This is a genomic window from Streptomyces sp. NPDC051041, assembly GCF_044456065.1.
GTDB classification, from domain to species: Bacteria; Actinomycetota; Actinomycetes; order Streptomycetales; family Streptomycetaceae; genus Streptomyces; species Streptomyces glaucus.
Window position 1 is genome coordinate 1 of sequence record NZ_JBITFM010000003.1, and the last position, 55,964, is coordinate 55,964.

Genomic DNA, 55,964 nt, shown 5'->3' on the forward strand with positions numbered 1-55,964 from the left:
CCTCCCTGCGGTGCAGTCCTAGACAGCTCCACCACAGCGGAGGTCTTCGCCATGATCAAGACCCACCAGTGTTAACAACGCTCGTGGTCAATACACCTAGGCCCGGTCGCCGCGTTCCCGCCCGCCTCGCGACGCCGTGCCCGCACGCCCGCAGCACCGGGCCCCGACCCGGGTACGCCCCGTACCGGGCGCGGGTCCCGCCACGCCGCGAGCGCCCGCCCGGCGCCGTGGGGCCGGCCTTCCGGGCGGACGGCGGGAGGGTGAGGCAGGGCCCGGCGCCCGGCGCTTCCGGCGCACCCCAAGCCCGCGGCGCCCCCGGTCGCCCGGCGGCCCGGAACGCTGCCCGGCGCGTCCCGGGATCCCGCGGGGTTCTTGCGCCGCCTCCCCGGAACTCCCGGGTCCGTCCCGCGTCCGCCCGGTGAGACAGGTGCCAAGAGGAGTGACGCTCATGTCGCCGCCTGCCATCATGTGCCGGTGCGTACCTCACAGAGCAGTCAGGGCAGCCGGGGAAGGGGCATCGGGCTCGGTCTCGCGCTGGCGTCCGCGGTCGCCTTCGGAGGGTCCGGTGTCGCGGCCAAGCCGCTGATCGAGGCGGGCCTCGACCCGCTCCACGTGGTGTGGCTCCGGGTGACGGGCGCGGCCCTGGTGATGCTGCCGCTCGCCGTGCGCCACCGGGCGCTGCCGCGCCGCCGCCCGGGACTGCTCGCGGGCTTCGGCCTGCTGGCCGTGGCCGGAGTACAGGCCTGCTACTTCGCCGCGCTCTCCCGCATCCCCGTCGGGGTCGCCCTGCTCGTGGAGTACCTGGCGCCCGCGCTCCTCCTCGGCTGGGTGCGGTTCGTGCAGCGGCGGCCGGTGACGCGCGCCGCCGCGGTCGGCGTGGTCCTCGCGGTCGGCGGGCTCGCCTGCGTCGTCGAGGTCTGGTCGGGCCTCGGCTTCGACGCCCTCGGCCTGCTGCTTGCGCTCGGCGCCGCCTGCTGCCAGGTCGGCTACTTCGTCCTGGCCGACCAGGGGGCCGAGGCCGGCGACCAGGCGCCGGACCCGCTCGGCGTCATCGCCCACGGCCTGCTCGTCGGCGCCGCCGCGCTGACCGTCGTGGCCCGCCCCTGGACCCTGGACTGGTCCGTCCTCGCGGGCACCTCCGACCTGAACGGCACCCCCGTCGCCGCCGGTGTGCTGCTGGCCTGGATCGTGCTCGTCGCCACGGTCCTCGCGTACGTCACCGGCGTGCTGTCCGTGCGCCGGCTCTCGCCGCAGGTCGCCGGTGTCGTGGCGTGCCTCGAAGCGGTGATCGCGGCCGTCCTGGCCTGGGTGCTGCTCGGCGAGCACCTGTCGGCGCCGCAGATCACCGGCGGTGTGGTGGTCCTGCTGGGCGCGTTCGTCGCGCAGTCGTCGACGCCCGCGAAGGACTCCGCGCGGCCCGTGGCACGAGGCGGCCCCGACGACCCGGAAAGGGAGTTGTCGGCCCCCGGCGCGACGGCATAAGGTGCTGATCATGCATTCGGACGCAGTCGTTCTTCCGCCCCCGGCCGCCTGAGGCGGGCCCTCCGGAGACGAGCCCGGCGCCTCGCCGGGCCGGACGGTGCTGCCCGCAGAAGAAGTCCGCGGACCCCGCGTTCCACGTCGTGACCCCGGGGTCCTTCCCGAACTTCCGCGCCCTGTGCGCGTCTGCGGAGACAAATCGTGTCGAATGCTGCTTCCGGCCTGCCCGTCGGGCGAGGCCTGCTCTGTCTGATCGTCGCCGGTGCCGCCTGGGGCACCGCGGGGGCCGTCGCCTCCCTGGTCTACCGGGCCAGTGACATGGGGCCCGTCGCCCTGTCGTTCTGGCGGTGCGCGTCCGGGCTCGTGCTGCTGCTCGCCGCCCGCGCCCTGCGTCCGCGCACCCGGACCGCCGCGGCCGAGCCCTTCCGCCGCAAGGCGCTGCGGGTCACCGTCACCGGTCTCGGCCTCGCCGTCTTCCAGACGGCCTACTTCGCCGCGGTGGAGTCCACCGGCCTCGCCGTGGCCACCGTCGTCACCCTCGGCGCCGGGCCGGTGCTGATCGCGCTCGGCGCGCGGCTGGCCCTGGGGGAGCGCCTCGGTCCGGGCGGGACCGCCGCCGTCGCCGGCGCGCTCACCGGCCTCGCCGTGCTCGTCCTCGGCGGCGGCGGCGCCACCGTGCGGCTCTGGGGCGTGCTGCTCGCGCTGCTGTCCGCGGCCGGGTACAGCGCGATGACGCTGCTCACCCGGTGGTGGGGCCGCGGCGGCGAGGCCGACGCCGCGGGCACCTCCGTGGGGGCGTTCGCCGTCACGAGCCTGTGCCTGCTGCCCCTCGCCCTGGCCGAGGGGCTGGTGCCGCACACCGCCGCGCCCGGCCGGCTCCTGCTGCTCTTCGGGTACCTGGCGGCCGTCCCGACCGCCCTCGCGTACGGCCTCTACTTCGCCGCCGCGGCCGTCGTGCGGTCGGCCACCGTGTCGGTGATCATGCTGTTGGAGCCGGTGGTCGCGGCCGTGCTCGCGATCGCCCTGCTCGGTGAGCGCCTCACGGCGGCCACCGCGACCGGCACCCTGCTGATGCTCGGCTCGGTCGGCGGGCTGGCGGTGGCCGAGGCGCGGGGCGCACGGGTGCGGCAGGAGCAGCCGGTGCCCGTGTGATCAGCGGGTCACCTGGTCACCTGGTCGCCAGGTAGTCGGGGAGGGCGGTGCCGGGGGCCAGGCCGGGGTCGGCGACCGGGGCGTCGTAGCCCTTGCGCAGCGGGAGGAGGCCGGCCCAGTGGGGGAGGGCCAGGTCCTCCGGTTCGTCGTTCACGCCGCCGGTGCGGAGCTTGGCGGAGACCTCGTCCAGGTCGAGGCGGATCACGGCGGTGGCCGCCAGCTCCTTCCGGCTGGCCGGCCGGGAGTCGCGCGAGCGGCCCGGCACGACGTGATCGACCAGCGCGTCCAGGGCGCGGCGCTTCTCCTCGGGGTCGGTCACGTCGCGGGCCACGCCGTGCACCACCACGGACCGGTAGTTGACCGAGTGGTGGAAGGCCGAGCGGGCCAGCACCAGCGCGTCCACGTGCGTGACCGTCAGGCACACCGGCAGCCCCGGATCGGCCCGGCCCGTCATCCGCAGCGGGCGCGAGCCCGTGGAGCCGTGCACGTAGAGCCGCTCGCCGACCCGGCCGTACAGGGTGGGCAGCACGACCGGCGCGCCGTCGCGGACGAACCCGAGGTGGCAGACGTAGCCCTCGTCGAGTATCGCGTGCACCGTCCGGCGGTCGTACGAGGCCCGGTCCGGGGAGCGGGTGGGGACCGTGCGGTCGGTGGGGGCGTAGGCGGCGGGCTGCGACGGTGTCGGCTCGGTCCCCTGCATGGCGCTCTCCATTGCACTAGTGCATAATTTTGTTTGTGCTAGGAGAATATCCGATCAGTGGGCGGCGCGCAGCCGAAATCTGCGCGAGCGTCGAGCGCGCGGTGGGCGCGGGGGACCTGGAGCCGGGCCGGCCGCTGCCGCCCATGCGGGAGCTGGCGGCGCGACTCGGCGTGAACCCCAACACCGTCGCCGCCGCGTACCGCATGCTGCGGGAGCGCGGAGTCATCGAGACCGCGGGCCGGCGCGGCAGCCGGGTGCGGCCCGCACCGGCCACGACCGGCCGGGACCACGTCCGGGCGGACGTGCCCGAGGGCGTGCGCGACCTGTCCAGCGGCGACCCCGACCCCGCGCTGCTGCCGCCGCTGGCCCGGGTGCTCGCGGACGCCGCCGCCGAGGGCGACCGGGCGCCGGTGCTGTACGGACAGGACCCGGTGGAGCCGGCACTGGCACGCCTCGTACGGGCCGAACTGGACGCCGAGGGGGTGCCGGACGGGCCGCTCGCCGTCGTGTCCGGAGCGCTCGACGGCGTCGAGCGGATCCTCGCGGCCCACCTCAGGCCCGGCGACGCCGTCGCCGTCGAGGACCCCGGCTGGAGCCGGACCCTCGACCTCGTGCCGGCGCTCGGCCTGCGCACCGTCCCCGTCGGCGTCGACGACGACGGCCCCCGCGCCGAGGACGTACGCCGCGCCCTGGCGGCCGGGGCCCGCGCCCTGATCGTCACGGACCGGGCGCAGAACCCGACGGGCGCCGCGGTGAGCGCCCCCCGCGCACGTGCCCTGCGGTCGGTGCTCCGGGAGCACCCGGAGACCCTGCTGATCGAGGACGACCACGGCCACGGCGTCGTCGACGTGCCCCTCCACCCGCTCGCCGGGGCCACCGCCCACTGGGCCCTCGTCCGCTCGGCCGCCAAGGCCTACGGCCCCGACCTGCGGCTCGCCGTGCTCACCGGGGACGCCGTCACCGTCGACCGGGTGCGCGGCCGGCAGCGGCTCGGACCCGGCTGGGTGAGCCGGCTGCTGCAGCGCGCCGTGGTGCGGCTGCGGACCGGCGGCGCGGTGGACCCGGCCGCGGTGGCGGCGGCCTACGGGCGGCGCCGGGACGCGCTGATCCGCGCGCTCGCCGGGCACGGGATCGCGGCGCACGGACGCAGCGGCATGAATGTCTGGGTCCCCGTGCCCGACGAGACCGGCGCCGTCGCCCGGCTGCTGCACGCCGGCTGGGCCGTGGCCCCGGGCGCCCGCTTCCGGATCAGCGCGCCGCCCGGCATCCGGATCACGGTCTCGACGCTGGCCGAGGAGGAGACCGGCCCCCTGGCGCAGGCGGTGGCCGCGGCGGTGGAGGCTGGACCGCTGCGGAGCTACGTGTAGGGGGCGGCCCCCGCGCGAGGGCGCCCACGACCCGGTCCGCTCCGGCGCGCGGCGGCGGACCGGACCGGCTGACCGGGCGGCGCCGTGAGCGGGACCGGCCGGCTCAGGCCAGCCGGATGGAGTCCCCGCTCACGGTGATCTCCACGGCCGGCAGCGGCGCGGTCGCCGGACCGCTCCGCACGCTGCCGTCGGTGATGGAGAAGTTGCTGTTGTGGCAAGGGCAGTTGATGACCCCGTCGGCGACGCTCCTCACCGCGCACCCCTGGTGCGTGCAGGTGGCCGAGAACGCCTTGAACTCGCCCGCCGACGGCTGGGTCACCACCACCTTCCGGTCGGCGAAGACCTTCCCGCCGCCCTCGGGGATCTCGGAGGCCGAGGCGAGCGCGGCACCGGCCGCCGCGTCGCCGCCCGGGGAGCCGCCCGTCCCCCCGCTGTCCCGGGCGGTGCCGGACGAATCCGGGGAGGCGGCGCCGGAGGGGACGTCCTCCGAGCCCCCGCACGCGGTCAGCGCGACGGCGAGGCCCGCCGCTCCGGCCGCCACGACGGTTCTGCGGGCCGGCCCCGCTGCGGGCTGAGGCGATGCGCTGGTCATGCTGGCGTTCCCTTCCGCGCGGTGTGCGCGCTCTGTCGACGTGCGTGATCTGCCGGGAGGTACGGGCCGTGCGCGACGGCTGTTCACCCGATGCCCGAATCCTGGCCCGTCCGAGGTGAATCCTGCGTCAGACACGGCTGTCGATCCGCTGTCGTGCCCCGGCGCTCCCGCCGCCCGCCTGGCGCCGCCCCCGTCGGCGCCCCAGTAACCTGGGGCGATGCTCAAGGAAGTCACCGCGACCCGCTACATCACGCCCCTGCGGGAGGGCGGTTCGCTGCCGGGGCTCGTCGAGGCCGACGACTTCGGCACGTACGTCATGAAGTTCACCGGCGCGGGGCAGGGCCGCAAGACGCTCGTCGCGGAGGTCGTCTGCGGGGAGCTCGCCCGCCGACTCGGCCTGCGGGTGCCGCGGCTGGTGGCGATCGGCCTCGACCCGGTGCTCGGCCTCGGCGAACCCGACGAGCAGGTGCAGGAGCTGCTCAGGTCCAGCGGCGGCACCAACCTCGGCATGGACTTCCTCTCCGGAGCCCTCGGCTTCGACCCCCTCGGCTTCCGGGTGGGCCCCGAGGAGGCCGGGCGGATCCTCTGGTTCGACGCCCTGGTGAACAACGTCGACCGGTCCTGGCGCAACCCCAACCTGCTGGTGTGGCGGGGCGAGCTGTGGCTCGTCGACCACGGGGCGACCATGATCTGGCACCACAACTGGCCCGGAGCCGAAGCCTCCGCCGCCCGCCCCTACGACGCCGGCGACCACGCGCTGAAGTCCTTTGCGCCGGACGTGGCCGCGGCCGCGGCCACGCTCGCGCCCCTGGTCACCGAGGAACTGCTGGCCGAGGTCACCGCCGAGATCCCCGACGCCTGGCTGACCGGCGAACCCGGCTTCGACACGCCCGACGACCTGCGGCGGGCCTACGCGCGCCCCCTCCTCGCGCGCGCCGCCGTCATCCACGAACGCATCCGGGGGACCGAGTGAACGAGCGCCACATCATCCGGGCCGGCCAGGGCGGCGGCCGGGACCTGTTCGAGTACGCCCTCCTGCGGGTCGTCCCGCGCGTGGAGCGCGGCGAGTGCATCAACGCCGGGGTGCTGGTGTACTGCCGCGCCCGGGCGTACGTCGGCGCGCGCACCCACCTCGACGAGGCGAGGCTGCTGGCCCTCGACCCGGACGCGGACGTGGCGGGCGTACGGGCCGCGCTGCGCGCCGTCGAGGGCGTGTGCGCCGGCGGCGCGGCGGCCGGGCAGGCCGCGCAGGACGACGCCGGGCGGCGCTTCCGCTGGCTGATCGCGCCCCGCTCCACGGTCGTCCAGCCGGGACCCGTGCACACCGGGCTCACCACCGACCCGGCGGCCGAGACGGAGCGTCTGCTCGACCTGCTGGTGAGGTAATGGATCACACGCGCCCGGCAGGCCGTTGACACCGGGTGCCAGGGTCTCTAGCGTCACGTCTGCTGAAGGTACTAAGCGGTCGCTCACTCCAGGGCGGGCCGCAGGAGCCGCATCCCTAGGGCGAGGAGAAGCAGCAATGTCCACCACTGAGCAGCGGGTCGCCGTGGTCACGGGCGGGGCGCGCGGCATCGGCGCCGCCACCGCCGTGCGCCTGGCCGCCGAGGGCCGCGCGGTCGCCGTGATCGACCTCGACGAGGCGGCCTGCAAGGACACCGTCGAGAAGATCACCGCGAACGGCGGCAGGGCGATCGCGGTCGGCTGCGACGTCTCGGACGAGGCGCAGGTCGAGGCGGCCGTCGCCCGGATCGCCGAGGAACTCGGCGCGCCGGTGATCCTGGTCAACAACGCGGGCGTGCTCCGCGACAACCTGCTGTTCAAGATGAGCGTCTCTGACTGGGACACCGTCATGAACGTGCACCTGCGCGGCGCCTTCCTGATGACCCGGGCCTGCCAGAAGCACATGGTCGACGCGGGCTTCGGCCGGATCGTCAACCTCTCCTCCTCCTCCGCGCTCGGCAACCGCGGCCAGGTCAACTACTCGGCCGCCAAGGCCGGTCTGCAGGGCTTCACCAAGACCCTCGCCAAGGAGCTCGGCAAGTTCGGCGTCACCGCCAACGCCGTCGCCCCCGGCTTCATCGCCACCGAGATGACCAAGGCCACCGCCGAGCGCGTCGGCATGGGCTTCGAGGAGTTCAAGGCCGCCGCCGCCACCCAGATCCCCGTGCAGCGCGTCGGCGAGCCGGAGGACATCGCCAACGCGATCGCCTTCTTCACGGGCGAGGCGGCCGGCTTCGTCTCCGGCCAGGTGCTGTACGTCGCCGGCGGACCGCTCGACTGAGGACCACGGACATGACTGAACTCTCCGGCAAGGTCGCGCTGATCACCGGCGCGAGCCGCGGCATCGGCTACGGCGTCGCGGAGGCGCTCGTCGCCCGCGGCGACCGCGTCTGCATCACCGGGCGCAACGAGGACGCGCTGAAGGAGGCCGTCGACAGGCTCGGCGCCGACCGGGCCGTCTACGCGGCCGGCAAGGCCCACGACGAGGACCACCAGGCCGCCGCCGTCGAGCGCGTGATGGAGGCCTTCGGCCGCGTCGACTACCTGGTCAACAACGCCGGCACGAACCCGGTGTTCGGGCCGATCGCCGACCTCGACCTGAACGTCGCGCGCAAGGTCTTCGAGACCAACGTGATCTCGGCGCTCGGCTTCGCCCAGCGCACCTGGCACGCCTGGCAGAAGGACAACGGCGGCGCGATCGTCAACATCGCCTCCGTCGCGGGCCTCGCGCCCTCGCCCTTCATCGGCGCCTACGGCGTCAGCAAGGCCGCGATGATCAACCTGACCGTGCAGCTGGCGCACGAGTTCGCGCCCGGGGTGCGGGTCAACGCCATCGCCCCGGCCGTCGTGAAGACCAAGTTCGCGCAGGCCCTGTACGAGGGCCGGGAGGCGGAGGCGGCCGCGGCCTACCCGCTGGGCCGGCTCGGCGTGCCCGCCGACATCGGCGGCGCCGCCGCGTTCCTCACCTCCGAGCAGTCCGACTGGATCACCGGCCAGACCCTGGTCGTCGACGGCGGCGTCTTCCTCAACGCCGGCGTGGCCTGACGGACCGACGCGGCACGGGCGCCGACCGGCACCGGCGGCGCCCGTGCCGCCGTACGGGCGGCCCGCCGCGGGATGACAACGTAGTCATATCGGATTGGTCAAAAGCGCTGCTCAGCGGGGGTCGGGCGGGCGGGACGCCGCGGTAGGGTCTGCCGACCCTTGGTGCGGCGGATCGAGGAGTGCGCGCGTGTTCGACCGGAACCGATGCCTGCGGCAGGCGGTGGCTGTCGCGTCCCTGTGGTGCCTGGCCACCGGCTGCGGCGTCCTGCCGCCCGACAGCTCCCGGGACGAGGAGCCGATCGTCGTGGGGACGACCAGCGCCCCCAGCACGCTGGACCCCGCCGCGTCCTGGGACAGCTCCTGGGAGCTGTTCCGCAACGTCTACCAGACGCTGCTGAGCTACCCCAACGGGGCGACCGTGCCCCAGCCCGACGCGGCCGAGCGGTGCGCGTTCACCGACGGCTCGAACCGGGTGTACCGCTGCGAGCTGCGGAAGGGCCTGACGTTCTCCAACGGGGACGCGGTCGACGCCCGGGCCGTCAAGCACTCGCTCGACCGGATCCGGAAGATCAACCTCAACGGCGGTCCCGCCGGACTGCTCGGCAGCCTCGACCGCGTCCGGGCGCCCAGCGGGCGCGAGGTCGTCTTCCACCTGAACAAGCCGGACGCCACCTTCCCGTTCGTGCTGGCCACGCCCGCGATGTCGATCGTGCACCCCGGCAGCTACCCCGCCGGCGCCGTGCGCGAGGACGGCGGGATCGTCGGCTCCGGGCCGTACACCCTGAAGTCGTACGACGAGGGCGAGAAGGCCGAGCTGGTCCGCAACGACCGCTACCGGGGCTTCGCGGAGCACCGGAACAGCGCGGTGACCGTCCGCTACTTCCAGGACTCGCGCGCCATGGTCCGGGCGCTGCGGGAGGACCGGATCCAGGTCACCTACCGCGGCCTCGCCGCCGACGACATCGTCTCCCTGCGGAGCGAGGAGACCGGGGACGCCGGCATCCAGCTGGTCGAGGGCACCGGTACCGACATCAACTACCTGGTGTTCAACCCCGGGGACCCGTGGGCGGGCAAGAAGGCCGTGCGCCGGGCCGTCGCCCAGGTCGTGGACCGGGCCGCGCTCGCGCACCGGGTCTACAAGGACACCGTCGACCCGCTGTACTCCATGGTCCCCAAGGGCCTGACCGGCCACACCACCGGCTTCTTCGACACCTACGGCGACCCCAGCGCCGCCAGGGCCCGCCGGATCCTCACCGCCGCGGGCATCACCGGGCCCGTCCCGCTCACCCTGTGGTACACGACCGACCGCTACGGCTCCGAGACCGCGCTGGCGTTCGAGGAGCTCGAACGCCAGCTGGAGGCCTCCGGCCTGTTCACCGTCACCCTCGAGAGCCGTCCGTGGAAGACGTACGTCGAGGGCTACCGGAAGGGCGAGTACCCGGTGTTCGGGCGCGGCTGGTTCCCCGACTTCCCGGACGCGGAGAACTTCATCGCGCCCTTCGTCGGCGAGCGGAACGCGCTCGGCACGCCCTACCCGGCCCCCCGGATCACCGACGTGCTGCTGCCCCGCTCCCGTGCGCGCAGCGACCGCGCCGACGTGGTGAGGGACTTCGAGGAGGCCCAGCAGATCCTGGTGGACGACGTGCGGCTGCTGCCGCTGTGGCAGGGCAAGCAGTACGTCGCCGCCGGCGACGACATCTCGGGCGTGGGGCGGGCGCTGGACCCGTCGACGATCATGACGATGTGGGAGCTGCACCGCAAGACGAGCTGGTAGCGTCCCGCTCCCGCCGGCGCGCGGGGGCGGTTGTCAGTGGCCGCCGGTAGGTTCTGAGGTCTGGAAGCGACCGCACAGTGTAAGGAAGTCGACGTGACCGACACCGCCATGCTGCCCGAGTCCTGGCGTGCCGTGCTGGGTGACGAACTGCAGCAGCCCTACTTCAAGGAGCTGACGGAGTTCGTCGAGGCGGAGCGGGCGAGGGGGCCCGTCTACCCCCCGCGCGAGGAGGTCTTCGCCGCGCTGGAGGCCACGCCGTACGACCGGGTGAAGGTGCTGATCCTCGGCCAGGACCCGTACCACGGCGAGGGGCAGGGACACGGCCTGTGCTTCTCGGTGCGCCCGGGGGTGAGGATCCCGCCGTCCCTGCGGAACATCTACAAGGAGATGCACGAGGAGCTGGGCACGCCCGTCCCGGACAACGGCTATCTGATGCCCTGGGCCCGCCAGGGCGTCCTGCTGCTCAACGCGGTGCTCACGGTCCGGGGCGGCGAGGCCAACTCGCACAAGGGGCGCGGCTGGGAGAAGTTCACCGACGCGGTGATCCGCGCGGTGGCCGACCGGCCCGACCCGGCGGTGTTCGTGCTGTGGGGCAACTACGCGCAGAAGAAGCTGCCGCTGATCGACCAGACCCGGCACGCGGTGGTCAAGGGCGCGCACCCCTCACCGCTGTCGGCGAAGAAGTTCTTCGGGTCCCGCCCGTTCACGCAGATCAACGAGGCGGTGGCCCGTCAGGGCCACGAGCCGATCGACTGGCGCATCCCGAACCTGGGCTGAGCACCGGGCCGGCCCGGGCCGCCCTCCCGCACGGGGCGGCCCTTCGGGCCGGTCCCCGCCGGCGGGGACCGGCCCGGTGCCGCACGGGGGCGCCTGGCCGGGATCGCCGCCCGCTGCGGTTAGCGTCGTCGGGGACGGCTGACGAGGGCGCGGAGGTCACGGTGGCGGAGCGGCAGGAGCGGACGGCGCCGGACGCCGTGCTGACGCGGATCGGGCAGGTCGTCCTGCTGCACCACGCGGGGGACCGCGAGGAGGCCCGGCACCGCTTCCTGGACCTGTGGGCGGAGATCGGCGTGCACGGCGATCCGCTGCACCGCTGCACACTGGCCCACTACCTCGCCGACACCCAGGACGACCCGGCGGACGAACTGGCCTGGGACCTCAGGGCGTTGTCGGCGGCGGAGGAGGCGAAGGAGGGGACGGGGGCACCGGCGCAGGAGCGGCCCGCCGCACCCGGGGGAGCGGCCGCGGTGCGCGCCCTGTACCCCTCCCTCCACCTGAACCTCGCCGCCGACTACGTCAAGCTCGGCCACCGCGAGGCCGCCCGCACCCATCTGCGCCGGGCCCGCGGAGCGGCCGCCGCCCTGACGGACGACCGCTACGGGCACGAGGTGCGGGCGGCCATCAGCCGGCTGGAGGCACGCCTCGGCGAGGGCGCTCCTTTCGGGGACGAGGGCTGAGAGCCGCCGCGGCAGCGGCCCCAGCCGGGGCCCGTCCCGCTTCCCGCCTCAGCGGCCGTAGGTCTGCTCGCAGATCCTGGCCTCGCGGCTGTCCGCCCGCCAGCCGCCGTACGTTCTGCCGAGGGCGCATACGTCGATGCCGCCGCCGGGGTTGCCGCGGGCCGTCTCCGGGACGCCGGGCGGCTGGACGCGCGGATGCTCCGGAGGGCGGGACGCGCGCTCGCGCGGTCCGGGACGGACCGGAGGCGGGGGCTGCGGCCGGCGCTGCTCCGGCGGACCGGCGGACGGCCTGCGGCCCGGTGCGGGCGCCGCGGGGTCCGTACGGGGCGTGAGCGTGGGCCGTGCCGGGCGGCGGGAGGGCCCGACGAGTTCCAGGGCCTCACGGACCGGGGCCTGCACGATCCGTGGTTCCGCCGGGCCGTCCGGGTGCGGTGTCGGCAGCCGGGAAGCGCCCGCCGACGGGACGGCGGCGGGCGCGCCCCGGACCGTCGTGCAACCCGGCAGGACCGCGAGGGCCACGGTCGCCAGGAGCGCTGCGGTGGTCGTCGTTCGATGCACGTGCGTCACTCTGCTGGGTTCGGGGCCCCTCCCGGCGGCGGACGGGCGGAGGATGCCCCGCACGGGTGATCCCCCGCCCGGTACGCAGGTCCCGGGTCCGCCGCGGGTGAGGTCAGTCGCCGGTGACGCCGTCGAGGCGCTCGCGGATCAGATCGGCGTGGCCGTTGTGCCGCGCGTACTCCTCGATCATGTGCGTGTAGATCCAGCGCAGGCTGAACGGCTCGCCGGTGGACCGGCTCCTGCCCCGGGACAGGTCGTCCAGACCGAAGCCGGACGCGGCCCGCCGGGCGGCGTCGACCTCGGCCTGCCAGGTGGCGCGGGCGTCCTCCCAGGTGTCCGCCTCGGTGAGGTGGAACTCGCCGTCCGGGTCGTCGTCGCTGTAGTAGACCGGGCCCGGGTCGTCGCCCACGAGCACCCCGCGGAACCAGGCCCGTTCCACCTCCGCCATGTGCCGCACCAGCCCCATGAGGGACAGCTCGGACGGCGCCACCGAGGCGGTCCTGAGCTGGTCGTCGGTCAGGTCCTCGCACTTCCACGCGAGGGTCTGCCGGTGGTAGTCCAGCCAGCCCTCCAGCAGGGGGCGTTCAGCGGCGTTGCCGGCGGGTTCGCGGCGCTCGGTCGTCATCCCCGTATCCTCGCCCGGCCCGCGCCGGTCCACGAGCGGTTTTCCGGTCCGCCGTCACCGGCGGGGCGTTCCGGCGAGCGGTTCCCGCGGAGCCGCTCGCACCCCCTTCGGGCCCGGCACCCCGGCCCGGCACGAGCCGTCCACGCCGGGAGCATCGCCCCGTCCGCCCCGTCCGCCCCGTCCGCCCCGTCCGCCGGCGGCCCCCGCGGCGGCCGTATGCTGCGCAGCAGACCCGGCAGGCAACCACCAGAGGAGAGCACCCCGTGAAGGTCGGCTGCATCGGACTCGGCGACATCGCGCAGAAGGCCTATCTGCCGGTGCTGGCCTTCCAGCCCGGAATCGAGCTGCACCTGCAGACCCGTACGCCCGCGACGCTCGCCCGGGTCGCCGACGGCCTCCGCCTGCCCGGACCGCAGCGGCACGCGACGCTGGACGACCTGCTCGACCAGGACCTCGACGCCGCCTTCGTGCACGCGCCGACCGTCGCCCACCCGGAGATCGTCACCCGCCTGCTCGAAGCGGGCGTGCCCACCTACGTCGACAAACCGCTCGCCTACGAACTCGCCGACTCCGCGCGGCTCGTGGCGCTCGCCGAGGAACGGGGCGTCGGTCTCGCCGTCGGCTTCAACCGGCGCCACGCCCCCGGCTACACGCAGTGCGCCGAGCACCCGCGCGAGCTGATCCTGATGCAGAAGAACCGGGTCGGGCTGCCGGAGGAGCCGCGCACCATGATCCTCGACGACTTCATCCACGTCGTGGACACCCTGCGCTTCCTGGTGCCCGGCCCCGTCGACGACATCACCGTGCGCGCCCGCGTCGAGGACGGGCTGCTCCACCACGTCGTGCTCCAGCTCGCCGGGGACGGCTTCACCGCGCTCGGGGTGATGAACCGGCTCAGCGGCTCGGCCGAGGAGATCCTGGAGGTCTCCGGCCAGGACGCCAAACGGCAGGTGGTCAACCTCGCCGAGGTGATCGACCACAGGGGGCAGCCCACCGTGCGGCGGCGCGGGGACTGGGTGCCGGTGGCCCGGCAGCGCGGCATCGAGCAGGCCGTGCTGGCCTTCCTCGACGCGGTGCGCGCGGGCAGGGTGCTCAGCGCCCGGGACGCGCTGGAGACCCATGAGCTGTGCGAGCGGGTGGTACGAGCGGTCCGGGAGCGGGCCGCCTGAGCCGCCGCGCCCGCAGCCCCTCGGCGCCGCCCCCGGCGAGGAGGACCAGCAGCGCCGCGTACACCGGCCAGTGGCCGAAGCGGACGTACGGCGTGGTGCCGTGCGCGAGCGGGACCTCGTAGACGTGCGCGGTGCTCTCGCCGGTGCCGAGCCGGGGGCCGACGGGCCGGCCGTCCGGGCCGTGGACCGCGGAGACACCGGTCAGCGTGGCGTGCACCATGGGGCGGCCGGTCTCGGCGGCGCGCAGCGCGGCGAGCGAGGCGTGCTGCGCGGGGGCCCAGCTCTGCTGGAACGTCGACGTCGAGGACTGCCCGACGAGCACGTCGGCGCCCTCGCGCGCGAGGTGACGGGTCATGTCGGGGAACGCGGTCTCGAAGCACACCAGGGGGCCGATCCGCAGCCCGCCGCCGGCGTCCATCACCACCTGCGCCGAGCCGCGCCTGCGGTCCTCGCCCGCCGCCTCGCCGACGGAGGTGGCCCAGCCGAGCAGCGAACGGGCCGGGACGTACTCGCCGAAGGGGACGAGCCGCATCTTGTCGTAGCGGCCGCCGGTGGGGCCGCCGGGCCCGACGAGGATCGAGCTCTTGTAGATGCCGGGCCGGTCGGAGCGGCGCGCGTCCACGTTGACCAGGATGTCCGCGCCGGTCTGCCGGGACAGCGCCGCGAGCCGCCGGGCCAGGCCGGGCCGGTCGTCCAGGTCGAAGCCGACGCTGCTCTCGCCCCAGACGATCAGGTCGGCGCCCTGGCCGGCGAGCCGCCGGGTCAGTTCCTCCCCGCGGTCGAACCGGCGGTCGGCGCTGTGCGCGCCGGCGACGACGCCCGGCTGCACCACGGCGACCCGCACCGTCCCGTCGGCACCGGGGCGCGGCGCGCCCGTCCAGGCCGCGGCGGTGACGGCGGCGACGGCGACCAGGGCGGCCGCGGCGGGGAGGCGGGCCCGGCGGACCGCGATCAGGACGGCGACCGCGACGTTGACGGCCACCACCAGGAGGCTCAGCAGCCACACCCCGCCGACCGAGGCCAGCCGCAGCGCCGGCCCGGCCTGCCACTGGCTCGCGCCGAGCATGCCCCAGGGACCGCCGAGCCCCTGCCAGGACCGCACGAGCTCCACCGCGAGCCAGCCCGAGGGCAGCACCAGGAGCGCCGCCGCGACCCGGCCCCGTGAGGGTGTCCCGGCCAGCAGCCGGTGGACCAGCCGGCCCCACGGAAGCCACAGAGCGCCCAGCAGCGCGGCGAGGACGAAGGTGAACACGTGCAGGTTCGGCAGCAGCCAGTGGTGCATCGCCAGCATGAACCCGAACCCGCCGCACCACCCGTCGTATCCCGCCCGTTTCCCGGTCGGCGCCGAGCGGACGAGCAGCAGCCAGGGGACCAGCGCGACGTGGGCGCACCACCCCAGGGACGGCGCGGGGAAGGCGAGCACGGGCAGGGCGCCGGCGAGTGCGGCGGCGGTGCCGCGCCGCCAGGGGGAGGCGAGCCAGTGGCCGAGCGTCTTCATGGGCGCCTCCCTACCCCGTGGTGCCTTCAGTGTGCGCCCCGCGGACGATCTAGGACAGGGGGTACCGGGCCAGTCGATCACGAAGGCGGGCCACCGCCCGGAAAGGCGCCGCCGCTTCCCCCGTACGGCCACCCCGCCCGGCCGCCGTGCGCGAGGGGGCCGCTCCCGTCCTGGCCGGCACGGCCCGCCGGGGCGGCGCGGCCGGGGTCGCGGCCGCCGGGCCGGTCGTCCGGAACCCGCCGCGGGCCGCCTCAGGACGTGCGCGCGCCGGGCGCCGCCCCCCGGCGGGCGGGCGCCGGCCCCCGGGGCACTAGGGTGGGCCGGGCGTCGTTCCGACCTGCCGACAGGAGGCACATGTGAAGCGTTCCGTGACGGTCGTCACCGGCGGCAGCCGGGGTATCGGCGCCGCGACCTGCCTGCGGCTCGCGGCGGACGGGCACGACGTGGTGGTGGGCTACGTCCGGGACGCCGCCGCCGCGGAGGCCGTGGTGGACGGAGTGCGCGCGGCCGGCGCGCGCGGTGTCGCCGTACGGGTCGACACGGCCGTCGAGGCCGATGTCGAGCGGCTCTTCGAGTCGGCGGAGCGGACGCTCGGGCCCGTGACGGGGCTGGTGAACAACGCCGGGGTGACCGGGCCCCTGGGGCGGCTCGCCGACACCGACACGGCGGATCTGCGCCGGGTCGTGGACGTCAACCTCCTGGGGACGCTGCTGTGTTCGCGGCGTGCCGCGCAGCTCATGGCGTCCCGGGACGGCGGTGCCATCGTGAACGTGTCGTCGGCGGCGGCCACGCTCGGCAGCCCCGGCGAGTACGTCCACTACGCGGCGGCCAAGGCCGCCGTGGACGCGCTGACGATGGGCCTGGCCAAGGAGCTCGGCCCGGACGGCGTCCGCGTCAACGCGGTCGCGCCGGGGATCGTCGACACGGAGATCCACGCGGCGATGGGCGACCCGGACCGCGCCCGGCGCGCGGCCGGCGCGATTCCGCTGCGCCGGCCGGGGCAGGCGGAGGAGATCGCCGCGGCCATCGCCTGGCTGATGTCACCGGACGCCTCCTACACCACGGGAACGGTGCTGCGGGTCTCGGGCGGGCGCTGAGGCGTCCGCCGGCCCCCGCGGACCGCTTCAAGCGGCCTCGACGACCTCGCCGCGGATCGCGGCCGCCCACTCGATCACCAACAGCTCGTACTCCGCGCGCTCCTGGGTCGACAGGGACCCACCCGCGCGCCGCCACAGCGCGCGGATCTGCTCGTTCACCTCGGCGGCAGACCGCGCGGAACCAGGGGTCACGGAATCGGGGGACATGCGGACAAGCCTAGGGGCAAGCACTGACAGTCCGCTACCGGGCGGCTACCCGGCCGGTATGGGTTTGGTCACGGCCCCCGCGAGCGACACCGTGGGGGCCCTCGTCGGGCCAGGGGCGGGGGAGCGGGGTACGAGCCGTGGGGAGCGGGCCGGACGCCGCCGGTCACCGCGACCGGGCGCAAGGTCGCCGGGAGCGCGGACCCGCCCCGTGGCTCCTCGGTCAGTGCGCCGGCTCACCCGCGTGCGGACTCAGCACGCCCATGCCGACCAGCACGATGATGACCACGCCGAGGGCCAGCCGGTACCACACGAACGGCATGAAGCTCTTCGTCGAGATGAACTTCATGAACCAGGCGATGACCGCGTAGCCGACGGCGAAGGCGATGACCGTCGCGAAGATCGTCGGCCCCCAGGAGACATGACCGCCCTCCGTCGCGTCCTTGAGCTCGAACAGACCGGAGGCGAGCACCGCCGGGATCGCCAGCAGGAACGAGTACCGGGCCGCGGCCTCGCGCCGGTAGCCCATGAAGAGGCCGCCGCTGATGGTGGCACCGGAGCGGGACACGCCGGGGATGAGGGCCATCGCCTGGCAGACGCCGTAGATCAGGCCGTCGCGCACGCCCAGGTCCTCCAGCGTCTTGCGCTGCTTGGGCGCGCGGTGCCGGCCGCCGCTCTCGTCGCGGGCCGCCAGCCGGTCGGCGACGCCCAGCACGATGCCCATGCCGATCAGCATGGCCGCGGTGATCCGCAGATCGCGGAACGGCCCTTCGATCTGGTCCTTCAGCGTCACGCCGAGCACGCCGATCGGGATGGAGCCGACGATCACGAGCCAGCCCATCCGCGCGTCCGGGTCGCTGCGCATCGCCTTGTCGGTGAGCGAGCGGAACCACGCCGAGATGATCCGGCCGATGTCCTTGCGGAAGTAGATCAGCACCGCGGCCTCGGTGCCGATCTGGGTGATCGCGGTGAAGGCGGCACCCGGGTCCTCCCAGCCGGAGAAGGCGGCGGTCAGCCGCAGGTGCGCGCTGGAGGACACGGGGAGGAACTCGGTCAGCCCCTGGACGAGTCCGAGGACGAGGGATTCAAACCAAGACATGAAGTTACGGAGTCCAAGTGCCGGCGAGGAACGGGCGACGGGCACACCGAGCCGACGGATGCGGTGATCGCGAGTGCCGAGGGGCAGCGTAGCGCCCCCCGGTGACAGCTCGGGCACAGGGGTTTGGAAACCGGGCCCGGGCGCCCGCTCGGCGCGAGCGGCGCCCGGCTGACGACGGCCCCGGTGCACGCGGTGCGGGAGCGCGGCGCCCGGTACGCGCCGCGGACGACGTGCGGGGTCTGCGTCCTCGCCGGCGCCAGGGCGCCGGCGAGGACATGACGGACCGTCAGCGGGACCGCAGGTGGTGGCGCTTGCGCCAGGCCACCGCCGCGCCCGCGAGCCCCGGCACGGCGACGCAGGCCAGCGCGATCAGGAAGGCCGGGGACGTCGGCGCGGAGGCGCGGGCGCCGGCGACGACGTACGCCGCGGTGTTCGGGACCGACCCGAGCGCCGTCGCGAGCAGGAAGGGCGCGAGGCCCATGCGGGAGACGGCGGCGCAGTAGTTCGCGGCCCAGAACGGCACGCCGGGAAAGAGCCGCGCCGCCAGCATCGAGCGGAAGCCGTGCCGGCTGAGCTGCCCGTCCGCGGCCTTCAGCCACCGGCCCCGCAGCAGCGGACGCAGCGCGTCCTGGCCGAGCGCACGGCCGAGGCAGAAGGCGGTCCCGGCGCCCAGCACCGTGCCCGCCAGGGCCGCGCCGAGGCCCAGCTGCGCGCCGAAGAGCGCGCCGGCCGCGAGGTTCAGCAGCGGCCGCGGCACGAACGCCACCGTGCACAGCCCGTACGCCACCGCGTACACCAGCGCCGCCGCGGCTCCGCCGAGCTGTTCCGGCACGCCGTCCACCAGCAGTTCCTGCGGCTCGAAGAGCAGCACCGCCGACGCGGCGGCGGCCAGCAGGACGACGAGCAGGGACAGCCGCGACCAGGGCGAGAGCAGCGCTCTCGCGCAGCGGCCGGCCGGCCGGGCCGCGGGGACGGCGACGGCGAGGTCCGTGGCGGCGGCCCGGGGAGAGGCCGTGGCGGTGCCCCCAGAGCGGGTGGTGGCATCGAGCATCCGGTGACACTAACCGAACCGGGTGCGTGATCGCCGTATGGCCCGTCTCACGCACGGCACGGGCGGGCGGACGTCCGTGCCCGGCGCCCGTGGGTCCGCGGGAAAACCGTTCGACGCCGGGCGGGGCGTCGGCGATGATCGGTGGCATGTTCCGGCACGCCCTCCTCCTCGTGGCATCCGCGGTCGCGGATGCCGCGAAGGCTGCCGTCCCCGTGCTCGCGGCCGCTGTCGACGGCGCCCGAAGCTGACCCTTCCCGGATCGTCCGGCGGACCCCGCAGGGGGAGGGCCGGCAGGTTCCAGGGGTCCCCGCCACCATCGAACAGGCTTCGAGGTACCGCCATGCCCAAGACGGCGTACGTCCGCACGAAACCGCACCTGAACATCGGCACCATGGGCCACGTCGACCACGGCAAGACCACGCTGACCGCCGCCATCACCAAGGTGCTGGCCGAGCGCGGCACCGGCACGTTCGTGCCGTTCGACCGCATCGACCGCGCCCCGGAGGAGGCCGCGCGCGGCATCACCATCGACATCGCGCACGTCGAGTACGAGACCGACACCCGGCACTACGCGCACGTCGACATGCCGGGCCACGCCGACTACGTCAAGAACATGGTCACCGGCGCCGCGCAGCTCGACGGGGCGATCCTCGTCGTCTCCGCGCTCGACGGGATCATGCCGCAGACCGCCGAGCACGTGCTGCTCGCCCGGCAGGTGGGCGTCGACCACGTCGTCGTCGCCCTCAACAAGGCCGACGCCGGGGACGAGGAGCCGGCCGGCCTCGTCGAGCTGGAGGTCCGCGACCTGCTGACCCGGCACGGCTACGGCGGCGACACGCTCCCCGTCGTACGGGTCTCCGGACTCGGGGCCCTGCAGGGGGACCCGCGGTGGACGGCGTCCGTCGAGGCGCTGCTCGACGCGGTGGACACCTATGTGCCGACGCCGGAGCGTTACCTGGACGCGCCGTTCCTGCTGCCGGTGGCGAACGTGCTCACCGTCACCGGGCGCGGGACCGTGGTCACGGGCGCGGTGGAGCGCGGGACGGTCCGCGTCGGCGACCGGGTGGAGGTGCTCGGGGCGGAGACGGAGACCGTGGTCACCGGCCTGGAGACCTTCGGCAAACCGATGGAGGAGGCGCAGGCCGGGGACACCGTGGCCCTGCTGCTGCGGGGGGTCGCGCGGGGCTCGGTCCGCCGCGGGCACGTGGTGGCCGCGCCGGGGAGCGTGGTGCCCGGGCGCCGCTTCACGGCGCGGGTCCACGTGCTGTCGGCGCGGGAGGGCGGCCGCACCACCCCCGTGTCGACCGGGTACCGGCCGCAGTTCCACATCCGGACCGCGGACGTGGCCGGGACCGTCGACCTCGGCGCGGCGGTGGCGCGGCCCGGCGAGACGGTCGACCTGACCGTCGAGCTGGGGCGCGCGGTGCCGGTGGAGCCCGGGCTCGGCTTCGCCGTCCGCGAGGGCGGGCGGACCGTCGGGGCGGGGACCGTGACGGCCGTCGGGTGAGGGCGGCCTCCCGCGCGGCGGTCCTCCGCGCGGCGGCCTCCCGCACAATGGAGCGGTGAACGAGTCCATCCCCGTCACCCGGGTCACCGACCAGGGGACCGTCAAGCTCATGCCCGACATCGACCGGGAGCGGGCCTGGCTGCTGACGGTCGACGGGGCGCCCCAGTCCTACGTCGACCTGGACGAGCCGACCCACCTGGAGTTCGAGTACGCGCGGCGGCTCGGGCACGTGCTGGACGTCCTCGCCGAGCCGGGGCGGGCGCTGGACGTGCTGCACCTCGGGGGAGGGGCGCTCACGCTGCCGAGGTACGTGGCCGCGACCCGGCCCGGGTCCCGGCAGGACGTCGTCGAGGCCGACCGGGGGCTGGCGCAGCTCGTCGCCGAGCGGCTGCCGCTCCCGGACGGCGCCGGGATCGCGCTGCACCACGCCGACGCCCGCGCCTGGCTGGCGGGGGCCGCCGACGGCCGCGCCGACGTGCTCGTCGCCGACGTCTTCGGCGGCTCCCGCGTCCCCGCGCACCTGGCCTCGCTCGGGTACGCCCGCGAGGCCGCGCGGGTGCTGCGCGGCGACGGCGTCTACCTGGCCAACCTCCCCGACGCCGCGCCGTTCGCCTTCCTGCGCTCCCAGCTGGCCACCTTCGCCGAGGTGTTCGCGGAGCTGGCGCTGATCGCGGAGCCGGGCGTGCTGCGCGGGCGGCGGTTCGGCAACGCGGTGCTCGTCGCCGCGCGGCGGCCGGTCGACACGGCGGCGCTGGCCCGGCGCACCGCCGCCGACGCCTTCCCGGCCCGGGTCGAGCACGGCGCCGCGCTGCGGGACTTCATCGGTGACGCGCGGCCGGTGCGGGACGAGGACGCCGTACCGTCACCCGAGCCCCCCGACGGCGCGTTCGGCATCGGCTGAGCCGCGGCCGGCGCCGTCCCCGGAACCCTGCGCCACGTACGCCGTGCGGCGCCGCAGGCCGCGCACGTCCGGCACGCACAGCACGGCCGCCGTGACCACCACGACCAGCGTCGCGCAGCCCCACAGGGCCGCCGTCCGGCCGAACGCCTGCTCCGCCGGGCCCGCCAGCGCCGTCGCCAGCGGCACCAGCGCGACCGAGCCGAACCAGTCGTAGGCCGAGACCCGCGAGAGCTTGTCCTCGGGTATCTCCTGGTGCAGCGCGGTCATCCAGGAGACGCCGAACACCTCCAGGGTCACGCCGGTGACGAACATCACCGCGCACAGGGCGCCGGCCGGCACCGGCACGGCGAGCGCGGCGGACGGCAGGGCCAGCGGAAAGACGCACAGGGTGCCGGCGAGGAGGAGCCGGCGGGGCTTCCAGCGGGTCATCAGCAGCGCCCCGGCGACCGTGCCCGCCCCGAAGAAGCCCAGGGCCAGGCCCCAGGGACCCGCGCCGCCCAGGTGGTCGCGGGCGACGAGCGGGCCGTAGACCGCGTCCGCGGCGCCGACGACCGCGTTGGCGAGGGAGAACTGCACCACGATCCCCCACAGCCAGGGCCGCCCGGCGAACTCCCGCCAGCCCTCCCGGAGATCGGCCAGCATGCCGCCGCCCGGTGCGCGCGGCGGGATGTGGCCGACGTCGAGGAAGGCCCGCAGCGCCCCGGCGAGCGCGAACGCCGCCGCGTCCGCCGCGAGCACCCAGCCGGGCCCGACCGCGGCGACCAGCGCACCGCCCAGCGCGGCCCCGCCGACCGTCGCGCCCTGCATCGCCATCCGGAACACCGCGAACGCCCGGCCGGCCTGCTCGCCCCGCACCGAGGACAGCAGCATGCCCTCGGCCGCCGGGCTGAAGAACGCCTGCCCGGTGCCGCCGAGGGCGGTCAGCAGCATCATCTGCCACAACCGGGGCTCGCCGGTCAGGACGAGGACCGCGAACGCCGCCTGCGAGAGGCAGTTGAGGGCGTTGGCCGCCACCATCACGCGGTGCCGGGGGAGCCGGTCCGCGACCGCGCCGCCGATCAGCAGGAACAGCACCAGCGGCAGGGTGCGGGCGGCGGCCACCAGACCCACGTCGCCGCCGTCGCCGCCGGCCTCCAGCACGGCGAACGCGGCGGCGATCAGCGCGCCGTGGCTGCCGAGGTTGGTGACGAACGCGGCGGCGGTCAGCAGGGTGTAGTTGCGGCCCGCCCAGGCGGGTCGGCGAAGGCGGCGGGAGTCGGCGGCGGAGGTCACGGGCCGACTATCGCCGCCGTGACCCCGACTTGCCAAACCGCTTCCCCGGTGGTCAGGGCCGTTTCCGGTCCCGGGCGCGTCAGCCCGTGGGCTCGCCGTGCAGGCGCACCGTGCTGAGGATCTTCATGATCGTCTTCTCGGGCACCTCGTCCTTGACGCCCTTCGCCCCGTAGAACGTCCAGGAGACGAAGTCGCCCGCGGAGTTCTTGAAGGCGAACGTGGTCGCCTTGCCGTCGGAGTCGCACTTGTCCCGCTTCGGCACCCCCGTCGAGTACGCCGACGCCACACTGCCCTCGACGCCCGAGGCCGTGGTGTACGCCTTCGGCTCGACTGTGGTGAGCAGCTTCTTGGAGGCGTCCTTGTGGTCGGTGTACCCGCCGAACACCCACCAGGCCGAGTCGTTGCGCGCGATGTCCTCGGTGCTCTTGGCGCCGTCCTGGCCCTTGGTGCCCGCCCCCGCCAGCCTGGTGTCGGAGGTCCGGCCGTCCTTGTCGGGGTCGGACGTGCACCACTTCTCCTTGAAGTAGGCGGGCGCCGACATGCCGATGAGCACCTCGCCGTCGTCGTCCTCGAAGCCGATGAACGTGCCCGGCGTGTCGACGACCCAGTCCGCCGGAACGTCGAAGGCCGTGCCCCACTTGGGGTTGACCACGACCTTCCAGCCCGGGACGGTCGCCTTCTCCGCCTCGCCGCCGCGCGGGTTCTCCCCGGTGCCGGACGCGGACGGCCCGGCGGTCCCGCTCGGGGAGGCGCTCGCCGACGGCCCGCCGCCGGAGCCGCCGTCCGCGGTGTCGGCCCTGTCGCCGCCCAGCACCAGGAAACCGGTCACGCCCGCGGCCACGACCACGGCCGTGGCCGCCACGATCGCCACCAGTTTCGTCCGGTTGCCGCCCCCGCCGCCCTGGGGCGGCTGCGGCGCCCCCGCGGGCTGGGGAACGCCCCACGCGGGCTGCTGCGCATAGGGGTTGGGCTGCTGGTACCCGGGCTGCTGGTACGGATTCGGCTGCTGGTACCCCGGCTGCTGGTACGGGTTGCCGGTCTGCGGGTTCTGCTCGCCCCCGGGCGACTGCTGTCCTGGCCACATGGGCAGTCACCCTAACGGCGGTCCGGACACGATTCGGTCACCGGTCCTTGTCAGGGACGTAGCAAACACGGAACGGGCGGAAACGAACCTGGCACCCGAGGCTACTCATGGGTAACGTTCGGGTCCATGAGCGCAGACCAGATGTCCGTCGGCGAGATGCTCGCCGCCACGGTGCCCATGGCCCGGACCCTGAACCTGGAGTTCCTCCGGACCACGCCGGAGGAGGCGGTCGTGGCCCTGCCGGACCAGGGCGAGTACCACAACCACGTCGGCGGGCCGCACGCCGGGGCGATGTTCACGCTCGGCGAGTCCGCGAGCGGGGCGATCGTGCTGGCCGCGTTCGGGGACCAGCTCTCGCGGGCCGTGCCGCTCGCCGTCCGTGCCGAGATCGCCTACCGGAAGCTGGCGACGGGCAGGGTCACCGCCACCGCGACCCTCGGCCGCCCGGCCGCCGAGGTCGTCGCGGAACTGGACGCGGGGGAGCGGCCCGAGTTCCCGGTGTCGGTCGTCATCCAGCGGGCGGACGGCGCCGTCACCGGTGAGATGACCGTGGTGTGGACGCTGCGCCCGAACGGCTGAGGCCCCGCGCCCGGCCTTCCGGCCGGTCCGCGGCGCCCGGCCGGCCCGGGACGGCGTTCCCTGCGGAGGCCGCCTCCCGGGAGCGCCGGTGTGACGTCCGGGACACCGGCGCGCCGCGCCGACCCGGTAGGCTTCCCGGGCGTGCGCCGCCTGCGGCGCACGCCCGGGACAAGCCCCGGACAGCGAGCACCCGAAGCGGAAGGAACCGGCGTTGCACGTCCAGGAGTGGCTCGACACGGTGCCCCCGGCAGCCGTCTACGCGGTGGTGGGACTGGTCATCGGTCTGGAGAGCCTGGGCATCCCGCTGCCGGGCGAGATCATCCTGGTCTCGGCCGCGCTGCTGTCCTCCCAGCACGCCGGGATCGACCCGGTGATCCTCGGCACCTGCGCCACCGTCGGGGCCGTGGTCGGCGACTCCATCGGCTACGCCATCGGCCGCCGGGGCGGACGGCCGCTGCTGGCCTGGCTCGGCCGGAAGTTCCCCCGGCACTTCAGCGAGGGCCACATCGCCACCGCCGAGCGGTCCTTCGAGAAGTGGGGCATGTGGGCCGTCTTCTTCGGCCGCTTCGTCGCCCTGCTGCGCATCTTCGCCGGGCCGCTCGCGGGCGTGCTGCGCATGCCGTACTGGAAGTTCCTGACCGCCAACGTCCTCGGCGGCATCCTCTGGGCGGGCGGCACCACGGCGGTCGTCCACTACGTCGGCATCGTCGCCGAGTCCTGGCTGAAGCGCTTCTCGTGGCTGGGCCTGGTGGCGGCCGTCCTCATCGGCCTGACCTCGATGGTGGTGCTCAAGCGCAAGGCGAGGAAGGCGACGGAGCACCGGCAGGCGGCCGAGCCGGAGCCGGTCCCGGCCGCCGACTGAAGCCTCAGCGGCCTCAGCGCGCGCCGTGCGCCTCGCGGTGCGCCTTCGCCAGCTCCGCGTACATCGTGCCGTTCCGCGTGATGCCCTCGCGCTCCTCGGCGGTCAGCTCCCGCCTGACCTTCGCGGGTACGCCCGCGACGAGCGAGCCCGGGGGCACCCGCATGCCCTGGGGCACCAGCGCCTGCGCGGCCACCAGCGAACCCGCGCCGACCACCGCGCCGTTGAGGACGGTGGCGCCCATGCCGACCAGGCAGTCGTCCTCGACGGTGGCGCCGTGCACGACGGCGTTGTGGCCGATGGAGACACGCTCACCGACGGTGACGGGGAAGCCCGGGTCGGCGTGGAGCGTGCAGTTGTCCTGGACGTTGCTGTCCGCCCCGACCGAGATCCGCTCGGCGTCGCCGCGCAGCACCGCCCCGTACCAGACGCTCGCGCCGGCGCGCAGGGTCACGTCCCCGATCACCGACGCGGTGGGCGCCACGAACGCCGCGCCGTCCACCTGGGGGTCCTTGCCGCCGATGCCCGTGATCAGCGCCCTGTGCGTCATCGTCGCCTCCTGCTCGGGTGATACACCGCACCGTACGTCACCCGGTGGGGTGAAGATCACAGGGTTCCCGCCGCACGGGCTCCCCGCCCCCGGACTACGGTGAGCGGGTGCCCAAGCGCAAGAACACGTTCTCGTCCTGGCGCCGCCGCCTCGCGCAGCGCGCCGTCCACGCGGGCTGGGCCTGGGTACAGCGCACGGGCTCCGTCACCGCCGACCGCCCGGGGCGGTTCCGCTTCGGCGCGATGGGCACGGGCACCAGGCTCGCCTTCCCGCTCGGCACGGTCTTCGGCGAACCCTGGATCCACCTGGGCGCCCACTGCATCATCGGCGAACAGGTCACGCTGACCGCCGGTCTGATGCCCGACCTCGACCTCGGCCCGGAGCCGATCCTGCGCATCGGCGACGGCGTCGTCCTCGGCCGCGGCAGCCATGTCATCGCCGACACGACGGTCACCATCGGCGACGACTGCTACTTCGGGCCGTACGTCTACGTCACCTCCACCAACCACTCCTACGACGACCCGCACGAGCCCATCGGCAAGCAGTGGCCCCGGATGGAACCGGTCTCGATCGGTCCGGGCTGCTGGATCGGCACCGGCGCGGTGATCCTGCCGGGCGCGCGCGTCGGGCGGAACGTGGTGGTGGCCGCCGGCGCGGTGGTCCGGGGCGCGGTGCCGGACCACGCGGTCGTCGCGGGCGCGCCCGCCCGGGTCGTGCGGCGCTGGACGCCCGCCGGCGGCTGGCAGCCGCCGCTGCGGACCCCGGCGCCGGTGCCCATACCCGAGGGGGTCACCCCGGAGCAGCTGCTGGCGCTCGCGGAGCTGGACGAGGAGACCGTGACGCGGCTCGCCGAACTGGACGCCGAGTCCTGACCCGGCCGGCACGGGCGCGGATCCGCCCCGCCCCGGCCGCCGGTGACGGCCACGGGCGCGCCGGGCACGGACACCGCGGCCGGCCGGGGGACGGCGGCCACCGTGAGCGCGGGCGCCGGCGGCCGGGACGAGGAGCGCTGTCGGGGAGGCGACCGCCTCGCAGTACAGTGCGGTGAACGATCGGGTGCAGCACACCATGGGGCGACGGCTGCGCTCCCTCGTCGGAAGCACTGGACCGAATCGTGGGCGGAACGTGTCGGACCTCGACCTGCTGACCCAGTCCCTGGCGCGCAACGTCAAGCGCTGGCGGACCGAGCGCGGCTTCACCCTGGACGCGCTCGCCGCGCGCTCCGGGGTCAGCCGGGGCATGCTCATCCAGATCGAACAGGCCCGGACCAATCCCAGCCTGGGCACCGTCGTCAAGATCGGTGACGCGCTGGGCGTCAGCATCACCACCCTGCTCGACTACGAGCGGGGCCCGAAGGTCCGCGTCGTCCCCGCCGAACAGGCCGTACGGCTCTGGCACACCGAGACCGGCAGCTACAACCGCCTCCTCGCGGGCGCCGAGGCGCCGGGGCCGCTGGAGATGTGGGACTGGCGGCTCATGCCGGGCGAGAGCAGCCCCTCCGACCCGCACCCCGCCGGCACGGTCGAACTCGTGCACGTCACCGCCGGGGAACTGACGCTCACCGTCGGCGGCGCGGTCCACCGCGTCCCGGCCGGCGCCAGCGCCTCCTTCGAGGCCGACGTCCCGCACACGTACGGCAACACCGGGGACGTGCCGATGGAGATGGTCATGGCCGTCTCGGTGCCGCCCGCGCACTGAGACGCCGGGCCGCGCGGCCCCCGATGTTGTTAGCGTGCGGCCATGCACGCACCCCTCGGAGACTTCGACGACGCCCGGCCCGCCCCCGACTGCCTCGACGAACTGACCGGCCCGGTCGCCGACGCCGTACGCCACTGGCGCGGCAGCGTCCCCGCCGACCAGATCGTCTACGTCGACACCGACCCGCAGTGGGCCGACACCGCCGTCTTCGTCGAGCACTACGGCCGGGACCTGCTGGAGCGGTCCGCGAACTGCGTCGTGGTCGCCGCCAGACGCGGCGGCGAGACCTCGCTCGCCGCGTGCGTGGTGCTCTCCACCGCCCGGGTCGACGTCAACGGGGTCGTCCGGCGTCACCTGGGCGCCCGCAAGGCCTCGTTCGCCCCGATGGACACGGCGACGGGACGGACGGGCATGGAGTACGGCGGCATCACCCCGGTCGGCCTGCCCGAGGGCTGGCCGGTGCTGGTGGACTCGGCCGTCGTCGACCTGCCGTACGTGCTGGTCGGCAGCGGGCGCCGGCGCGGCAAGCTGCTGGTGCCGGGCAAGGCGTTCGCCGAGCTGCCGGGGGCCGTGGTGCTGGACGGGCTGGGAATCGCTCAGACCGTCGCGTGACGGGCGGGCGCTGCGGGCCCGCCTCGCCGGCCCGGTCCGGCGCCGGCGGCGTCGTGACCGCGGGGCGGGAGCCGCCGCCCCGGGCGCCCGGTCCCCGCCGCGACGCCGCGGCGATCCGTCGCAGGGGCCCTAACCGAGCCGGGGTATCTCGATCGCGGGGCAGCGGTCCATCACCATCTCCAGGCCCGCGGCCCGGGTGCGGTCGTAGGCGGCCTCGTCGACGACGCCGAGCTGGAACCAGACCGCCCGGGCGCCCTTGGCGACCGCCTCGTCGGCGACCGGCCCGGCCAGGTCGCTGTTGACGAACACGTCGACGACGTCGACGTCGAAGGGGATGTCCGCGAGGGAGGCGTATCCGCGCTCGCCGTGCACCGTCTCCGCCTTGGGATGCACCGGCACCACGCGCTTGCCGAAGCGCTGCAGCACCTCGGCCACGCCGTACGCCGCGCGCCGGCGGTTGGCCGACAGGCCCACCACGGCCCAGGTGTCGCCGAGCTCGGTGAGAATCTTGCGGACCGTCGCGTCGTCGCCGTACACCGTCGGCCTCCCTGGACTCCTGGATCAGCTGTCGTCGGCACAACGGCCCGGCGGGCGGGATGATTCCCGGGCGGCGCGCCGGACCGTCCGGGTAGTCGTCCGGGCGGCGATCGCCGCCCCGCGGACGACGGCGCCGCGAGGGAGGGGACGGCGAGCGCATAGGCTGGCCGGATGCAGGACGAGTACCGCACGGTCGCCCGCGCGGGCGTGCACGAGACCGAGGTCAACCGCTCCCGCTTCCGGTGCGCCCTCGCCCCCGCGGCCACCGAGCAGGAGGCGCAGGACTTCATCGCCGCCGTGCGCAAGGAGCACGCGGACGCCACCCACAACTGCTGGGCGTACGTCATCGGCGCCGACGCCTCGGTGCAGAAGGCCAGCGACGACGGCGAACCCGGCGGCACCGCCGGCGTCCCCATGCTCCAGATGCTGCTGCGCCGCGACATGCGGTACGTCGTCGCCGTCGTCACCCGCTACTACGGCGGCGTCAAGCTCGGCGCCGGCGGACTCGTCCGCGCGTACGGCGGAGCCGTCGGCGAGGCCCTGGACGCCCTCGGCACCCGCACCCGCCGCCGGTTCCGCCTGGCCACGGTGACCGTCGACCACCAGCGGGCCGGCAAGCTCCAGAACGACCTGCGCGCCACCGGGCGCGAGGTGCGCGACGTGCGCTACGGGGAGGCGGTCACCATCGAGATCGGGCTGCCGGACGCCGACGTGGACGCCTTTCGCTCCTGGCTCGCGGACGCGACCGCCGGGACGGCCGGGTTCGTACCGGGCGGGGAGGCGTACGGGGACGCCTGACGATCCCGTCGAAGCGTGCGCGACATGTACACAACGGACATGTGCGAGGCGGCTCGGGGCGGGGCGGTACGGGAGTAACCGCCCGTGGCGCCGGATCCGGCCGTTAGTCTCGGGGATCATGAGACTGCTGCACACTTCCGACTGGCACCTCGGCCGGGCGTTCCACCGGGTGAACATGCTCGGCGCCCAGGCCGGGTTCATCGGCCACCTCGTGGACACCGTGCGCGAGCGCGAGGTCGACGCCGTGGTGGTGTCGGGAGACGTGTACGACCGGGCGGTGCCGCCGCTCGCCGCGGTCGAGCTGTTCGACGACGCCCTGCACCGCCTCGCCGACCTCGGCGTGCCGACGGTGATGATCTCCGGGAACCACGACTCGGCCCGTCGCCTCGGCGTCGGCGCCGGGCTCATCGGACGGGCCGGCATCCACCTGCGGACCGACCCGTCGGCGTGCGGCACCCCGGTGGTGCTGGCGGACGAGTTCGGGGACGTCGCCTTCTACGGCCTGCCCTACCTCGAACCGGCCCTCGTCAAGGCCGAGTTCGGCGTCGGGAAACCGGACCACGAGGCGGTGCTGGCCGCCGCCATGGAACGCGTCCGCGCCGACCTCGCCGCCCGCCCGCCGGGCACCCGGTCGGTCGTCCTCGCGCACGCCTTCGTCACCGGGGGCCAGCCCAGCGACAGCGAACGGGACATCACCGTCGGCGGAGTGGCCGCCGTGCCCGCGGGCGTCTTCGACGGCGTGGACTACGTGGCGCTCGGACACCTGCACGGCTGCCAGACCATCACCGAGCGCGTCCGCTACTCCGGCTCCCCGCTGCCGTACTCCTTCTCCGAGGCCGGTCACCGCAAGAGCATGTGGCTCGTCGACCTGGGCGCCGACGGCTCGATCGGCGCGGAGCGCGTCGACTGCCCCGTGCCGCGTCCGCTGGCCCGCATCCGGGGGACCCTGGAGGAACTGCTCGCCGATCCGGCACTCGCCCGGCACGAGGAGGCGTGGGTTGAGGCGACGCTCACCGACCCGGTCCGCCCGGCCGACCCGATGACCCGGCTCACCGAGCGCTTCCCGCACACCCTCAGCCTCGTCTTCGCCCCCGAGCGGGCGCCGCAGGACCCCGGCCCGTCCTACGCCAGGCGCCTCGCCGGCCGCAGCGAGCAGCAGATCGCCGAGGACTTCGTCGCCCATGTGCGCGGCGCCGGCCCCGACGAGGACGAACAGGCGGTGCTGCGGGACGCGTTCGACGCGGTGCGCGCGGACGAGGCGGTACGGGAGGTGGCGCGGTGACGCGGGGCGCCGGGCGCAGGGGGGAGAGCCGGTGACCGGCACGGCGCGGCGGGAGGCCGGCGAACCGGACAAGGGGGAGGCCCGGTGAGGCTGCACCGGCTGGACATCACCGCGTTCGGGCCCTTCGGAGGGTCCCAGACGGTCGATTTCGACGCGCTGTCGGCGGCGGGGCTGTTCCTGCTGCACGGCCCCACCGGCGCCGGCAAGACCTCCGTCCTCGACGCCGTCTGCTACGCGCTGTACGGCGCGGTGCCGGGCGCCCGGCACAGCGGCCAGGGCATGACCCTGCGCAGCGACCACGCCGCGGCCGGCACCCGCACCGAGGTGCGCCTCGACCTCACCGTCGCCGGACGGCGGCTGGAGATCACCCGGCAGCCGCCCTGGGAGCGCCCGAAGCTGCGCGGCAAGGGCATGACGGTCGACAAGGCCCAGACCTGGCTGCGCGAGTACGACGCGGCGACCGGGACGTGGAAGGACCTCAGCCGCTCGCACCAGGAGATCGGCGAGGAGATCACCCGGCTGCTCGGCATGAGCCGCGAACAGTTCTGCCAGGTGGTGCTGTTGCCCCAGGGCGACTTCGCGCGTTTCCTGCGCGCCGACGCCGAGGCCCGCGGCAGGCTGCTGGGCCGCCTCTTCGACACCCGCCGCTTCGCCGAGGTCGAAAAACGCCTCGCCGAGCGCCGTAAGACCACCGAGGCCCGGGTGCGCGAGGGCGACGCCGCGCTGCTGGCCGACGCGCACCGCATGCAGCAGGCCGCGGGCGGCGCCATGGAGCTGCCCGAGCTGACACCGGGTGAGCCGGGCCTGGCGGACGCCGTGCTGAGCGCCGCCGCCGTCGCCCGCAGCACCGCCCGCGAACAGCTCGACATCGCCCACTGCCGTCTCACGGCCGCCGAGTCCGCCCAGGCCGCCGCCGAACGCGACCTGGCCGACGTCCGCGAACTGGCCCGGCTGCAAAAGAGATTCGAGGAGGCGCGGGAGCGGGCCGCACGGCTGCAGGAACGGGCCGGCGCCCACCGCGAGGCGCAGGCGCGCATGGAGCGGGCCCGCAAGGCCGAAGCGGTGGCGCCCGCCCTGGACCTGCGGGAGGCCGCCGAAGCCGAACACCGCCGGGCGGCCGAGGCCGAGGCACGCGCGCGTGCCCTGCTGCCGGAGACCCTCGCGGACGCCGCCGCGGCCCACCTCGCCGCCGCCGCGCGCCGGGCGGCGGAGGAACTGGGCGGCCTGCAGGCGGCCCGCCGCGCCGAACAGCGACTGGCCGGCCTGGCCGCCGAGCGCGCCGATCTGGACCGCCAGGAGCGCGCCGACGAGGACGCCCTCCGGGACGCGGAGGCCTGGCTCGCCGGCTGGGAGGCGACCCGCGCGGCACTGCAGACCCGTGTCGACGCCGCGCAGGAGGCGGCGGCGCGGGCGGAACAGCTCGCCGTGCGGCGGGAGTCCGCGCGCGCCAGGCTCGAAGCGGCCCGGACGCGGGACCGGCTGGCCGGTGACGCCGAGGAGGCGCAGCGGCGGGCCCTCGACGCGGAGAAACACGCGGTGCAGGCCAAGGCCCACTGGCTCGACCTCAAGGAACAGCGCCTGAACGGCATCGCCGCCGAACTCGCCGCGAACCTCTCCGCCGGCGAGCCGTGCGCGGTCTGCGGCTCCACCGAACACCCCGCCCCGGCGCGCAGGGTCGCCGGGCACGTCGACCGCGCGGCGGAGGACCGCGCCCTCGCCGCCTACCAGCAGGCGCAGGAGCGGCACACCCGGGACGAGCGGCGCCTGGGCGCCGTGCGGGAGGCGCTCGCCGCCGCCACCGCCGAGGCCGGCGACACGCCCGCCGCGCGGCTGGCCGAGGAGGCCGGGGAACTGGAGCGGGCCTACGCGCGGGCACGCGCGGACGCCTCCGCGCTGCACACCGCCCGGGAGGAGCTGCGCCGGGCCGAGCACGAGCGCGAGCAGCGGATCGCCGCGCAGCGGCAGGCCGCGGTCCGGGCCGCCTCCCGCGTGGGCCACCGGGAGCGGCTGGACCGCGAACGGGCCGCATTGGAGGAGGAGCTGACGCGGGCCCGGGGCACCGCCGGCAGCGTGGCCGCGCGGGCCGCGCAACTGGAGGAGCGGGCGGCGCGGCTCACCGAGGCGGCCGAGGCCGCCCGGATCGCCGAGGACGCCGCCCAGCGCCTGAAGGACGCCGACGCCCGCCTCGCCGACGCCGCCTTCCGAGCCGGCTTCGACACCCCGCAGGCCGCGGCCGACGCGCTCCTCGACGACACCGCCCACCGCGAACTGCAACGGCGGCTGGACGCCTGGCGGACGGAGGAGGCCGCCGTGCGCGCGGTGCTCGCGGAGGCCGGCACCGCGGCCGCCGCGCAGCGACCGCCCGCCGACCCGGCCGCGGCGGAGCGGGCCGCGGCCGCCGCGGCCCGGCGGCTGCGCGAGGCCGCCTCCGCGCGCGACGCCGCCGCCCGCCGCTGCGCCGAACTGGACCGCCTCTCCGCCCGCGCCGCCGCCGGCGTACGGCGGCTGGCGCCGCTGCGCGAGGAGTACGACCGCGTGGCCCGCCTGGCCGGCCTCACCGCGGGCACCTCGGCGGAGAACGAGCGCAGGATGCGCCTGGAGGCGTACGTGCTCGCCGCCCGGCTGGAGCAGGTGGCCGCCGCCGCGACCGTACGGCTGCAGCGCATGTCGTCCGGCCGGTACACCCTCGTCCACTCCGACGACCGCACCGGACGCGGCCGCAGCGGCCTCGGCCTGCACGTCGTCGACGCCTGGACCGGGCGGGAGCGCGACACGGCGACGCTGTCGGGCGGTGAGACGTTCTTCGCCTCCCTCGCCCTCGCCCTCGGCCTCGCGGACGTCGTCACCGACGAGGCCGGCGGGGTCCGGCTGGACACCCTCTTCATCGACGAGGGGTTCGGCAGCCTCGACGACCAGACCCTCGACGAGGTCCTCGACGTGCTCGACTCCCTGCGCGAACGGGACCGCAGCGTGGGCATCGTCAGCCACGTCGCCGACCTGCGGCGGCGGATCCACGCACAGGTGGAGGTGGTGAAGGGACGCTCGGGGTCGACGCTGCGGCTGCGGGGCGTCGGATGAGCCCGGCGGCCGGGGGACGCCGGGGCGGCGGTGAGCCGGCGCCGCCCGCGGTCGTCGGACCCGGCGCGCCGGCCCGGTCCGGCGCGCCCGCGGGCGCCGCGCCGAACCCGGAGGGGCCGCGCCCTCGCGGACGACGCGGCCGCCGCCCGTGACGTGGCCCGGTGCCGCCCGGCTCGGGCCGCGCCGCCCCCCGCGCCCCCGCGCCGCCGATAATGACGTGCGCCGCGCCCGCCCGCCGCCCATCATGGTCGTTCGTGCCCCGACTCCCGCATCCCGCACCCGAGGAACTGCGCCGCGACCCCCTGCCGCTGCGCGGCCGGACCGCCCTGGTCACCGGCGCGAGCAGACGCGGCGGCATCGGCCACGCCGTGGCCCGGCGGCTCGCCGCGTACGGCGCGAGCGTCTGCCTGCACCACCACGTGCCGCACGACGCCGCCATGCCGTGGGGCGCCGACCGGATCGAGGACGTGGTCGCCTCCGTGCGCGCGGCGCTCGGCGACCCGGACGCCCGGGTGGTCGAGGAGCCCGGCGACCTCGCGGACCCGGCGGCGCCGGCCGGACTCCTGGCCAGGGCCACCGAGGCGCTCGGCGGCCGGCTCGACATCCTGGTCGCCAACCACGCCCTCAACGGCTCCGACGGCCCGCTCGACGCGATCGACGCCGCGACGCTGGACGCCCACTGGGCGGTCGACACCCGCTCGGTGCTGCTGCTGGTCCAGGCCTACGCCCGGCAGCGCGCCGCACTGCCGCCGCGCACCCCGGGCGGGCGCGTGGTGATGATGACCTCCGGCCAGGACATCGCGGGCGGCATGCCCGGCGAGATCGCCTACGCGTTGCAGAAGGGCGCGCTCGCCTCGATCACCCGCTCGCTGGCGACGGCGCTCGCCGAGCACGCGGTCACCGTCAACACGGTCAACCCCGGCCCGGTCGACACCGACTGGCTGACCGGCGAGGCGTACGACGCGATCGCCGCGATGTTCCCCGCCGGGCGGTGGGGCATGCCCGACGACCCCGCCCGCCTCATCGCCTGGCTCGCCACGGACGAGGCGGAGTGGGTCACCGGTCAGGTCATCGGCTCCGAAGGGGGCTTCCGGCGCTGATCACAGCCGGGACAGCTCGTCCACCAGGTCGTCCAGGCCGAGCGAGCCCTGCGAGAGAGCGGCCATGTGCCAGGCCTTCAGGTCGAAGGAACTGCCGCGCCGCCTGCGCGCGTTCTCCCGGCCCAGCAGCCAGGCCCGCTCGCCGAGCTTGTAGCCGATCGCCTGCCCGGGGATCGTCAGATAGCGGGTCAGCTCGCTCTCCACGAAGTCCGCCGGACGGCTGCTGTGCGCCCCGAAGAACTCCTGCGCCAGCTGCGGGGTCCAGCGCTCGCCCGGGTGGAAGGGCGAGTCCGCCGGGATCGGCAGCCCCAGGTGCATGCCGATGTCGACGATCACGCGGGCGGCCCGCATCATCTGCGCGTCGAGGTAGCCGAGCCGCTGTTCCGGGTCGGTGAGGAAGCCCAGTTCGTCCATCAGGCGCTCCGCGTACAGCGCCCAGCCCTCGGCGTTGGCGCTGACCATGCCGACGGACGCCTGGTAGCGGGACAGATCCCGCGCCACGTGCACCCACTGCGCGAGCTGGAGGTGGTGGCCCGGGACGCCCTCGTGGTACCAGGTCGACACCAGGTCGTACACCGGGAACCGGGTCTGGCCCATCGTCGGCAGCCAGGTGCGGCCCGGGCGCGAGAAGTCCTCCGACGGGGGCGTGTAGTAGGGCGCCGCCGCGCTGCCCGGCGGGGCGATGCACGACTCCACCCTGCGCACCCGCTCGGCCAGGTCGAAGTGGGTGCCGTCGAGCGCCTCGATCGCCTGGTCCATCAGGCCCTGCAGCCAGTCGCGGACCTCGTCCACGCCCTCGATGTGCCGGCCGTGCTCGTCGAGGTGGGCCAGCGCCACCCACGGGGTGGCGGCGCCGGGCAGGATCTTCTCGGCCTCCTGCCGCATCTCGGCCAGGATGCGGTGGTACTCGGACCAGCCGTAGGCGTACGCCTCGTCCAGGTCGAGGTCCGTGCCGTTGTAGTAGCGCGACCAGCGGGCGTAACGCTCCCGGCCCACCGTGTCCGGGGCGCCCTCGATCGCCGGCGCGTACACGTCGCGCATCCAGTCCCGCAGCTCGGCCACGGCCGCGGTCGCGCCCCGGGCCGCCTCGTCCAGCTCCGCGCGCAGCGCGTCCGGCCCGGCGGCGGCGAAGTCCTCGAACCAGCCGCGCCCCTGGCCGGTGTCCGCCCACTCGCCGAGCTGTCCGACGAACGTGGCGGTCGGCCGCGGGCCCGCGTACAGCTTGCGCTCCAGGCCCAGGGCGAGGGACTCCCGGTAGCCCGCCAGCGCGGCCGGCACCGCGCGCAGCCGCTCGGCGATCGCCGCCCAGTCCTCCTGCGTCCGCGTCGGCGTCACGGTGAACACCTCGCGCACCGCGTGCGCGGCCGTGCCCATGTTGCCGACCGAGCGCAGGCCCTCCTCGGCCTCGTGCACGGCCAGCTCCGCGGTGAGCCGCTCGCGCAGCAGGCGCGCGCACCGGCGCTCGACGTCGCTGTCCGCGCCGGGCCGGCGCTCCGCCTCGTCGAGCCGCGCGAGCGTGGTCCGCGCCAGCTGCGCCAGCGCCTCCCGGCCCGCGGGCGAGAAGTCGGGCAGACGGCCGGAGCTCTCCGGGACGCCGAGGTACGTGCCGGTGACCGGGTCGAGGGCGATGAGGTCGTCGACGTACGCGTCGGCGACCTCGCGGGGCAGCGGGCTGTTGGTCTGTGACATGCGGACCATCCTCGTACGAGGTCCGCCGCGCGTCATCCGGATTGAGCCGAGGGCGAAGGCGGCAGCAGCGGCCCGCACTCCCACTGCTGGAAGATCAGCCGGGTCTCCACCCGGGCCACTTCGCGCCGGGCCGTGAACTCGTCCAGGACCAGCCGCTGCAGATCCGCCATGTCGGCGACCGCGACGTGGACGAGGTAGTCGTCCGGCCCGGTCAGGTGGAAGACGGTCCGCGACTCCGGGAGCGCCCGGATCCGCTCCACGAACGGCCCCACCAACTCCCGCCGGTGCGGCCTGACCTGCACGGACAGCAGCGCCTGAAGCCCTCGTCCCAGCTTGGCGGGATCCACTTCGAGCCGGTGGCCGAGGATCACGCCCGAGCGGCGCAGCCGGGTCACCCGGTCCAGGCAGGTCGACGGCGCCACCCCGACCCGCGCGGCGAGGTCGCGGTACGTGGTCCGGGCGTCGTTCTGCAGCAGCCGCAGCAGACGCAGATCCACCGGATCCAGTACGACGGACTCGGTCATGCGCCGAACGTAGCACGGGATTCCCGCGCACCGGCCCGGCCGGTGTTCACCCTTGGCGTCCATGGACCCAGCGACCACGCACGCGTCGTCGCCCGGCGACGCACGCACCACCGCGCCCAGGGCTCTGGCCACCGAGGCCGTGCACGCCGGGCGGGACGACCTCGCCCGGCACGGGCTGCACGCCCCGCCGATCGACCTGTCCACCACCTACCCCCCGTACGACAGCCGCGGGGAGGCCGCCCGCCTCGACGCCTTCGCCGCCACGGGCGCCGCGATGCAGGGCCCGCCCGTCTACGGGCGGCTGGGCAACCCCACCGTCGCCCGGTTCGAGACCGCGCTGGCCCGCCTGGAGGGCACCGAGGCCGCGGTCGCGTTCGCCAGCGGCATGGCCGCGCTGACCGCCGTCCTGCTGGTCCGGGCCGCGGCGGGCCTGCGCCACGTCGTGGCCGTGCGGCCGCTGTACGGCTGCAGCGACCATCTGCTGACCGCCGGGCTGCTCGGCTCGGAGGTCACCTGGACCGGCCCGGCGGGCATCGCGGACGCGCTGCGTCCGGACACCGGGCTGGTGCTGGTCGAGTCCCCGGCCAATCCCACGCTCGCCGAACTCGACCTGCGGGCGGTCGCCCACGGATGCGGGTCCGTGCCGCTGCTGGTGGACAACACCTTCGCCACGCCGGTGCTGCAGCGCCCCGCCGGACAGGGGGCGCGGCTGGTGCTGCACAGCGCCACCAAGTACCTCGGCGGGCACGGGGACGTGATGGCGGGCGTGGTGGCCTGCGACGAGGAGTTCGCGGGACGGCTGCGGCGGGTGCGGTTCGCCACGGGCGGCGTGCTGCACCCGCTGGCCGGCTATCTGCTGCTGCGCGGCCTGGCGACCCTCCCGGTGCGGGTGCGGGCCGCCTCCGCGAACGCCGCCGAACTCGCCCGCCGGCTCGCGGACGACCCGCGCGTCACCCGCGTCCACTACCCGCGCATCGGCGGTGCGATGGTCTCCTTCGAGGTGCGCGGCGACCCGCACGCGGTCGTCGGCGGCGTCCGGCTGATCACCCCGGCCGTCAGCCTCGGCAGCGTCGACACCCTCATCCAGCACCCGGCGTCGATCAGCCACCGCGTCGTCGACGCCGACGACCGCCGCGGCGCGGGCGTGAGCGACCGGCTGCTGCGCCTGTCGGCCGGCCTGGAGGACGTCGAGGACCTGTGGGCCGACCTGGACCGGGCGCTGGGGGAGCGGCCGGCGCCGACGAGGCGGTGAGGGGGCGGCCGGTACGCCGAACGGCCCGGCGGACGCCGGGCCGTTCCTCCTGGCGGGGCACCGCGCAACCGCGTCTCAGTCCCGCGCGACCCGCTCCCCGTACGGCTCCCGCGCCTCGTCGTACGGCAGCGGCGAGTCGGCCGGGGCCTCCCGCAGCCGGGCCGTGACGACCAGGGTGCCCTCCTCGATCTGGTAGTCGAGGGGCAGCCCGAGCCCCCGCATCGCGGCGACCATGCCGGTGTTGGACGCCTGCGTCACGGCGTACACGCTCTCGCAGCCCGCCTCGGTGGCCATCGCCACCAGCCGGCGCAGCAGTTCGCCGCCGATGCCGCGGCGCTGCCAGGCGTCCTCGACGAGCAGCGCGACCTCCGTCTCGTCCCCGTCCCACAGCAGGTGGCCGAGCCCGACGACGCGGCCCGACGCGGTCTGTACCGCGAGGGTGCGGCCGAACCGCGGGCTGAGCAGGTGGTCCAGGTAACGGTCCGCGTCGCCGACCGGGCCGTGGTAGCGCATCGCCAGCGTCCGCGTCGAGCACCGCTCGTGCATCGCCCGGGCGGCCTCCACGTCGTCCGGGCCGGCCCGGCGCACGGTGATGGCGCCGCCCTCGGGCAGCGTCAGCACGTCCCGGTCGCGCGGGACCCGCGGACCGAGCCGGGCGTCCAGCTCCACCAGCGCCCGCACCCGGGCGAACTCGGTGGGCGTGAACGGCAGGTACGGCCGCTCCACGGTGATCACCCCGCCCTCCGGCGCGCGCAGTCGCATCACGGTGTCCTCCAGGATCCCGTCCGCCGGCACGGCCCGCGCTTCCCGGTCGCCGCCGGCCGGTGCGGCGGGCAGCGACCGGATCGTGCACCGGCCCAGCAGCTGGCGCAGCGCCAGCGGCAGTTCCGCCGGGTCCAGGGCGGTGCGGGCGGCGAGTCCGAGGACCCGGGTCGGCGCGTCCACCAGGTCGTGGGCGTCGGCCCGCTCGATCCAGGTGTCGGCGCCGCCCGCCAGCGACACGGTCCGGGTGAGTTCGGACCCCGCGAGCCCGGCCGGGGCCCGCAGCAGGAATTCGTCCACCGTGCCCGCGGCCAGCGGGTGCGTCTGCAGGCTGAGGATGTCGACCCGTCGCCCGGCGAGGGCCGTGCACAGCGCGGCCAGCGACCCCGGCTGGTCCTTCACCGTCGTCCGCATCCGCCACAGCGCGTACTCCCCGTCCGCGGCTCCGTCCGCCCCGTCGCCCGGGGCGGACGGCCCGGCCTGCCACCCGTCGGACGGCGGCCGGGCACCGGTATCGTCCGCCGGCGGCGCGTGGCCGTGGCGCCGTGCCCACCAGGTGTGGAAGGCCGCCGTGGCGATCAGCACGACCGCCGAGACCACCAGCAGCTCCGGGCCGTCGGGGCCGTGTCCCACCAGGTTCGCCGCCGCGTCCGCGACCGCGACCGCCGTGAACAGGGCGGCGAGTTCGACGAGGTCCCGCCGCCAGTGGTGCGTGGACCGGCCGTGCTTCCCGCGGGGCACATCAGACATTTTTCGACTCATACGGCCACTGTGAAGGAACGGTGTTGCGTGATCACGAACGCTCTGTGACCTACGGGTAAAGCTGCATCTGTACCTTTTGTCGTCCTTTCGGCTGGTGTGGTGTGGCGGAAGGGGGGGCGGAAGGGCCGCCCCTTTTCCGCCACACCGCCCGCAGGGCGCGGTGGGCGTCGGCCCCGGGCGCGGCCCGACGATCGCGCTGGTCACGCCCGGATGGGCGATTCCGAACGCCATGGCGAGGTGGGTCAGCGGCAAGCCCGCCTCCGCGGCGAGCGAGACGAACCGCGCGACGGCGTCGAGGCGGTGCCCGTCGTCGAGGTGCTGGAAGAAGCCGGCGCGGCGCGCTCGCCCTTGCGGACGCGTCCCGTGAGCGGTCCTTGCCCGAGCGGGCCCCACACCGGCGTGCCCACCCCATGGCGCTGCGCGACCGGCAGCACTTCGCGTTCGATGCCGCGGTCGAGCAGCGAGTTCCCGACCGCGGTCAGATCCAGCGCCGTGAGGCGCTCCGCTGATGGGGATCGTCACCCATCGGGCGGCTCGCCTTGGCCGCGAGGACGACCTTCCACTGCTTGCTGACGAGTGGCCGGTCGCGCAGCGTCGGCCGGGCCGGGCATCCGGTCCGACGCCGGACGGTGATCCGGGTGCGAGGCGGGTCCTCGGCTCCGCGCGACCGTTCCCCCGGCGGACGCAGGCGGCGACGGCGGCGGTCCGCTCGTCGTGGGTGCGGCGGCCGGCGCCGTCCGGGGCGGAGCGGCGCGGGGCTGCGAACCCGGACTCGACCCGGTTCAGCCAGGATCCGCGGGCCGGCGGGAGGACCAGCTCGACGTCGTGGCCGGCGACCCGGGTGCGGACTTCGGCGTGCCCGTGCGGGGGGAAGCCGTCCGGTGCCACGTACGGCCTCCCCGTCGGCCGCCGCTCCCGCAGCACCGAACGGGGCGGAAGCGGCGGACGGGCGGCGGCGGGGGAGTCACTGGCCGACCCGGCCCGGCTGCAGCACCTTCGTGAACAGCACGGTGCCGTCCTGCTCGCGCAGCCGCACCGTCATCTCCCCGCTGTCGCCGTCGATGTCGACCTCGCCGAAGAACTGGTAGCCGCCGGCGGGCGAGACGTTCGAGACGGCCGGCGCCTTCACGAACACCCGCTCCGGACCGAAGGTGTCGTCGAGCGCGCTGGCCGGGAAGGCGCCGGCGTTGAGCGGCCCGGAGACGAACTCCCAGAACGGCTCGAAGTCGCCGAACGCGGCCCGGGACGGCTGGTAGTGCTGGGCCGAGGTGTGGTGCACGTCGGCCGTCAGCCACACGGTGCCGGTGATCCGCCGGTGCTTGATGTACCGCAGCAGCTCGGCGATCTGCAGCTCGCGCCCGAGCGGCCGGCCCGGGTCGCCCTGCGCGACGGCCTCGAAGTTCGGCCTGCCCTCGGTGGCGTCGGGCACGACCAGGCCGATCGGCATGTCGGCGGCGATCACCTTCCACACCGCACGCGACCGCGACAGCTCCCGCTTGAGCCACTCCAGCTGCTCCCGGCCGAGGATGCCCTGCGGGTCGACGGTCTGGTCGCCGGCCGAGTTCGCGTTGCGGTACGTCCGCATGTCCAGCACGAACACGTCCAGCAGCGGGCCCTGCCGCAGCACCCGGTACACGCGGCCCTCACGCGCGCCCGGACGCAGCGTGGAGACCGGGTAGTACTCGCTGAACGCGCGCCGGGCCCGGGCGGCCAGGACGTCGACGCTCTTCTCGGTGTAGCGGGTGTCGGTGTCCGCGATGACCTGGCCCGGGTACCAGTTGTTGCGGACCTCGTGGTCGTCCCACTGCACGATGGCCGGGACCTGGGCGTTGAACCGCCTGAGGTTCTCGTCGAGCAGGTTGTAGCGGAAGTTGCCGCGGTACTCGGCCAGGGTCTGGGCGACCGCGGCCTTCTCCTCCGTCATGATGTTCCGCCAGGTGCCGCCGTCGGGCAGCGCGGCGGTCGGCGCGAGCGGGCCGTCGGCGTAGACGGTGTCGCCGCTGAAGAGGAAGAAGTCCGGGTCCAGCCGGGCCATCGCGTCGAAGATGCGGTAGCCGCCGAGGTCCGGGTTGATGCCCCAGCCCTGCCCCGCCAGGTCGCCCGACCACAGGAAGCGCACCCCGTCGCGCCGCCGTACCGGCACCGTGCGGAACGTGCCGGTGACCGGCTCACCGGTGCGGCGCGGGTCGTCGGGGTCCGCGAGCAGCACGCGGTAGTGGATCTGCTCGCCCGGCGGCAGCCCGCGCAGCCGGGTCGTGCCGGTGAAGTCCGTGTCCGCGCCGAGCAGCGGACCGTGCAGGCGGCGCGGGTTGCGGAACGACTCGGTCGCGGACGTCTCGACGATCATCCGGGCCGGACGGTCGGAGCGCACCCACACCAGACCGGAGTCGCAGGTCACGTCACCCGTCTGCACCCCCCAGCCCGCCACGGGCCGTCCGGACCGGGCGAACGCCGGCGCCGCGCCGAGGGCGGTGGGCAGGGTCAGGGCCGCCGAGGCGGCGAGCGAGCCGCGCAGGACGCTGCGACGGCCGGGGAGCGGACGGTCTGACATGGCTGCGCCTCCAGGGACGGGATTCGGCCAGTGTGCGGTGCCACACCTACCGGTGCGCCGCGGCGCGCACGGAAACCGCGGGTGAACAACGGGGCGCGGCAGGGTGGACGGGCCCGTCCCCGGGCGTCCCCCTGCCGGCCGCTCCCTCCCCGCCCCGTCCCCCGCGCGGGCGTCGCGGCAGCGGCCCGCCGGCGCCGGTCCGGCCGCGCCCGGCCCGCGCCCCCGCCTGGACACGGCCGGACCCGTCCGCTGGGATGGGGCCGTGACCGCCGACACCGCCACCGAAGTCTTCGAGGAGCACCGTTCCGTCCTCCTGGGCGTCGCCTACCGCATGCTGGGACGCGTGGCCGACGCGGAGGACGTGGTCCAGGAGGCCTGGCTGCGCTGGTCCGGCGCCGACCGCGGCGAGGTGCGCGAGCCGCGCGGCTACCTGGTGCGCGTCACCACCCGCCTCGCCATCGACCGGCTGCGCCAGATCAAGGCGCGGGGCGAGACGTACGTCGGCCCGTGGCTGCCCGAGCCGTACGTCACCGACTTCGGGAACACCGTCCCGGACGCCGCCGAGCGGGCCGTGCTCGCCGACTCCGTCTCCCTCGCGGTCCTCGTCGTCCTGGAGTCGCTGTCCCCGCTGGAGCGGGCGGTCTTCGTCCTCCGGGAGGCCTTCGGCTACCCGTACGCCGCCATCGCCGCCATGCTCGACCGCACGGAGGCGGCGGTGCGCCAGCTCTCCGGACGCGCCCGCAGGCACGTCGACGAACGGCGGCCCCGCTACGAGGTCGACCCGGTCCAGCGCCGTGCCCTCACCGAGCGGTTCCTCGCGGCGGCGGCCGGGGGCGACCTGGAGGAGCTGATGGCGCTGCTCGCCCCGGACGTCCGGCTGGTGGGCGACAGCGGCGGGAAGGCCAAGGCGCCGCTGCGGGTGCTGGAGAGCGCCGACAAGGTGGCCCGCTTCCTCGTCGGAGCCGCCCGGAAGGGCGTCGCGGAGCTGTCCGTGCGCCTCCTGGAGCTCAACGGCGGCCCCGCCGCGCTGGCCCTGTCCGGGGACGAGCCCGACGCCGTCTTCCAGCTGGACGTCGCGGACGGACGCATCCAGGCGGTGTACATCATCCGCAACCCCGACAAGCTCCGATTCCTGGCCGGGCTCTGAGCGTTGTCCCGTAACCGCTGGCCGCAGTGAGCCGGCACTGCCCACCGGCGTCAGCCGAGGAGGAGGTCGACGTCTTTCCCGATGCGGAGCTGCAAGACGACCACCAGCTGGCGGGCGTCGTCCATGTGCCGTTGGGGACGTGGGTCGGTGCTCCCGCCTTGAGGCTGGTCGACGATCTCCCGCGGGCGGGGCAGGATCGCGGCGCACTGGGCCGGTGTGAGGTCGGGGCCGTCATCATCGGGATGATCGGGGAGGGGTGCCAGGGTGGTGAAGACGTCGTTCCACGGGCGCTGTCCGCCGAAGCCGTGCATCTCGTCCAGGGCGAACCCCTCGGCCTGTGCCAGCCACCGCCGGAACGCTCCGAAGCCGGTGCAGGACCAGGGGACGTCCGGGCTGCTGGTGTCATCGTCTCCTGGGAACAGAACGAGCCCCACATGTCCTCCTCGTTGACCGAGCACACAGGATCGGTCTCGGAGAAGGGCGCCGGCACCTGAAATGATCTCGCTGTGGCTGGTGTGATCACGGCGTCGGAGTCGTCCTGGACAGCCCCGTTCACTGGGCTGAGCCCTCGGCGGCTGGGCAAGCTGATCACCGCGCTGCGGTGTGAGGGCGCCGACCCGGTCCGCGAGGGCCCGCCCTGGAGTCCGCCGCCGGAGGACCGAGTGTTGCTGGTCGCCGCGGTACTGGCGCACGAACCTCACCCTGCGCCAATCGGCGCCGCTGCTCGGAGTGTCGAAGCCGGCGGCCGACGGCATCATCGACGACCTCGGCCCGTCGCCCGCGTTCCAGCCCCGCAGACGCTTCCGCAAGGACACCCTGGTGATCGCGGACGGCGGCCACCGCGGCACCGGCCCGGTCATCCCGCACCGCCGCGAACGCGGTCAGGCCGAACTCCCGCGCCGGAAAGAAGAGCACAACCGTTCGCACCGCAGGGTCCGCGCCCGCATCGAGTACGCCCTCGCCCGCATGAAGACCTGGAAAATCCTCCGCGACTGCCGCCTCAAGGGCGACGGAGTCCACCGTGCCAGAGGTGCGGTCTACGGAAGTCCGGCTGGAGTATCGGGTCAGTGGCCCGGCAGTGACGGGAAGGGGAGCGCCCGCGTCGATACGGCGTTCATGGGTCTCATCTCCTCGGGCGGTGCCACGGGCAACTGCGAGCTGCCGGCCCGATCACCGGCCCTCCAACCCTTTCCCCCGCGACGGGATCACAACTTCGGACAGGCCCCGGTTCGCCGGGCTGCTCTGCAAGACGCCGTTCCGAGCGGGACGGGAGTCAGGTCCGCGACGTGCCCTCTTCGGAGTGAACATGCCGAGCTTCTTCAGTGTTGCGGCTTCGGAGTGGGGACAGCTTTGGCGATTGGCGTCATGCGGTTTGGACCGCGTCGGAATCTGCGGAGGATCCGCCAGGACTTCAGGCGGGCGACGCCGTGTTCGACCGGTGTCCGTGCCGCGGCCAGGGACCGGTTGACGGTCTTCTCGGTGGAGTGAGTTCCTGCAGGGGCCTGCGTTCGATGCCCGTGGTCAGCCAGGGGCTGCCGCCCTGGTAAGCGAGATCGGCCAGGACGGGGACGCCCTGACGCTCGCAGACGCGGATGATCTGGTGGGCGCGGGGCGGTGCCGGGGGAGCGGACCGCCTCCAGGGTGCGGGTGAAGCGGGTGCCCAGGGCGTTGAGGCCGCCGTGGTCGGCCGCGGGGTCGTTCCTCCGCCCTTCGCCCCGCCACGAGGCGGCGGGGCGTGGCACTCCTTCGGGCACCGGCCGGCGAGATCTGCACGGGCGGCACACGCGGGCGGCCGGGAAGGGGCGGTCCGGCGTCACCAGGCGTAGGCCTCCGGTGCGGGTCGATGACCTGGGAAAATCTCGTCGAGTCGGGTCAGGGCCTGCTGGTCCAGCCGCACGTCCAGGGCGCTGACGGCGCTGTGCAGGTGCCCGAGAGTGCGGGGGCCGACGACGGGCGCGGTGACGGCCGGGTTGGCGAGCAGCCACGCCAGGGCGACGTGTCCCGGTTCATGGCCGAGTTCGGCGGCGAAATCCTCGTACTCCTTGATCTGTGCGTGCCGTGTCGCGAGCGCGGCGGCGGCCCGCGCCGTCGCCCGCCTGATCCCTTGGCGCTCCTCACGCAGCACCCCGCCGAGCAGCCCGCTGTGCAGCGGGGACCACGGCAGCAGGCCGATGCCGTAATGCCGAGCGGCCGGGACGACCTCCAGTTCGACGGTCCGTTCCAGGAGGTTGTACAGGGACTGCTCGCTGACCAGGCCGAGGAAGTGGCGGGCGCGTGCCGCTTCCTGGGCCTCGGCGAGATGCCAGCCCGCGAAGTTGCTGGACCCGACGTAGGTGATCTTTCCCTGGGCGACCAGGACCTCCATCGCCTGCCAGATCTCGTCCCAGGGTGTGTGCCGGTCCACGTGGTGCATCTGGTAGAGGTCGATGTGGTCGGTGCGCAGTCGCCGGAGACTGGCGTCGACCGCCCGGCGGATGTGCAGTGCACAGAGCCCGCCCTCGTTGGGCCAGTCACCCATGTCCGAGAACACCTTGGTCGCGAGAACGGTCCGCTCGCGGCGGCCGCCGCCCTGCGCGAACCAGTTTCCGATGATGGTCTCCGTCAGACCGGGCTGGTCGGGCCAGCCGTAGAGGTCGGCGGTGTCGACGAAGTTGATGCCCAGGTCCAGGGCGGCGTCCAGAATGCGGTGGGCCTCGGCCTCCTCGGTGTGGACGCCGAAGTTCATGGTGCCGAGGCAGAGCCGGGAGATCCGCAGACCGCTCCGGCCGAGACAGGTGTACTCCATGACAATCCCTTCGGGCGGCGGTGCGCCGGTCTCAGGCGAAATCGTGAGTGTGGTCACCGGCCCACTGCGCGAAGGTGCGGGCGGGCCTGCCGGTCAGCTCCGCCACCGTCGGCAGGACGGGCAGAGCGGTGGACGGGTCCCTCTCCGTGTCGGACCACTCGCGCAGCAGGTCGCTCACGATGCCCGGCCGCAGGAACCTCTCCGCCTCGGTCCGCCACTGCTCGGCCGGTATCCGTTCGATGCGCAGTGGCCGTCCGATCGCCTCGCCGATCGCCGCGACCTGCTCCGCCTGCGAGATGTGCGCCGGTCCGGTGAGGGTGTAGTGAGCCCCGTGATGCCCGTCGTCGAGGAGCGTGCGCGTCACCGCCGCGGCGAGGTCGGCCTCGTGGATCACCGGGCAGACGGCCTCCGGGTGGGGCAGGCGTACCACGCCGTCGGCCCGGATGGCAGGCGCCCACCACAGCGCGTTGGTGGCGAAGGGCGCTGGCCGCAGCACCGTCCACTCGGCCAGGCCGCTGTCGGACAGCGCGGCCTCGGCGGCCCGGTAGCGCGGGTAGACCCATGAGCCGCGGTCCCGCTCGGTGTGGCCGGCGGCCCAGGCCCCGGTGAACAGGACCACCCTGCGGACCCCGGCACGCCGCGCCGCCTGGGCGAATTCCGGAATGGCGTGCAATACAGGGAACAGGAATGCGCGTTCCACTCCGTCGAGCGCCTTCGAAAGGCTCTCCGGTGCGGTCAGATCGCCTTGTACGACGGTCACCCCGGAGGGGGGGCGTACCTCGTCCGGGCGCCGGGTCAGTATACGTACCTCCTTTTTGGAGGAGAGGAGCTCCCGTACCACATGACGGCCTGTCTTTCCGGTTGCCCCGGTCACCAGAATTGTCATGCGGAAAATGATAGAAAATTCCGTCGGTTTCCACGAGAGTCGCACTTTTCGCGGGGTGCACGTGGCCATGGATCGCCGGCCTGCCACCGCCCGGGAGCGGACCGGCGATTCCGAGGGATGTCTGCTTGTGGCATCGGCGTCCGGCGGGGCGGGCTTCAGACCCGGTCGCCCTCCACCGTCCGGGCCCGTTCCTCCAGTTGCAGTGCCGCCTGCCCCCATGACGCGGCGCACTGCCGGGCCACCGCCGCGACCGCGCCCGCCCAGTGCTGTGGTATCCGGTCGACGAGCTCGTCCCATCTGCTGCTGGCCATCGCGTTGGTGTCCAGCACGCGCAGCAGGAACCGCCCGTGCTCGGTGAGCCTGAGGGACGGATCGCGCTTCAGGATCAGGAGCGCCTTCGCCATGGTGAGGGAGACGCCGGAGGCGGTGGTCCGCTGCGTGGCCGCGGCTTCGCCGGAGGGGGGAGCGTCGTTGCTCCGCTTCGGCAGGGTGGGGCTCACGCCCCTGTGTATTCGTGCCCGCACGTCGCGGGCGGTGGCCAGGGACAGTCCGGTGCTCTGGGCGATCTCTCGCAGTGTCGCGTCGGGGTTGGCCAGGACGTACTCGCCCGCGCGCCGGCGCCGTTCGGAGGTGTCGACGTGACGGGACCGGCCGTCGCGGCCGATGCGGACGTTCAACTGTGGAAGCGCGTCACTTGAACGCCTGCGAAGCGAGCCGACGGTCTTCGGCGACAGGCCGGCGGCTGCGGCGATCATCCGGTCGGACCACTCCGGATGGGAGCCGATGATGCGCAGCGCGGCGGCGTTGCGCTCGGCCCGGGTCAGGGGAAGGCCGTGGTGGGCATTGCGCTTGACGGCCAGCAGGAAAGCTTCGTTCGCATCGCCGTCGAAGTACTGGACGGCGATGTGCGTCCGGCCGTTGAGCCGGGTGGCCCTCAGGCGGTGGACGCCGTCGATGACGCTCAGGGTGCTGCGGTGAACGATGATCGGCGGCAGCGGAGTCACACATTGGGCGAGCTGCCGTATGTGTTCTTCGTTCACGCCGGAAAGGCGGGGCGAGTCGTCGGTGGAAAGCGAGTCGACGGGGACCTGCACGACAGGAATTTTGTCTGCGAGGACTTCCCATAGTTCGGCCGATTCGCAGCTTGCGGGCGCCGGGAGGTGGACCCTTTCGGATCCGGTCACAGCCATCCTCACGTCTCCTTTTTGTCGGTATGCACCGGAGGGATGATGAGACTGACGTGCGGTGCGGTTCGCGACGGGCGGAAGCCGGGGCTCTGAGGGACCGGCAGGAAAAAGTCGTGAGAGAACCGGCCGCCGAGCAAGGCGTGCCGGAACGAGTGGCACCGGACGTTGCGCGGCGGCCACGGCCGGTGGACGTTCCGCGAGAGCCGAACCATCGTGAGTTCCCCCGTTTGGCTCCGAGTCCGCCGTGCAGCATATCCGGCCCGGCCTTGCCGTCAATGTCCGGCCATGAGCGAGCGGCGGAGTGATCGGCTCCGCTCGCCGGGCACGGTGCATTTCGGCCAACTCCTTTTCAACCGTTCCCGCGAGCCCGCGTCAGTGCCCGGCCGGCGATCGAGGACGCCGGGCCGGGCACGGCTTCGGGACGCGCTTTCTCAGTGCGTCGGCGGACGGAACTCCGGCTGGTCGATGATGCGCAGCCAACTGCCGTCGGGCTGCCGCCGGACCACTTGGGCGCGGGCGCCCGAACCGTCCTTCGGCGGGGTCGAGGTGAGGGCGATGTCACCGCAGACGAGCGTCGGAAGCGGCTCCTCCGGCTCGAAGTGCGGCGCGTTGGCGAGAACCTTCTCCCACAGCTGGCGGATGGCTTCACGACCGACCGTGACACTGCCCGGCGGGTAGGCCATCACCGCCTCCTCCTCGTACAGCGCGGCGAGGCCGGCGGCGTCGCCGGCGTTGGCGCGCTCGACGAAGAGGCGTGTGAGATCCTCCGGCCTCATGGCCTTCTCGTTCTCGGACACGACGATCCTTTCCTGTGGGTGGCTGTGTTCCGGTGTGGCTATTTTCAGGCGGTGGCTGATATCAAGTCCAATCAATCGTTGCGATCGCGGCTATAATTCCAAGTTATGGAGTTAAGGCAGTTGAGGTACTTCCTTGCCGTCGCCGAAGAAGCGAACTTCACTCGCGCCGCCGAGCGGGTTCATATCAGCCAGCCGGGTATCAGTGCTCAGATTCGGCAGCTCGAAAGTGATCTCGGGGCGACGCTCCTCGACCGTTCCGGTCGCCATGTCGGCCTGACCGCGGTTGGTGAGGTCGCGCTCGACCACGCACGCTCCGTGCTGGCCGCGGTGGAGGCGCTGCGGCACGCCGTCGACGAGATGAACGGGCTCGTCCGCGGCAAACTCGTCGTGGGCATGGTCACGGCCTGCACGGTCACCCCGCTTTTCGACGCGCTGTCCGGCTTCCATCTCGAACATCCGGGGGTGGAGGTCAGCCTGGTCGAGGACGACTCCGTCAGACTCGTCGAGTACGTTCGTGAGGGCACCGTCGACCTGGCGCTGATCGGCGCGGCCGGCCGGCCGCCGGAGGACCTGGACGGGTGGCCGATCGTCAGCGAGCCGATCGTCGCCGCAGTGCCCGTCGGCCATCCGCTGGCCGAACGGGACGGTGTCACGCTCGCCGAGCTGAGCGCCTACCCGGTCATCTGCCTGCCGCGGGGGACCGGCATCCGCGCGGTGCTCGACGAGGCCTCGGCGGCGCAGGGGCTCACCCCGACCATCGCCCTCCAGGCGAGTGCTCCGGGCGCGGTGCTCAACCTCGCCGAACGCGGGCTCGGGGTGGCCGTGCTCTCGGAGTCCATGATCCCCCGGCACGCCGGACTCCGGACCGTTCCCCTCAACGATGCCGACATCCCCGCCGTCCTGGCGCTGATCTCGGCACCGACCAAGAGCCCGGCGCTGCGTGAACTGCTGGTGCACTGTCGCCAGACCTTCGGCGAGCCGAAGGCTGACGGGCCCGTGCCGGTGGGCGGGATGGCCACCGGGTGACGGCGGTCCCGCCCGGTCGACCGGAACACGAGGTGGGCCGCCGATTCCTCGGCGGCCCACCTGTGTGATGTCCGGGACCCCTGTCCCGAAGAGGGGATCCAGCTTTGATCCACTACCGCAGGAGGCAGCGTCGGCCCGTCGATGAGCGGCGTCCGGCCCGGCCGGTGCGGTGAGTGAGGCACCTCCCGCGCCCCTGAGGGCAGCGGGGACGTGTGCAGGGCGTCGTGACGGGGCGGACGTTGCCTGTCGGGGTGCCGGACTAGCTCTCCGCGGACACCGGCGACTGCGCCTTCGTCTCCGCCGCGGAAGCCTGCGGCTGCTGGGCCGCCTGGAAGTCCGCGGCGCGGATCAGCAGCAGGGAGAGCACCCCGCCGACCAGGGCCAGGGCGGCGGAGATGTTGAGCAGCGTGTTGAGGCCGTCCACGAATCCGTCCGTGGCCAACTGCTCGACCCTGTCGTGGTACTGCTCGGGCGCGAGGCCCACCGCCTGGTCGGTCTCGCCGCCCCGCACCAGCGCGGCGAGCTGGTCGCTGCGGCCCGCCAGCTCGGTGCCGGCGAGCCCGTCGCGCAGCCGGTCGCCGATGACGACGGCGAAGGTGGAGCCGAGGACCGCCACGCCGGTGCTCACGCCGAGCTGGCGGAAGGTGCCGTTCACACCCGATGCCATGCCGGAGCGGGAGAAGTCCACGACACCCACGGCGGTGGACGCGAGCGGCGGGTTGACCAGGCCGGCGCCCACGCCGCCCAGCACCAGGCCGGGGATGAAGTGCTCCCACCCGGTCGACTCCTCCAGCCCGCCCATCAGCAGCAGCGCGGCACCGACCAGAAGCAGACCGACCCCGATGAGGTAACGGGGCTGGACCTTGGCGCTCAGCCGGCCGGCGATCAGGGAGGCCACCAGCATCGACAGGGAGGCCGTGAGCAGCCGGAGGCCGGTCTCGAGCGATGAGTAGTCCAGTACCTCCTGGAAGTAGATCGCCAGGAACAGGAACATCGCGAACAGCGAACCGTTCATCGCGAAGGCGGCGATCGATCCGCCGACGAACGTGGGGATGCGGAACAGCCTGAGGTCGAACATCGGCTGCTCGGCCTTGGCCTGGACCGCGAGGAACGCGAGCAGCAGCACACCGCCGGCGGTGAGGCCGGTCACCGCGCCGGAGTCGCTCCAGGTCGTCTCACCGGCACGGATCAGCCCGTAGATGAGCGTGGCGAGGCCGCCGGTGAGCAGGACGAAGCCGGGCCAGTCCAGACGGCGGGCGAACGGCGACTTCGACTCGTCCACACGCAGCGCGATGATCAGGGCCACGGCGACGCCGATCGGCACGTTGATCAGGAAGATGCCCCGCCAGCTGATACCGCTGGAGATCAGCCCGCCGGCGACCGGACCGATCGCGGAGGCGAGACCGGTGACCATGCCCCACACGCCGAACGCCGTTCCTCGCTCCTTGCCCTGGAAGCTGCCCGCGAGCAGGGCGAGACCGGTCGCGAACATCACCGAACCGCCGATGCCCTGGAGCACCCGGGAAAAGATGAGCATCGTGGGCGACTGCGCCACACCGCACAGCAGGGAGGCGAGGGTGAACAGCGCCACGCCGATCGCGTAGAGGCGCTTGCGGCCGAAACGGTCGGCGACCGCACCGCTGGTCAGCAGCAGGGCGGCGAGGGCCAGTGCGTATCCGTCGATCACCCACTGGAGGTCGGCGAAGCTGGCCTCGAGGTCTCGCTGCACATCGGGCATGACGACGTACACGATGGTGGTGTCCAGCAGGAGCATGAAGGTCCCGCCACACACCCCCAGCAGGGTCCACCATTTCTTTTCCATCGAGCTTCCTTATGAGTCGGATAGGTCGGACAGTCGGTCCCGGGCCGGCTACCGGGCGTCGCCGGTGACGGCGGGTGGGATGTTGTGGTTGAGCCGGAAGAGGTTCGCCGGGTCGTACGACGCCTTGATCCGCCTCAGTCGCGCGTAGTCGTCCCGGGCGTAGGCCATGCGCACCTGCTCGGTCGTGGCGTTGGCGCCGTACAGGAAGTTCAGGGAGCGGCCCGTGGTGAGCGGGGCCAGCGCGTCGGTGAGCCGGGTGTGCGCCGCCCGGACGGTGTCGGCGTCGTCGGGCGTGACCCGGTTGAGCACCGCCAGCAGATAGCGGGCTTCGCGGTTGCCGACGCAGTTCGCGGGCTGCGGCGCGTGTGCGAGGGCGCCGCCGAGGTGGCGCACTTCCACGACGGAAGTGACCGGTGCCTGAGGACCCGTCAGGCCGACCACGGTGCGGACCGTCTCCTCGTCGATCGCCGTCAGCATGGCGTTCGTGCCGGTGTACGCGGCGGGCGGGAGCGGATCGTTGTGGATCGAGCCGGACTCCGTGTACGGCAGGACGCGCACCGAGTCGGCCAGCCGGGGGCCGAGGTCGCGCAGCGGGCCGATCAGGCGCTCCCCGGCCGCGGGGTCTCCGAGGAAGGCGATGCGGATGTGCACCACGTACCGACCGCGCAGGGGCGGGGGGAGCGACGGCAGGTCGGGCAGGGGGACGAGGGCGAGCGAGGAGGTCATCTCCTCCGGCACCGCCTCGGTCCAGCGCACGTAGGCGGCGAGGATCTCGGCGGCGGCGGAGCCGTCGAAGTACAGTCCGCCGCCGTAGATCTCGGTGACCGGCACGAGGCCGATCTCCAGGCCGGTGACGATGCCGAAGTTGTCCCGGCCACCGCGTAGGGCCCAGAACAGCTCGGGCTCACGCTCCGCCGTGATGTCCCGCAGGCGGCCGTCCGCGGTCACCGCCTCGATACGGCGGACGTGGTCGGCGGCGTAGCCGAACTTCCGGGCGAGCAGGCCGAGTCCGCCGCCTAGGGTGTAGGCGACCGCCCCGACGTGCGGGGCGCTGCCGCTGAGCGGGGCCAGGCCGTGCGGTGCGGCGGCCTCGACGACCTGCTGCCAGCTGACGCCCGCGCCCAGGTGCGCGGTCCGGGTCACCGGGTCGATGCGTAACCCGGTCATGCGCCGGGTGCTGACGAGGAGGCCGGTCTCCGCCGGCAGCGCGGGGCAGTGGCCGGTCGCCTGGACTCCCACGGGCAGGTCGTGCGCCGCGCCGAACTCCACGGCGAGCCGGACGTCCTCGGCATCGGTGGCTCCCAGGACGAGGGCCGGGTGGTGCGGTCGGAAGGTCTGGTAGCGGATCCGTTCCTCGTCGTACCCCTCCTCGCCGCGGGTGAGGAGGGGACCGCGGACCCGTGCGGCCAGCTTCTCGGCGGCCGCGCTCAGGTCGTCCCGCGTGTCACGGGGCTCGGTGGCAGGCGTCACGATCCGTTCCTTTCGCTGGTGGGCGACGTGCCGCGCGACGGGGGATTCCGCGGCACGGTCGCCACGGTCTCCATGCTCAGGACCCGGCTACCAGAAGTCCAAGACCTGGTTTTTTGGGTTGCCCAAACCTACGGTTATGGCTCTAGGTCGAGGTCTGCTGCGCGGGGTGAAGCACCGTAGATGCGAACAGTGGTTCCAGTGCCGCGGGGGGCCGGTCGACGCGGACAGCCACCGCGAAGGCGAAGGCCGGTGCGCAGAACTCCCGGACCAGCGCGTACGCGTCCCCCGCACAGGCCCACAGCCGGCCTTCGTGCGAGCGCAGACGGACCCGCCAGAACAGCCCGCCGTGGGTCTGGCGGCAGTCGGTCAGCGCCTTGAAGGCGGCCTCCTTCGCGGCGAACAGCCGTCGCAGGCCCACCCGGTCGCCGTCCGGCCACAGCAGCGCCCGTTCGGTGTCGTCCAGCAGGAAGCGGTGCAACCGTGGGGCCGGGCAGCGGTGTTCGAGGTCGACGCCGACACCACGGGCGCCCGGTGCGACGGCCGCCACCGCGACGGACGCCGTGTGCGTCAGGGAGCCGGCGAAGCCGGCCGGGAACACAGGGGCGCCGCCGGGCCGACGGCCGACGGCCGTCACAGCGCTGCCCGCACGCCTGAGCGCCGCCCGGGCCGCCCGGCGACCGGCGCGGTGCTGCGCGGAGAAGGTACCGGGCGGGTCCACCCGGACCGTCTCCAGCACCACGCGCACGGGATGCTCGGGGCCCCCGAGCATCACTTCGCCCGGGGGCCCCGCCGGAAGCGTCTCGGTCACCCGTCCTGGTCACCCGTCCCGGTCACCCGCCTGACGAACGAGACGACCTCACGCTGGAACCACTCGGGTTCCTCCAGGAACGCCAGGTGTCCACCGCGCGGCACGGTGATGGTCGTGGCGTCCGGGAGCAGCTTGGCGATCTCCTCCACCGCGGTCTCACTCAGGGAGAAGTCGTCACCGCCCACGAACAGCAGCGTCGGCTGCCGCACCCGGGCGATGATCTCCGGGTCGAGCGGAGCCTTCACCGACACCGCGAGTCCGGCCCGCAGGGACTCCACGGTGTGGATGCCGAGGAAGTTCTGCTTGCGGCCCATGAACCCGATGGGCCCCGCGGCCTCCACGGCGTGATCGCCGGACACCAGCGGATAGAGCTGGTCGTACAGGACGCCCAGGCCCGAGGTGTCGAGCGTCTTCAGCCAGGACTTGGTGATCCTGCGCAGGCGCTGCGGTCCGTACGGACTCATGGCCGGCCCGGCGAGCACCAGGCCGTGCACCCGCTCGGGGTACGCCACCGCGAAGTCCCGGCAGACCAGTGTGGAGAACGACGTACCCACCAGGAACGCCTTCTCCAGGCCCAGCGCATCGAACAGGGCCTTGAGGTCGGTGATGTGGTCCGCCCACTCCGGCTCGCCGGCGTGCGGGCTGGATTCGCTTTGGCCGCGCAGGTCGTACGAGGTCAGCCGGGCCACCGAGGCGAGGTTCGCGGTGTACGACCGCCAGGACTTGCGGTCCATGAAGAAGTTGTTGATCAGGACGATGTCGGGGCCGGATCCGCGTCGCTCGTAGGCGAGCTGGATGTCGTCGTTCACCCGGACCGTGCCGGTCTCGATGGCGTCGTCGACGGTCGTGTTGGTCATTGGTTCACCTTCAGCGGAAAGCCAGCGGGGAGAGCCGGCCGGCACGTGCCCGACCAGGCCGGAAGGAGGCCGCGAGCCCGTGCGGCACCGCGGCCGGTGGGGTCACGCCGCGTCGAGCAGCGCCTCGGCGGCGGACCGGGCGTCCCCGAAGCGGGCGGTCAGTGTGTGCACCCAGCGCTCCAGGCCGAAGGCGCAGCAGCTGGTGGACGCGGGTGTGCCGTCCGGGAGGGCGATGCGGCAGCGTTCCCCGAAGAAGTTGCGGTGGTAGTTCACCGAACCGACGGCCAGGCCGTCGACGACGAACTCCTCCTTCACCGGGAACAGCCGCTGCATCTTGGCTCGTGAGCTGTCGCGGTCGAAGAAAGGGTCGGTGGCGACCTGGGTCCGCATGGGCAGGCCGAGGCGGTCGGCCAGGCCGAGCACCAGCTCCTTGGCCCGCTCCAGATGCCGCGTGGCGCCGTCGGCCGAACCGACGAAGACGATCTCGCGCATGGAGAACCCGAGCAGCCGGCGCAGCCCCTCGTAGCGCGTCTCGTTGCGGAAGCAGGTGGCCACGGTGGTGACCCGGTTCTCCGGCCCGGACAGGGTCCGTCCGCGCAGGTCGAAGTAGACCGAGTAGCAGGCGGCGGACGGCAGGCCCAGGACGGCGTCGTTCAGGACCCCGGCCGGCAGCTCCCGCAGCGGGCCGTCGGCGTCGGCGCGCAGCTTTGTCAGCCGCTTCGGGTCGGCCGTCGCCACGGCCAGGCCAAGGTGCGGGAAGTTCTCGTAGTAGTCGATGTCCTCCAGATCCCGCGGCCGCAGCAGGAAGGGGTAGCGGCGCTCCTCGGCGCCCATCTGCTGCGCCCACGTCATGACCAGCGAGTCGAAGGCCCTCAGCAGGCGCAGCTCGTCCGCGCCCAGCACGCCCAGCCC

General features: G+C 74.3%; 52 protein-coding genes and 3 pseudogenes (1 of these 55 running past the window's edge). 27 read left to right on the forward strand and 28 right to left on the reverse strand.

Annotation, left to right across the window (positions count from 1 at the left end; genetic code table 11):
- Positions 1–468: 468 nt before the first annotated feature.
- Both ACIBAI_RS06085 and ACIBAI_RS06090 read left to right on the forward strand, forming a co-directional pair.
- Positions 469–1,482, forward strand: a complete 1,014-nt coding sequence (locus tag ACIBAI_RS06085) for an EamA family transporter (protein WP_399031394.1) — start codon at positions 469–471, stop codon at positions 1,480–1,482.
- Between the two features lie 198 nt (positions 1,483–1,680).
- On the forward strand, positions 1,681–2,631 hold the full coding sequence (locus ACIBAI_RS06090; protein WP_399031395.1) for a DMT family transporter: 951 nt from the start codon (positions 1,681–1,683) through the stop codon (positions 2,629–2,631).
- Positions 2,632–2,647: 16 nt separating this feature from the next.
- Here the strand turns inward: ACIBAI_RS06090 and ACIBAI_RS06095 are convergent, their stop codons facing one another.
- On the reverse strand, positions 2,648–3,331 hold the full coding sequence (locus ACIBAI_RS06095; protein ID WP_399032194.1) for a pyridoxamine 5'-phosphate oxidase family protein: 684 nt from the start codon (positions 3,329–3,331) through the stop codon (positions 2,648–2,650).
- A gap of 35 nt (positions 3,332–3,366) precedes the next feature.
- Here ACIBAI_RS06095 and ACIBAI_RS06100 point away from each other — a divergent pair, with 35 nt between their 5' ends.
- Positions 3,367–4,698 (forward strand): aminotransferase class I/II-fold pyridoxal phosphate-dependent enzyme, encoded by a 1,332-nt coding sequence (locus ACIBAI_RS06100; protein ID WP_399031396.1) that lies wholly within the window; start codon positions 3,367–3,369, stop codon positions 4,696–4,698.
- A 103-nt stretch (positions 4,699–4,801) separates the two neighbouring features.
- Here the strand turns inward: ACIBAI_RS06100 and ACIBAI_RS06105 are convergent, their stop codons facing one another.
- Complete coding sequence (locus ACIBAI_RS06105; RefSeq protein WP_399031398.1) at positions 4,802–5,290, reverse strand: Rieske (2Fe-2S) protein; 489 nt, start codon at positions 5,288–5,290, stop codon at positions 4,802–4,804.
- Between the two features lie 217 nt (positions 5,291–5,507).
- On the opposite strand from ACIBAI_RS06105, the gene ACIBAI_RS06110 reads away from it, so the two are divergent.
- The 7 genes from ACIBAI_RS06110 to ACIBAI_RS06140 all read left to right on the forward strand — a co-directional run bounded on the left by ACIBAI_RS06110 (position 5,508) and on the right by ACIBAI_RS06140 (position 11,569).
- Positions 5,508–6,263, forward strand: coding sequence for a HipA family kinase (locus tag ACIBAI_RS06110; protein ID WP_399031400.1), 756 nt, complete (start codon positions 5,508–5,510; stop codon positions 6,261–6,263).
- Positions 6,260–6,676: a DUF3037 domain-containing protein gene (locus ACIBAI_RS06115; protein ID WP_399031401.1), complete on the forward strand. Its 417-nt coding sequence runs from the start codon at positions 6,260–6,262 to the stop codon at positions 6,674–6,676. Before ACIBAI_RS06110 ends, ACIBAI_RS06115 begins: the two co-directional genes overlap by 4 nt.
- A gap of 136 nt (positions 6,677–6,812) precedes the next feature.
- On the forward strand, positions 6,813–7,574 hold the full coding sequence (gene fabG, locus ACIBAI_RS06120) for a 3-oxoacyl-ACP reductase FabG (protein ID WP_399031403.1): 762 nt from the start codon (positions 6,813–6,815) through the stop codon (positions 7,572–7,574).
- A gap of 11 nt (positions 7,575–7,585) precedes the next feature.
- On the forward strand, positions 7,586–8,338 hold the full coding sequence (locus tag ACIBAI_RS06125; RefSeq protein ID WP_399031404.1) for an SDR family oxidoreductase: 753 nt from the start codon (positions 7,586–7,588) through the stop codon (positions 8,336–8,338).
- A 187-nt stretch (positions 8,339–8,525) separates the two neighbouring features.
- A complete protein-coding gene (locus ACIBAI_RS06130; protein ID WP_399031406.1) occupies positions 8,526–10,112 on the forward strand; it encodes an ABC transporter substrate-binding protein in 1,587 nt (528 codons plus the stop codon).
- Positions 10,113–10,205: 93 nt separating this feature from the next.
- Positions 10,206–10,889, forward strand: a complete 684-nt coding sequence (gene ung, locus ACIBAI_RS06135; RefSeq protein ID WP_399031408.1) for a uracil-DNA glycosylase — start codon at positions 10,206–10,208, stop codon at positions 10,887–10,889.
- Positions 10,890–11,050: 161 nt separating this feature from the next.
- Positions 11,051–11,569, forward strand: coding sequence for a hypothetical protein (locus ACIBAI_RS06140; RefSeq protein WP_399031409.1), 519 nt, complete (start codon positions 11,051–11,053; stop codon positions 11,567–11,569).
- A gap of 48 nt (positions 11,570–11,617) precedes the next feature.
- On the opposite strand, the gene ACIBAI_RS06145 is transcribed toward ACIBAI_RS06140, so the two are convergent.
- Together ACIBAI_RS06145 and ACIBAI_RS06150 are read right to left on the reverse strand one after the other, a co-directional pair.
- A complete protein-coding gene (locus ACIBAI_RS06145) occupies positions 11,618–12,127 on the reverse strand; it encodes a hypothetical protein (protein WP_399031411.1) in 510 nt (169 codons plus the stop codon).
- Positions 12,128–12,239: 112 nt separating this feature from the next.
- A complete protein-coding gene (locus ACIBAI_RS06150) occupies positions 12,240–12,752 on the reverse strand; it encodes a DinB family protein (protein WP_399031413.1) in 513 nt (170 codons plus the stop codon).
- A 263-nt stretch (positions 12,753–13,015) separates the two neighbouring features.
- Between ACIBAI_RS06150 and ACIBAI_RS06155 the strand changes: the two genes are divergently transcribed.
- The gene (locus tag ACIBAI_RS06155) at positions 13,016–13,921 is read left to right on the forward strand and encodes a Gfo/Idh/MocA family protein (RefSeq protein ID WP_399031415.1); all 906 of its coding nucleotides are present in this window, start codon (positions 13,016–13,018) and stop codon (positions 13,919–13,921) included.
- On the opposite strand, the gene lnt is transcribed toward ACIBAI_RS06155, so the two are convergent.
- Complete coding sequence (lnt, locus tag ACIBAI_RS06160) at positions 13,845–15,419, reverse strand: apolipoprotein N-acyltransferase (RefSeq protein ID WP_399031416.1); 1,575 nt, start codon at positions 15,417–15,419, stop codon at positions 13,845–13,847. The two genes, ACIBAI_RS06155 and lnt, sit on opposite strands and share 77 nt — an antisense overlap.
- 356 nt (positions 15,420–15,775) lie before the next feature.
- Between lnt and ACIBAI_RS06165 the strand changes: the two genes are divergently transcribed.
- A complete protein-coding gene (locus ACIBAI_RS06165) occupies positions 15,776–16,516 on the forward strand; it encodes an SDR family oxidoreductase (protein ID WP_399031417.1) in 741 nt (246 codons plus the stop codon).
- 27 nt (positions 16,517–16,543) lie between these two features.
- On the opposite strand, the gene ACIBAI_RS06170 is transcribed toward ACIBAI_RS06165, so the two are convergent.
- From ACIBAI_RS06170 to ACIBAI_RS06180, 3 genes are all read right to left on the reverse strand, one after another.
- Positions 16,544–16,723, reverse strand: coding sequence for a hypothetical protein (locus ACIBAI_RS06170; RefSeq protein ID WP_399031419.1), 180 nt, complete (start codon positions 16,721–16,723; stop codon positions 16,544–16,546).
- 220 nt (positions 16,724–16,943) lie between these two features.
- Positions 16,944–17,819, reverse strand: a complete 876-nt coding sequence (locus ACIBAI_RS06175) for an undecaprenyl-diphosphate phosphatase (protein ID WP_399031420.1) — start codon at positions 17,817–17,819, stop codon at positions 16,944–16,946.
- 286 nt (positions 17,820–18,105) lie between these two features.
- Positions 18,106–18,870 carry a TVP38/TMEM64 family protein gene (locus ACIBAI_RS06180; protein ID WP_399031422.1) on the reverse strand — a complete coding sequence of 255 codons (765 nt, stop codon included), beginning with the start codon at positions 18,868–18,870 and terminating at the stop codon, positions 18,106–18,108.
- A 340-nt stretch (positions 18,871–19,210) separates the two neighbouring features.
- On the opposite strand from ACIBAI_RS06180, the gene tuf reads away from it, so the two are divergent.
- Positions 19,211–20,377 carry an elongation factor Tu gene (tuf, locus tag ACIBAI_RS06185; protein ID WP_399031424.1) on the forward strand — a complete coding sequence of 389 codons (1,167 nt, stop codon included), beginning with the start codon at positions 19,211–19,213 and terminating at the stop codon, positions 20,375–20,377.
- A gap of 55 nt (positions 20,378–20,432) precedes the next feature.
- The gene (locus tag ACIBAI_RS06190; RefSeq protein ID WP_399031425.1) at positions 20,433–21,278 is read left to right on the forward strand and encodes a spermidine synthase; all 846 of its coding nucleotides are present in this window, start codon (positions 20,433–20,435) and stop codon (positions 21,276–21,278) included.
- On the opposite strand, the gene ACIBAI_RS06195 is transcribed toward ACIBAI_RS06190, so the two are convergent.
- Together ACIBAI_RS06195 and ACIBAI_RS06200 are read right to left on the reverse strand one after the other, a co-directional pair.
- Positions 21,240–22,550, reverse strand: coding sequence for an MFS transporter (locus ACIBAI_RS06195; protein WP_399031427.1), 1,311 nt, complete (start codon positions 22,548–22,550; stop codon positions 21,240–21,242). The genes ACIBAI_RS06190 and ACIBAI_RS06195 overlap by 39 nt on opposite strands.
- 79 nt (positions 22,551–22,629) lie before the next feature.
- The gene (locus ACIBAI_RS06200; RefSeq protein ID WP_399031428.1) at positions 22,630–23,634 is read right to left on the reverse strand and encodes a hypothetical protein; all 1,005 of its coding nucleotides are present in this window, start codon (positions 23,632–23,634) and stop codon (positions 22,630–22,632) included.
- Positions 23,635–23,775: 141 nt separating this feature from the next.
- On the opposite strand from ACIBAI_RS06200, the gene ACIBAI_RS06205 reads away from it, so the two are divergent.
- On the forward strand, positions 23,776–24,213 hold the full coding sequence (locus ACIBAI_RS06205) for a DUF4442 domain-containing protein (RefSeq protein ID WP_399032196.1): 438 nt from the start codon (positions 23,776–23,778) through the stop codon (positions 24,211–24,213).
- A 211-nt stretch (positions 24,214–24,424) separates the two neighbouring features.
- Entirely contained in the window at positions 24,425–25,075 is a 651-nt protein-coding gene (locus ACIBAI_RS06210; RefSeq protein WP_399031430.1) for a DedA family protein, read from the forward strand.
- Positions 25,076–25,088: 13 nt separating this feature from the next.
- Here the strand turns inward: ACIBAI_RS06210 and ACIBAI_RS06215 are convergent, their stop codons facing one another.
- Positions 25,089–25,622, reverse strand: a complete 534-nt coding sequence (locus ACIBAI_RS06215; RefSeq protein ID WP_399031432.1) for a gamma carbonic anhydrase family protein — start codon at positions 25,620–25,622, stop codon at positions 25,089–25,091.
- A 107-nt stretch (positions 25,623–25,729) separates the two neighbouring features.
- Between ACIBAI_RS06215 and ACIBAI_RS06220 the strand changes: the two genes are divergently transcribed.
- The 3 genes from ACIBAI_RS06220 to ACIBAI_RS06230 all read left to right on the forward strand — a co-directional run bounded on the left by ACIBAI_RS06220 (position 25,730) and on the right by ACIBAI_RS06230 (position 27,932).
- On the forward strand, positions 25,730–26,494 hold the full coding sequence (locus ACIBAI_RS06220; RefSeq protein ID WP_399031434.1) for an acyltransferase: 765 nt from the start codon (positions 25,730–25,732) through the stop codon (positions 26,492–26,494).
- 253 nt (positions 26,495–26,747) lie between these two features.
- Complete coding sequence (locus tag ACIBAI_RS06225) at positions 26,748–27,320, forward strand: helix-turn-helix domain-containing protein (protein WP_399031436.1); 573 nt, start codon at positions 26,748–26,750, stop codon at positions 27,318–27,320.
- A gap of 42 nt (positions 27,321–27,362) precedes the next feature.
- Positions 27,363–27,932: a YbaK/EbsC family protein gene (locus ACIBAI_RS06230; RefSeq protein WP_399031437.1), complete on the forward strand. Its 570-nt coding sequence runs from the start codon at positions 27,363–27,365 to the stop codon at positions 27,930–27,932.
- 129 nt (positions 27,933–28,061) lie between these two features.
- Here ACIBAI_RS06230 and ACIBAI_RS06235 read toward each other — a convergent pair whose 3' ends face one another.
- Entirely contained in the window at positions 28,062–28,469 is a 408-nt protein-coding gene (locus ACIBAI_RS06235) for a CoA-binding protein (protein WP_344608576.1), read from the reverse strand.
- A gap of 171 nt (positions 28,470–28,640) precedes the next feature.
- Between ACIBAI_RS06235 and ACIBAI_RS06240 the strand changes: the two genes are divergently transcribed.
- The 4 genes from ACIBAI_RS06240 to ACIBAI_RS06255 all read left to right on the forward strand — a co-directional run bounded on the left by ACIBAI_RS06240 (position 28,641) and on the right by ACIBAI_RS06255 (position 34,727).
- Positions 28,641–29,267 (forward strand): YigZ family protein, encoded by a 627-nt coding sequence (locus ACIBAI_RS06240; RefSeq protein ID WP_399031439.1) that lies wholly within the window; start codon positions 28,641–28,643, stop codon positions 29,265–29,267.
- Positions 29,268–29,385: 118 nt separating this feature from the next.
- Complete coding sequence (locus ACIBAI_RS06245) at positions 29,386–30,549, forward strand: exonuclease SbcCD subunit D (RefSeq protein ID WP_399031441.1); 1,164 nt, start codon at positions 29,386–29,388, stop codon at positions 30,547–30,549.
- An 84-nt stretch (positions 30,550–30,633) separates the two neighbouring features.
- Positions 30,634–33,627, forward strand: coding sequence for an AAA family ATPase (locus ACIBAI_RS06250; protein WP_399031443.1), 2,994 nt, complete (start codon positions 30,634–30,636; stop codon positions 33,625–33,627).
- Positions 33,628–33,881: 254 nt separating this feature from the next.
- Positions 33,882–34,727: an SDR family oxidoreductase gene (locus ACIBAI_RS06255; RefSeq protein ID WP_399031444.1), complete on the forward strand. Its 846-nt coding sequence runs from the start codon at positions 33,882–33,884 to the stop codon at positions 34,725–34,727.
- Here the strand turns inward: ACIBAI_RS06255 and ACIBAI_RS06260 are convergent, their stop codons facing one another.
- Both ACIBAI_RS06260 and ACIBAI_RS06265 read right to left on the reverse strand, forming a co-directional pair.
- A complete protein-coding gene (locus tag ACIBAI_RS06260; protein WP_399031446.1) occupies positions 34,728–36,416 on the reverse strand; it encodes a DUF885 domain-containing protein in 1,689 nt (562 codons plus the stop codon).
- A gap of 32 nt (positions 36,417–36,448) precedes the next feature.
- Positions 36,449–36,940, reverse strand: coding sequence for an Lrp/AsnC family transcriptional regulator (locus ACIBAI_RS06265; protein WP_344604378.1), 492 nt, complete (start codon positions 36,938–36,940; stop codon positions 36,449–36,451).
- 61 nt (positions 36,941–37,001) lie between these two features.
- Here ACIBAI_RS06265 and ACIBAI_RS06270 point away from each other — a divergent pair, with 61 nt between their 5' ends.
- Entirely contained in the window at positions 37,002–38,192 is a 1,191-nt protein-coding gene (locus tag ACIBAI_RS06270; protein ID WP_399031447.1) for a trans-sulfuration enzyme family protein, read from the forward strand.
- 75 nt (positions 38,193–38,267) lie between these two features.
- Here ACIBAI_RS06270 and ACIBAI_RS06275 read toward each other — a convergent pair whose 3' ends face one another.
- The 3 genes and pseudogenes from ACIBAI_RS06275 to ACIBAI_RS06285 form a co-directional block, all read right to left on the reverse strand.
- Complete coding sequence (locus ACIBAI_RS06275) at positions 38,268–39,704, reverse strand: GNAT family N-acetyltransferase (RefSeq protein ID WP_399031448.1); 1,437 nt, start codon at positions 39,702–39,704, stop codon at positions 38,268–38,270.
- Positions 39,705–39,893: 189 nt separating this feature from the next.
- A pseudogene (locus ACIBAI_RS06280) lies at positions 39,894–40,180 on the reverse strand (aldo/keto reductase); the annotation flags it as partial.
- A gap of 500 nt (positions 40,181–40,680) precedes the next feature.
- On the reverse strand, positions 40,681–42,267 hold the full coding sequence (locus ACIBAI_RS06285) for an alkaline phosphatase D family protein (RefSeq protein ID WP_399031450.1): 1,587 nt from the start codon (positions 42,265–42,267) through the stop codon (positions 40,681–40,683).
- A gap of 262 nt (positions 42,268–42,529) precedes the next feature.
- Between ACIBAI_RS06285 and ACIBAI_RS06290 the strand changes: the two genes are divergently transcribed.
- Positions 42,530–43,414, forward strand: coding sequence for an RNA polymerase sigma-70 factor (locus ACIBAI_RS06290; RefSeq protein WP_399031452.1), 885 nt, complete (start codon positions 42,530–42,532; stop codon positions 43,412–43,414).
- A 50-nt stretch (positions 43,415–43,464) separates the two neighbouring features.
- Here the strand turns inward: ACIBAI_RS06290 and ACIBAI_RS06295 are convergent, their stop codons facing one another.
- Positions 43,465–43,848: a hypothetical protein gene (locus ACIBAI_RS06295; protein WP_399031453.1), complete on the reverse strand. Its 384-nt coding sequence runs from the start codon at positions 43,846–43,848 to the stop codon at positions 43,465–43,467.
- Positions 43,849–43,920: 72 nt separating this feature from the next.
- On the opposite strand from ACIBAI_RS06295, the pseudogene ACIBAI_RS06300 reads away from it, so the two are divergent.
- Positions 43,921–44,440 (forward strand): annotated as a pseudogene (locus ACIBAI_RS06300) (transposase family protein); the annotation flags it as partial.
- Positions 44,441–44,733: 293 nt separating this feature from the next.
- Here ACIBAI_RS06300 and ACIBAI_RS06305 read toward each other — a convergent pair.
- The 5 genes and pseudogenes from ACIBAI_RS06305 to ACIBAI_RS06325 all read right to left on the reverse strand — a co-directional run.
- Positions 44,734–45,065 (reverse strand): annotated as a pseudogene (locus ACIBAI_RS06305) (transposase family protein); the annotation flags it as partial.
- A 162-nt stretch (positions 45,066–45,227) separates the two neighbouring features.
- On the reverse strand, positions 45,228–46,199 hold the full coding sequence (locus tag ACIBAI_RS06310) for an aldo/keto reductase (RefSeq protein WP_399031455.1): 972 nt from the start codon (positions 46,197–46,199) through the stop codon (positions 45,228–45,230).
- A 31-nt stretch (positions 46,200–46,230) separates the two neighbouring features.
- The gene (locus tag ACIBAI_RS06315; RefSeq protein WP_399032198.1) at positions 46,231–47,304 is read right to left on the reverse strand and encodes an SDR family oxidoreductase; all 1,074 of its coding nucleotides are present in this window, start codon (positions 47,302–47,304) and stop codon (positions 46,231–46,233) included.
- The gene (locus ACIBAI_RS06320; RefSeq protein WP_399031456.1) at positions 47,241–48,179 is read right to left on the reverse strand and encodes a ParB N-terminal domain-containing protein; all 939 of its coding nucleotides are present in this window, start codon (positions 48,177–48,179) and stop codon (positions 47,241–47,243) included. The genes ACIBAI_RS06315 and ACIBAI_RS06320 overlap by 64 nt, the downstream gene beginning before the upstream one ends.
- A gap of 524 nt (positions 48,180–48,703) precedes the next feature.
- Positions 48,704–49,069: a YybH family protein gene (locus ACIBAI_RS06325; protein ID WP_399031457.1), complete on the reverse strand. Its 366-nt coding sequence runs from the start codon at positions 49,067–49,069 to the stop codon at positions 48,704–48,706.
- Between the two features lie 105 nt (positions 49,070–49,174).
- Here ACIBAI_RS06325 and ACIBAI_RS06330 point away from each other — a divergent pair, with 105 nt between their 5' ends.
- The gene (locus tag ACIBAI_RS06330) at positions 49,175–50,095 is read left to right on the forward strand and encodes a LysR family transcriptional regulator (RefSeq protein WP_399031459.1); all 921 of its coding nucleotides are present in this window, start codon (positions 49,175–49,177) and stop codon (positions 50,093–50,095) included.
- Positions 50,096–50,354: 259 nt separating this feature from the next.
- On the opposite strand, the gene ACIBAI_RS06335 is transcribed toward ACIBAI_RS06330, so the two are convergent.
- From ACIBAI_RS06335 to ACIBAI_RS06355, 5 genes are all read right to left on the reverse strand, one after another.
- Complete coding sequence (locus tag ACIBAI_RS06335) at positions 50,355–51,917, reverse strand: MFS transporter (protein ID WP_399031461.1); 1,563 nt, start codon at positions 51,915–51,917, stop codon at positions 50,355–50,357.
- A gap of 48 nt (positions 51,918–51,965) precedes the next feature.
- Entirely contained in the window at positions 51,966–53,387 is a 1,422-nt protein-coding gene (locus ACIBAI_RS06340) for an FAD-binding oxidoreductase (RefSeq protein WP_399031463.1), read from the reverse strand.
- A gap of 142 nt (positions 53,388–53,529) precedes the next feature.
- Positions 53,530–54,195, reverse strand: coding sequence for a 4'-phosphopantetheinyl transferase superfamily protein (locus tag ACIBAI_RS06345; protein ID WP_399031465.1), 666 nt, complete (start codon positions 54,193–54,195; stop codon positions 53,530–53,532).
- Positions 54,192–55,052 carry an alpha/beta fold hydrolase gene (locus tag ACIBAI_RS06350; RefSeq protein WP_399031467.1) on the reverse strand — a complete coding sequence of 287 codons (861 nt, stop codon included), beginning with the start codon at positions 55,050–55,052 and terminating at the stop codon, positions 54,192–54,194. Before ACIBAI_RS06350 ends, ACIBAI_RS06345 begins: the two co-directional genes overlap by 4 nt.
- 102 nt (positions 55,053–55,154) lie before the next feature.
- On the reverse strand, positions 55,155–55,964 hold the 3' portion of the coding sequence (locus ACIBAI_RS06355) for a hypothetical protein (protein ID WP_399031468.1). It continues 27 nt past the right edge of the window; 810 of the gene's 837 nt are visible here — the last part of the coding sequence; the start codon falls outside the window, past its right edge; its stop codon occupies positions 55,155–55,157.

Coding starts and splice junctions, on each gene's coding strand:
- ACIBAI_RS06270 (WP_399031447.1), top strand. CDS start 37,002: ATGGACCCAGCGACCACGCACGCGTCGTCGCCCGGCGACGCACGCACC.
- ACIBAI_RS06285 (WP_399031450.1), bottom strand. CDS start 42,267: ATGTCAGACCGTCCGCTCCCCGGCCGTCGCAGCGTCCTGCGCGGCTCG.
- ACIBAI_RS06260 (WP_399031446.1), bottom strand. CDS start 36,416: ATGTCACAGACCAACAGCCCGCTGCCCCGCGAGGTCGCCGACGCGTAC.
- ACIBAI_RS06095 (WP_399032194.1), bottom strand. CDS start 3,331: ATGCAGGGGACCGAGCCGACACCGTCGCAGCCCGCCGCCTACGCCCCC.
- ACIBAI_RS06105 (WP_399031398.1), bottom strand. CDS start 5,290: ATGACCAGCGCATCGCCTCAGCCCGCAGCGGGGCCGGCCCGCAGAACC.
- ACIBAI_RS06245 (WP_399031441.1), top strand. CDS start 29,386: ATGAGACTGCTGCACACTTCCGACTGGCACCTCGGCCGGGCGTTCCAC.
- ACIBAI_RS06265 (WP_344604378.1), bottom strand. CDS start 36,940: ATGACCGAGTCCGTCGTACTGGATCCGGTGGATCTGCGTCTGCTGCGG.
- ACIBAI_RS06180 (WP_399031422.1), bottom strand. CDS start 18,870: ATGCTCGATGCCACCACCCGCTCTGGGGGCACCGCCACGGCCTCTCCC.
- fabG (WP_399031403.1), top strand. CDS start 6,813: ATGTCCACCACTGAGCAGCGGGTCGCCGTGGTCACGGGCGGGGCGCGC.
- ACIBAI_RS06335 (WP_399031461.1), bottom strand. CDS start 51,917: ATGGAAAAGAAATGGTGGACCCTGCTGGGGGTGTGTGGCGGGACCTTC.
- lnt (WP_399031416.1), bottom strand. CDS start 15,419: ATGAAGACGCTCGGCCACTGGCTCGCCTCCCCCTGGCGGCGCGGCACC.
- ACIBAI_RS06330 (WP_399031459.1), top strand. CDS start 49,175: ATGGAGTTAAGGCAGTTGAGGTACTTCCTTGCCGTCGCCGAAGAAGCG.
- ACIBAI_RS06240 (WP_399031439.1), top strand. CDS start 28,641: ATGCAGGACGAGTACCGCACGGTCGCCCGCGCGGGCGTGCACGAGACC.
- ACIBAI_RS06310 (WP_399031455.1), bottom strand. CDS start 46,199: ATGGAGTACACCTGTCTCGGCCGGAGCGGTCTGCGGATCTCCCGGCTC.
- ACIBAI_RS06110 (WP_399031400.1), top strand. CDS start 5,508: ATGCTCAAGGAAGTCACCGCGACCCGCTACATCACGCCCCTGCGGGAG.
- ACIBAI_RS06275 (WP_399031448.1), bottom strand. CDS start 39,704: ATGTCTGATGTGCCCCGCGGGAAGCACGGCCGGTCCACGCACCACTGG.
- ACIBAI_RS06205 (WP_399032196.1), top strand. CDS start 23,776: ATGTCCGTCGGCGAGATGCTCGCCGCCACGGTGCCCATGGCCCGGACC.
- ACIBAI_RS06350 (WP_399031467.1), bottom strand. CDS start 55,052: ATGACCAACACGACCGTCGACGACGCCATCGAGACCGGCACGGTCCGG.
- ACIBAI_RS06175 (WP_399031420.1), bottom strand. CDS start 17,819: ATGTCTTGGTTTGAATCCCTCGTCCTCGGACTCGTCCAGGGGCTGACC.
- tuf (WP_399031424.1), top strand. CDS start 19,211: ATGCCCAAGACGGCGTACGTCCGCACGAAACCGCACCTGAACATCGGC.
- ACIBAI_RS06215 (WP_399031432.1), bottom strand. CDS start 25,622: ATGACGCACAGGGCGCTGATCACGGGCATCGGCGGCAAGGACCCCCAG.
- ACIBAI_RS06125 (WP_399031404.1), top strand. CDS start 7,586: ATGACTGAACTCTCCGGCAAGGTCGCGCTGATCACCGGCGCGAGCCGC.
- ACIBAI_RS06200 (WP_399031428.1), bottom strand. CDS start 23,634: ATGTGGCCAGGACAGCAGTCGCCCGGGGGCGAGCAGAACCCGCAGACC.
- ACIBAI_RS06230 (WP_399031437.1), top strand. CDS start 27,363: ATGCACGCACCCCTCGGAGACTTCGACGACGCCCGGCCCGCCCCCGAC.
- ACIBAI_RS06150 (WP_399031413.1), bottom strand. CDS start 12,752: ATGACGACCGAGCGCCGCGAACCCGCCGGCAACGCCGCTGAACGCCCC.
- ACIBAI_RS06170 (WP_399031419.1), bottom strand. CDS start 16,723: ATGTCCCCCGATTCCGTGACCCCTGGTTCCGCGCGGTCTGCCGCCGAG.
- ACIBAI_RS06315 (WP_399032198.1), bottom strand. CDS start 47,304: ATGGGGGCAGGCGGCACTGCAACTGGAGGAACGGGCCCGGACGGTGGA.